The organism is Pseudoalteromonas rubra, from assembly GCF_005886805.2.
Lineage (GTDB): Bacteria > Pseudomonadota > Gammaproteobacteria > Enterobacterales > Alteromonadaceae > Pseudoalteromonas > Pseudoalteromonas rubra_D.
On the sequence record NZ_CP045429.1, the window covers coordinates 3,802,791 to 3,860,461 of the forward strand.

A 57,671-nucleotide genomic window follows, 5' to 3' on the forward strand; every position below is an offset into this window, starting at 1 on the left:
TTTCACGGAAAAATCGTTTTATTGCTTCGGCTTGTTGTTCTTCTGTTGAATAAATTTCCATTCTGACCTCTTTATTAATAGCGTAAAGCCAGTCCCTTTTCAGATAACTGGCCTGACTTTACTGCGCCTGGGCGCTTAATCCACTAACGCCGACAACAGGCTTTTTGCCTCTGCCAGTGTCAGGGTAACTTGTTCTTTGTGTTCACGGAGATACTTAACTGTCACCTTACCTTCGGCCAATTCATCTTCGCCAAAAATCAGGGCAACTTGTGCATCGCTCTTATCCGCACGTTTCAGTTGTTTTTTGAAGTTGCCGCCACCGGCATTGACCAGTACGCGCAAGCCCGGGATTTCACTGCGTAGTTGTTGCGCAATGACCGGCGCCTGAATGCCAGCTTGTTCGCCCATCGCTGCAACAAACACATCGGCATTACGGCGTAATGTGCCAATACGCTCGAGCTCTTGTAACATCAGTACAAGACGCTCCATGCCCATAGCAAAGCCTACAGCCGGCGTCGCTTTACCACCAACCTGCTCTACCAACCCATCATAACGCCCACCGGCACACACAGTACCTTGAGCGCCTAAGCTGTCCGTTACCCATTCGAATACGGTGCGGTTATAATAATCCAGGCCGCGTACCAGTTTTTCATTAACTTGGTATTCGACGCCAGCAGCGTCTAAACGTTCACATAAATTTGCAAAATGTTCACGCGACTCTTCGTCCAGATATTCAGACAGTTTTGGCGCGTTAACCAAAATGGCCTGCACGTCTGGGTTTTTACTGTCCAACACACGTAACGGATTGCTATGCATGCGGCGCTTTGAATCTTCATCCAGATCCGCTTCGTGCTGTTCAAGAAACGCAATCAAGGCATCACGATAGGTTGCGCGTGCTTCATTTGAGCCCAGAGAGTTGAGTTCCAGGCGAACAAATTCACTGATACCAAACTGCTGCCACAGGCGCGCCGTCATCAGGATCACTTCGGCGTCCATATCGGCACTTGCCACACCAAAGGTTTCTACCCCAAACTGATGGAACTGGCGGTAACGGCCCTTTTGCGGACGCTCGTGACGAAACATAGGTCCCATGTACCACAAACGCTGCTCCTGGTTATACAGTAAGCCATTCTGGTTACCGGCCCGCACACAAACCGCGGTGCCTTCAGGACGCAAGGTCAGGAGATCGCCATTACGATCTTCGAAGGTATACATTTCTTTTTCAACGATGTCGGTGACTTCACCAATTGAGCGCTTGAATAACTCGGTGGATTCCACGATAGGAAAGCGGATCTCCTGGTATCCAAAAGATGCCACTGTGTCACGTAAGATAGATTCTACCTTCTGCCAGACTTGCGTATCACCCGGCAGACAATCGTTCATACCTCGAATTGCCTGAATTTGTTTTGCCACTGAAAATCCTAGTAATCTAATTTTTTACACGAAACGGCTGGCCAAGCCCAATGACTTAGCCAGATCTGATAAACCCGCTATTATACCCAGCTCGGCTAAAACGTAAACGCTTAGTTTACCGGGTCTGCCACGCTTACTCGACTATCTTGACGTCGATTTTGGGTTCACTTTGTTGTTTTTCAACATAGCTGCGTACCTGCTCTTCCAGCTGTTCAACGATGTGATCGTTGTCGATACGCAATTTTTGACGCTCACCATTGATGTATAAGCCCGAACGGCGGTTTGCCCCAGCCAGACCCAGATCGCTCACCAAAGCTTCACCTGGACCATTTACCACACAACCAATCACAGAAACCGAAATTGGGGCTGTGATGTCTTCCAGGCGCTCTTCCAGTTGATTCATTGTGTTGACCACATCAAACTCCTGACGAGAGCAGCTTGGACAGGCAATAAAGTTAATCCCGCGCGAACGAATACGCAGCGACTTAAGAATATCAAAGCCCACTTTGACTTCCTGAACAGGATCGGCAGCCAGGGATACCCGCAGCGTATCACCAATGCCCTCTGCCAGTAGCATACCCAAGCCAACGGCTGATTTAACCGAACCGGCACGCATCCCTCCGGCTTCGGTGATCCCCAGGTGCAGTGGTTGATCAATTTCTTTGGCTAACAGGCGATATGCCCCAACCGCCAAGAAAACATCCGACGCTTTCACCGAGACCTTAAACTGTTCAAAATCGAGTCTCTGTAAGATCTCAACATGACGCATCGCTGACTCAAGCAGGGCTTCTGGTGTAGGTTCGCCATATTTCTCCTGCAGATCACGCTCCAGCGAGCCCCCATTCACTCCGATACGGATCGGGATGTTCTTTTCACGTGCAGCATCGACTACCGCACGAATACGCTCTTCATTGCCGATGTTGCCTGGGTTGATACGCAAGCAATCTACACCATATTCAGCCACTTTCAGGGCGATACGATAATCAAAATGAATGTCGGCTACCAGCGGTATCTCGGACTGTTCTTTGATACTCTTAAACGCTTCTGCGGCTTCCATGGTTGGAACAGACACCCGCACGATGTCCGCGCCGGCATCAGCAATCGCCCGGATCTGAGCCACAGTGGCATCCACGTCCAGGGTATTGGTGTTGGTCATCGACTGTACGGCGATAGGTGCGCCGTCCCCGATGGGCACATTTCCCACATTAATACGCGTAGATTTTCTACGTTTGATCGGTGATTCTGAAAACATGACGATTACTCTGCTAACGGTAAATTAAATTTGGCTAAACGATTACGCGGCAGGCCGGAAATATCCACCGCAGCGCCATCAAGCGTGATGCTCACGGCCTGGTGTTTGCCCAGAACGACGGAAAACGGGGCCTGTCCACTGACGGTCATGGTATACCCGGCTTTCTTAACACCAAAGGCAACTCGCTCCTGACTGGCATCGAAGATCTCTACCCAGCTGTCTTCTTTAAACACCATCACAATGGTGTTCTGAACAAGCTCTGGCTGAGGGTTGGTTGCGGGCGCAGCTTGCACCTCAGCAACTTCATTGTTTTGTGCAATTGGCCTCGCTTCTGACTCTGATTGCGTAGCCATCTCAGGTGACTCTGACGCAGGTTCAGAGGTCATATCCTGGGTCGGTTTTTCGGCCTCAATGGTTATTTCGAGCTGGTTATCAGGGCCCACTGTGTCAGGCTCATCTGCCACGGTTTGCCCTGCACTTTGCTCGTTATTTTGCCCATCACCTGAAACAACATTGGCCTGAGGTATGTCACGCGCATCGCCCGGTGTGATTTCGCTCTGTGAACTGCTGTTTTGCCAGAACCAAATCGCTGAGCTGCCCACGACCAGAATTAAGACCGCATAACTGAACCACATCAGACGGTTGTCATGCGCTTCTTTCTCCGTGCGGCGAGAGAAGCTCTTCATTTTGCCTTTTTGCTCAGGTACAACTGGAGACTGGTACAACTTCAGTGTTTCCTGCGCATCCAGGCCCAGTAAATGACAGTAACTTTTGATGTAGCCCCGTACAAAAGTTTCCGGGCCCAAATTCTGATAGTCATCCTGCTCTAATTTGTTGATCTGAGTTTCACTGAGCTTCAGCCGTGTGGTGATCTCTTCATAGCTGACACCCCTGTCATGTCTGGCTTTGGCCAACGTTTGTCCAAGCGACAGTAAATCGCTGCTATTTTCTGTGTCTAATTCTGCTTCGTTCATAAGGTATAGTTGTCTGGATCCACGATTAAGAGATGCCGTCCTGGTTGTAAGACAATATCCGGGGTCAATTTATTCCACCGCATCAGGTCGTCAATCTGGAGATTATATTCTATTGCAATGTCGAACAATGACTGCCCCTGGCCTATGGTGTGTACGATCTTCGGATCGTTCAAATACACCACCTGACCAATCGACAGCTGGTCCGACTCACGTAAATTATTCCACGCCATCAGCTTTTCTAACTTCAGGTTATACTTCACTGAGACACTAAAGAGATTCTCCCCCAATCTAATGATGTGCTGAGGAATGCTAGGGAGCATCAGATCAGTATTCAGCAGACCACCAACAACACGGCCTTGTACATTCTCTGTCACAGGCTCTGCGGGAAGTTGCGCAAGCCAGCTATCTGCGGGCTTATCATTTAATACGGCCGCGTCCCTGGTGCGTGCAGAAGGCGCTGAAAAGGCAATATCAGTCGGATCAGGCTCATAAAATACCACCTGCCCTCTTGTATCTGATGCCACTAAATTAACTGTGTCAGCAGCCTTATCAGGTACCCTCTGAGCCGTTACTGTATCCCGCGCGGGTGAATTCTGAGTGAACTGCTGTGTACGCAACGAACGGGCTGGTGCCGGAGCCAGTTGCTGAGTCGGTTCAGGGACAACTGACGCAAGCGCAAGTTGCTGAGTCGGTTCAGGGACAACTGACGCAAGCGCAAGTTGCTGAGGCCGAGGGCTGACATGTTCTACTTTATGACGCACCTTGATTTTGGGTTCAGCCACCAAATGCGTTGGCGACTTATGGGTAATTTTTGTCAACTGAGCCTGACGATATTGCTCTTCCAGGCGCTCAAACTCGCTGTCTTTAAGGCGTTGCTGGAGCACCAGTGCCGCCTGAGGAGAATCCGGATAAGTTTGTAACAGCAAGGTTGCGGTTTCTTCTGCTTGTTGCAAATGGCCTTTGCGCACTTCCAGTAAATGAGACAGCAATAACCCACGCGCAGAGACAAACCCACGGTCGCCATATACCTTCAGTACTTCCTCTGCGCGATGCAGCTCACTTTTCGCATAGTGTAAGCCGGCCATCAATAGCAAAGTCGACGGACGCTGCCCATTGTGTTTTTCAGCACTGCTCAGATACTCCAGTGCCAGCTCGAAGTTATCCTGACGCAATGCACACATCGCGAGGTTTTCGTAACTTTGCGCAACACGGATATAGCTTGGTATTTCAATGGCTTTGAGCAGCTGCTCAGTCGCTGCATCATATTTGCCGATACGACACAGGAAAGTACCGTAATTATTGAGCGTGTTAGGGTCTTTAGGGGCAAGTATCAGGGCTTTCTGATAGGCCTGCTCGGCGCGCGCATTCTCCCCTACCTGCTCGTAATAATAGGCCAGTGAGTAGTGTGCTTCGGGCAATTGCGGCGCCAATGTCAGCGCCCGTTCGAGATTGAACTTAGCCTGGGTATTATTGCCATTCGCCAGATATTGTAGCGCCAGTGAAATACGCGTTTTAGCAGCATCTTCACGGCTCGCCTTACTCTGCACAACCGGCTTATCGCTGTTGGCATAACGCGTTTCGGTCACACAACCACTGAGTGTCATGCCCAGTATCAACAGCAACCCGGTACGGGCAATCTGAGCACGCTTTGAGACCTCAAAGGAGAAGCTTTTTACCAATGAAAACATAGCTGAACTAAACACTTTAGTTAAAAGCGCGCATTGACAAGTCACAATTGGCGCAAGGCCGCAGGCATAGCTCACCAGAGCGCTGTTGATCTATGCCCATATATTACCCGAATGCGTTCGAGTTTCACCCTTTTTTTAGCCAACCTTCACAGCTATGGCGTTGTCTTCCAGCTGCTTTTTCTTCGCAAGACGCTTGGTTCTGTCGACCACATCACCAACCAGCTGACCACAAGCGGCATCGATATCATCACCACGGGTGCGGCGGACAATACAGGTTAAGCCGGCTGCCTGAAGTACCTTAGAGAAACGGTCGATTCGGCTGTTACTAGAACGCCCATACTCATTGCCCGGGAACGGGTTGAATGGGATCAGGTTAATTTTAGATGGAGTGCCTTTTAACACCTGAACTAATTCATGGGCATGATCTGTGCTGTCGTTCACGCCCTGCAACATAACGTACTCAATGGTAACGTCTTTATTGGCTTTCGAACCATCAATGTAACGACGACAGGCCGCCAGAAACTCTTCAATTGGGTACTTTTTATTGATCGGCACCAACTCATCGCGCAGCGGGTTATTTGGCGCATGCAGAGAAATCGCCAACGCCACATCAATTTTTTCTTTCAGAATATCCAGCGCTGGTACCACACCCGATGTACTCAGAGTGACACGACGCTTAGACAAACCAAATGCCCAGTCATCCATCATCAGTTCCATGGCAGGCACTACATTGTTGATGTTGAGCAGCGGTTCACCCATGCCCATCATCACTACATTGGTGATCGGGCGCTTAGTACTGTCGCCATCGTGCAAACCGATGTCTTTGGCCACCCGCCACACCTGGCCAATGATCTCACTGACCTTGAGGTTACGGTTAAAACCCTGCTGTGCCGTTGAGCAGAAGGTACACTCTAGTGCACAGCCAACCTGAGACGACACACACAAAGTGGCACGGTCTTTTTCCGGGATCCACACAGTCTCCACTTCCTGTCCGCCATCCAGTACAAGCGCGTACTTAATGGTGCCATCGCTGGCTTGCTGGCGTACCGAGATCTCAGGTGCTCGGATCTCACATTCTGCCTGCAATTTGGCGCGCAGCTTTTTGTTAATGTTGCTCATGTCATCGAAGTTATCGATGCCGAAGTGGTAAATCCATTTCATGACCTGATCGGCGCGAAACGGTTTTTCACCGTATGATGCAAACAACTCGCGCATCCCCTCGCGATTTAAATCAAGTAAGTTAATTTTTTTCTCAGTCGTAGTCATGAAACAACCCCAGATCAGATGACGGCCAGTGCAAATTTAATAAAGCGCTAAATTGTACAAAATTCAATCAGCGCTTTCAAATCTGAATACTTTGCTAAGCCCGCTACATATTGCATTCAGGCTTAGTAAAATACATCAGGGACGAAAAAAGGGCGCTAAGGCCCTTCTTTCATGTCACAGTGCCCGAATTAACGAGTACGTGCGCACAGCTCTTCTTCAGTGAAGAAGTAAGCGATTTCACGTGCAGCAGACTCTGGAGCGTCTGAACCGTGTACCGCATTTTCGTCGATGCTGTCAGCGTAATCAGCACGTAGCGTACCCGCTAGCGCTTCAGCTGGGTTAGTAGCACCCATGATTTCGCGGTTTTTACGGATTGCATCTTCACCTTCAAGTACCTGAACCATTACAGGACCAGACGTCATGAACTCAACCAAAGCACCGAAGAAAGGACGCTCTTTGTGCTCAGCGTAGAAACCTTCCGCTTTCTCTTGAGAAAGGTGGATCATTTTAGCTGCAACGATCTTCAGACCAGCAGACTCGAAACGGTTGTAGATTGCACCGATGTGGTTTTTAGCTACCGCATCAGGCTTAACGATTGAAAAAGTACGCTCTAAAGCCATCTTTTTTGCTCCAAAATGAAATTAATGAATTTATACGGGCGCGAATTATACGCGTTTTAGATGTAAAAACCTACTATTTCCGTCCCGCTTTGATTTTGTGTGAAACGCAACCTGCCATTACAGCATCTGATTCAGCTATCCCGCAGATCCGGGAAAACCTGATCCAGGTCAAATCATTCTGACAAACCTTGCCCTATACTGCGCCGCTTTTTGATTTAACCCAATTGTCCAAGTATTTGTACTACTTGAAGTACAGGCAAAACTGGCGATTGATTTACCCCAACAGCTGACCCGTAATCAGTTCAATGTATGAGGTTTGAGATGTTTGTACCTGAGCTCCTTTCACCCGCAGGTAGTTTAAAGAATATGCGTTACGCTTTTGCGTATGGTGCCGATGCCGTTTATGCCGGCCAGCCACGCTATAGCCTGCGCGTGCGTAACAATGAATTCGATCTGGCCAATCTCGAAATTGGCATCAACGAAGCCCACCAGCAAAATAAAAAGCTGTATGTGGTGTCTAACATTGCCCCGCATAACGGCAAGGTGAAAACCTACCTGCGTGATATTGAGCCCGTCATTGCCATGCAACCGGATGCACTGATCATGTCAGATCCCGGACTCATTATGCTGGTACGTGAAAAATGGCCCGACATGCCCATCCATTTGTCCGTTCAGGCCAACGCTGTTAACTATGCCGCCGTACAATTCTGGGCAAAACAAGGGATCGAGCGCGTGATCCTGTCACGGGAACTGTCACTGGAAGAAATTGCCGAAATCCGCACTTTGTGCCCGAATACCGAATTAGAAGTGTTCGTACATGGTGCACTGTGCATGGCTTACTCCGGGCGCTGTCTGCTGTCAGGCTACATCAATAAACGCGACCCAAACCAGGGCACCTGTACCAATGCCTGTCGCTGGAGTTACGATGTTAAGCCTGGACAAGAAACGGCAACGGGCGATGTAGTGCATAAAATTGACCCTCAGCAGGTGATCCCAACCCTGGGAGACGGACAGCCCACTGATCAGGTGTTTATGCTAGAAGAGCAAGGTCGTCCGGGAGAATATATGCCAGCATTTGAAGATGAGCATGGCACTTATATCATGAATTCTAAGGATCTACGTGCCGTACAATATGTTGACCAGCTGACCAAGATGGGGGTGCACAGTCTGAAAATAGAGGGCCGTACTAAATCTTTTTACTATGTTGCCAGAACCGCGCAGGTGTATCGTCGTGCCATTGACGATGCCGTCGCTGGCAAACCTTTCGATCCTTCACTAATGCGTACACTGGAAAATCTGGCACACCGGGGTTATACCGAAGGCTTCCTGAAACGCCACGCGCACCAGGAATACCAAAACTACGACTATGGCCACTCCGTGTCGGATCAACAGCAGTTTGTTGGTGAGATTTTGGGCCGTCACGACAATGGTCTGGTGGAAATTGACGTCAAAAACAAATTCTGTACCGGTCACAGCCTGGAGCTCATGACACCCCAGGGCAATATCAGCTTTACTCTGGAGCACATGGAAAACAAAAAAGGCGAGCTGATCAGCGATGCCAAGGGCTCTGGTCACATAGTTAAAATTCCACTGCCTGAAGACATTGACCTCAATCATGCCATTTTGATGCGTAATCTGGGTGCTCAGGAAGACACCCGTAACCCGTTTAAAAAAGCCTGAGCTGGTCAAAACGGAGCGTGAACAATGGCGTTACTGATCAACAGTAAATGTATTAACTGCGATATGTGTGACCCGGAATGTCCTAACCAGGCCATTTATATGGGTGAAAAAATCTACCAGATAGACCCGGAAAAATGTACCGAATGTGTTGGGCACTACGACCAGCCAACCTGTGTGAGCGTCTGTCCGATAGATTGTATTAAGCCCGACCCTGCACATCGCGAAAGCCTCGATACCCTGGCCGAGAAGTACCTTAAGCTTACCGGTCAGAGCTGAACCCAGAAAAAGCGCCCGACGGCGCTTTTTCTTTTACCAACCTCAATTATTAGCCGCAGATAGTAAACTCATACAGCAATATCCACCGTATTACAGTGTGATTAATTGAGTACCGTTCGATTGCAAAACCCAAGGGCTGTGCCAGACTTGCTTAAATATCCGACTCTTAAACAAGGAGCTTTTATGCCTGGCTGCAAAACATGTCGTTGCCATACCGATTATCACATGGATATTACCATGGCGATGCAACCAATTGTGGACCTGCGCAACCGACAAGTTTACGCCTATGAAGCCCTGGTCAGAGGGGCACAGGGACAGTCAGCCGGGCAAGTGCTATCCCAGGTAACGGAAGACAGTAAGTATTATTTCGATCAACTGTGCCGCACAACCGCCATTGAGATGATGGCCAAACTCAGCGATACCGCCAAACTGTCTATCAACTTTTTACCCAACGCCATTTATGACCCCCAAACCTGTTTGCGCAAAACACTCGAAGCCGCCGAAAAATTCAATCTCGCAAAAGAACGCATTATTTTCGAAGTATCGGAGCAAGAGCACCTTACCGATCCTGACAAGCTCATCGATATTGCCAACACCTACAATAAAAATGGCTTCAAAATTGCGCTGGACGATTTTGGGGCCGGTTACGCCGGCATTGAAGTATTGCATCGTTTTCAACCCGATATTATCAAACTCGATATTGCGCTGATCAATGGGATAGCAAAGGACCCGGTTAAGCAGGCCATTGTAGACGGTGTGTGCCTGATGGCGCGCCGGTTGAATATCGACTTAGTGGTAGAAGGCGTTGAAACCGAAGACGATTATAGGTGCCTGTGCGATTTAGGCGTTTACCTGATGCAGGGTTATTTATTTGCCAAGCCAGTGGTTGCTAGTTTGCCCCAACCGAGCTTTCCCACATCGCCGTAATACGCTGCAAGTAAGGACGACTCACATGGAAACCAACAGCTTTGAATCTTTTTTTCATGATGCCTACATGCCACACGGGCATTGTTACTTGTGGCAACCTCATTTGCTATGGGGCAATGTCATCTCCGATTTACTGATTGCCACCGCTTACTTTTCTATCCCCATCGCAATCATGATTTTTGCCAAAAAGCGGCCGGATGTTGGCGGGCACTGGCTGTTTGTGTTGTTTTCAAGCTTTATCCTGCTGTGTGGACTGACCCATCTGATAGGCATTTATACCGTCTGGCAAGGCGCATATGGCATGCATGCCCTCGCCAAAATGGCCACTGCGCTGGTCTCTATCACCACCGCCGTGTACATGTTTCGCCTGATCCCCAGTGCAGTTGCCATTCCTACCCCGAATCAACTTCAGGGCGTGTCCCGTAAGCTCGATAAAGTCACTCAGGAAAAGTACCGACTGGACTCCAAGCTGGCTGAGCACGAGTTGACCCATTTTATTCTCAATACCCTGCCCGCAAGTATCGTCGTACTCGATGACACATTTAGGATCACGCAGTGTAACCCCCACCTCCTCAAGACCTTAGGCCTCAAAGACAATCAGCCAAACGGGCAGTCCCTGAGCGAATTGATCGAGTTCAGCGACCCCTTTACCACCATAGACACATTGGCCCACAAGTTAAGCAATGCTGACACAGCTGAGCTGGCGACTTTGTGCCACATCAAAGTGGAAAACAAACCCGCTATTCCGATGGAAATGAAACTCGTTAAAGCACAGTTTGAAGAACAAAGTGTGGTGCTGGCGCTGTTTAATAACCTGAGTACCCTGAAAAGTACCGAGCGGGCACTCAAAGAATCTGATAAAAAAATGCGCCGGGCCGTCAATGCCACCGCCGATGGTATCTGGGAATGGAATGTGGTTACCGGCGAGGTCAGTTACTCGCCCAGACTGATGGCCATGATAGGTAAAGCCAATATCGAACACCCAAACTATGAAGATTGGTATGAGCATATTCACCCGGAGCATCGTTTACGAGTGGAACAGGCCATTAAACAACATTTCCAAAGCAAAGAGCAATATCAGGTAGAATACCAGGGCCGCAACGAACATGGCGAATTTAGCTGGTTTCTTGCCGTGGGCAACAGCCAGTTTGATGAGCAAGGCAAACCTCTGTTAATGTCCGGTGCACTGCGCAACATCGAGTCCAGCAAAATACTGGAGCGTCAGATCAGTGAAAAAACCAACATTTTAAACGCCATTTATAATGGTGCCAGCCAGGCCATTTGGCTGTTACAGGTCGAATCGGATGGCGACTTTACCTTTTTAGAGTTTAACCCGACCGCCTGTCAGCGAGCTTCCATTTTGCTTGAAGACATTCAGTTCAAGCGCCTGTCAGAACTGCGCGGTAAAATGTTTGATGATCAGATCCTTGATCACATTCAGGATAACTATCAGACCTGTTGCGAGCTCAAAAAGCCACTGGAATATATTGAGATGTTACCTACCCATGACCAGGAACTCTGGTATCAGACAACACTTTACCCGCTGCTCAACAGCGAGGGAAAAGTAACTAAGCTGGTTGGCACCGCCATTGACATCACAGCACGCAAATATGCCGAAACCGAGCTGCAGGAAAGCCAGCAATTTTTGCAGCGCATCATAGACTCCGCCGTATGCGGTTTATACTTGTATGATTTGAAACAGCAGGCCAATGTGAAAATTAATCGCAGATACACACATCTGCTTGGCTATACCTTGCAGGAGCTGGAAAATTGTCACTTCATGAACCTGTTTCACCCGCAAGAACACGCACTGCTAGATGCGCACATGAAAGAAGTCAGCGCCAGCCAGAATGGAGACTTAATCCCGCTCACCTATCGCTTTAAGCACAAACAAGGTCACTGGGTTTGGTGCTATTCACTAGACACCATAGTCACCCGCGATGAACAGGGTGAACCTGAGCTCATGCTAGGTACTTTTGTAGATATCACGGAACAAACCAATTTACAGAGTGAATTACAAGAGTCTCAAGCTGACCTGGCATATTTTGCATCTATTGTTTCGCGCGATGTGCACGAACCACTGAGTAAAATTGCTGTGCTTTGTGACAGTTTATCCCAGCATTTGGCACAGACTCTGAAAACAAACGACAAGGCCGCTTTAGAAGTAGGCCAGATCCTAGATACAACCGAGCGCATGCGTACCGTGATACCGGAACTACTCACACTATCCCGACTGCATGAACATCAGTTAACACTTACTCGGGTTTCCCTCAACAGCCTGATCGCAAAAGCCTGTGACCAGCTGAGTAATAATATTGCAGAAAGTCACATACAAATCATGTGTGACACACCGGATTGCGAGCTGCAGGTCGATGACACTTTGTTTATTCAGGTCTGGCAAAATTTAATTGCCAACAGCATTCAATTTTGTGAAGACAATCACACCCCCAGCGTGCGGATCAGTGCTGAGCACGAAGGTGAAACTATCATCCTACACTATCAGGATAATGGCATCGGCTTACCTCAGCAGCTCAGTCAACAAACCTTTACTTCCAACCACAGCCTCAACGGCAACAGTCATAATGACGACAGCCTTAATGGCAGCGGGGTTAGTCTGTCTCTGTGTAAAAAGATAATCAATCTGCACAACGGGCAAATTACGTGTATCGACAACGCACAGGGCGGTACACATTTCTTAATAACACTTAAACAGCCAGAGGAATAATGGAGATCTTTTTAGCACAAGGTGATCAAGCTGACATACACTTCTGTTGGCCACCCATGCCACACAGCCTCAGGAGACTTATGTCACGGTATTAAACAAGGGTACTGAGTTTATTAAATTGGGCGGATAAAACCATTTATCACGCCAAGCCTCGGTTGCTATTTTTTACTTGCTCAACACTTACCTGCCTGAACTCTGCTACAAAGCTAATAACCACTCATGTAGTGGGTCAACATCTGGTGCTCTATTACCACAACGACAATGATACTTGTCAGCAACCAGTCCACCTCCCTATAAATGAAATAAAAATGTAAACAATAAGAAACAAAAACGAATTACAGAGCAAAAACTCAAATTGTACATTTATTAAACAAAAGGATATACCTGACTGTGCACTCACCTTAATAAGGATACAACATGAAAACACTACAATACGCGTTACTAGCGGCCGGACTGGCCCACATATCTGTGCATGCGCAAGGTCAGCATCATGATGAAACAGCCTTTCAGATCAGCGCAAACCCACTGACGAAACATGCGCTCACGCCCCTGCTCAACATAGACACGCAGCAATTCCTGTTCAGCAATACACTCCAGCAAACAGACTGGGAAAGCACGCTGGCAACTCATGCTCCACATTTACAGGACCAATTGGAAACCCTGTTGCACTGGGCGGGTCATGCCAGTATCAACCCCAAGCTATTGCTCGCGTTGATGGAACAGCACAGTCAGCTGCTCTCCGCACCGACACCTGAAGCATTTGAAAGACCCTTCGGTATGTTGGTGACGCAATCCGGATTTTCAGCACAACTGGAAGCACTCACCCATACACTGTCACAGCACTTCTATGCTTACGAGCAGTGGCAAGGTCAGCAACGCAATCGGGTGCAGCATACAGTGTCTGACCAAGTCCACAGTCAGGCGCTCACAGTCACACCCGCCACCTTTGCATTGAGTGCGGTGCTGGATGATGCTAAAGCCCTTGCTCAGGTGGCCGGACGGTACCAATCCTACTTTGGCGATGCGTTACTCAATCCCGCAGCTCGCTTAGCAACGCCGGATGTTGCATCCGCCACCATCAGTAATAATTTTTATCTTAATTTCCCCTGGCCGTCAGGCTATGCCTGGTACAGTGGCGGTGCTCATTCCAATACCGGCTCGGGCTACCCCTACTCATCGCTGGATTTCAACAATGACTCTGGTGGCTGGGGGTCAAATACTCCCTGGGTTCAGGCAGCGCATGGGGGAACTGTGACACGTTATTCACGCTGTAACATCCGGATTACACACCCCAGTGGCTATGCCACACAGTATTACCACATGGATGCGCTTCAGTATCAAACCGGTGATGTGATCAATGCCGGAGCCTGGCTAGGTCGATATGCCAATGACTACAACACAGCACTGTGTCAGGGCGGTCAGTCCAGCGGACCCCATTTACACTTTTCCCTGTTATATAACGGGCGCTTCATTTCTTTGCATAACGCCTATATCAGTGGTTATCGGGTCGATGTTGGCAACTACAATTACGACGACAATTGCAACCGTTTTTACTTTGAGCGTAATGGCTATCGTACCTGTGCCTGGCGTGCACTCTACCGATAAACCTGCGCCTCGAAAGGTGGTCAGGATAGTCGCCTGATCACCTGCCCATCATGCCATCCCGACCAAATACACACTCAATATGGCTTCTTTCATCTTTAGATAAGAGTCGCTCACACACTCGTTGCTGTGACTGTGACAAATGGAATGTTCCAATACGACATACAGATCCGGTCAGTTCCAAAAATTGAAAATAAGTACTAAACATCTTGTAAAAAATATGTATATTTAGGTTAACGGAACAACAAAAGGACAATCGATATAATGATGTATTCAGACAATCAAACGCGTGGTGCTCTGTTCGTCCTGACAGACCAAAAGACCAACACGCTAAGTCAGGATTTCCTCATGTTTGTCAAAATGCTTGAGGCTTGCGGTAACAATATCAAGGTCGATACCCGCCTGCCAATCACTGAGCACAGAGCGCACTACCAGCTGTTTCTGGTCGATGTCAGCCATCGCGAATGCCGCGATTTACTCAGCGCGCAGCTCAGGGCTTTAGCACAACATCACAGCGTCTTATTATTTAATGCCTGCCCGGATACCCTGGATGAACAAACCGCACTGCTTGCCAATGTCAAAGGTGTGCTCTATCAGGGCGCTTCGCCGGAAAGCCAGTTCAAAGGCATTCAGCGTGTACTGGGCGGCGAGTTATGGTTTGGCAGAGGGGCCATTTCGCTGGCCTTCAGCGCGCTGATGCAACGCCTGCCGCAGGCACTGCCGGGGCTATCAGACGAGCAAAGAGACATCACGCTGGCCTCACTCACTAAACGCGAAAAGTCGGTGATCAGATTACTCGCTGATGGGGCCAAAAACGACGATATTGCTGATTCTCTGAATATCAGTAGTCATACCGTCAAAACCCATATTTACAGCGCGTTTAAAAAGACCAACTCGCGCAATAGGATTGAGCTGGCCAACTGGGCACAGCAGCACATCCCCTTCGGTGGACTGGCCAATTAACCCGCCTGCTGCTCAGGTTTAGCAGCCCACACACCTTTTTCGAGGCCCTGATGCACTAACAACGTCAGGGCTTTTTCAATCGCCTGAGTCACACAAATATGCATGGGCTCATTTTCACTGTATCCAGCTTCCGCTTCGGCCAGACGTTTATAGCTGACATAACGAAAGAACCCTGCTCGCATTTCCTTTGACAGCACTTTTTTGCTGGTCGCAACCGACAACAAAACCTGGCCCGTACGCACATCCACCGCGCGCAGGTAAATGCTAATGGTGTCTTCGCGATATAGCTCAGATGCGCCAATCCCAAAGTACTCCATCCCCATACCGCCGGTTTTGATATTGGCATCATAACTAATGATCCCCCCCTCAAAGATCAGCTTGGCATGCGTCAGTGGTGGCAGGCTGTTTGCATTTTCCTGGTCCTGCATTGCCGCCCGGGTGATCTTACGCTCGGTCAGCAGGTTTTGCAGTCCCTCACGTTCAATGGGAATGAACCAATCCGTTTCATGCAGCGCCTGCATCAGAATTGAATTGGCCCCTTGGGTCACTGCTGTCGAAAATGAGCTGACGTTTTCCTGGGGTTTATATTGTCCGGTCTGGTCTCTAAATGAATACACAGAAACCGGGATTGGGCCGCGTGGCGTTGGCAATGCTTTTAACTCGCTGAAGACCTCAGTGGCTGCCAGCGGCTGTGCTTTCGCCATGGGCGGTGGCAATACAGGGATACTGCTACAGGCACTCAGCAGTAGCACAAAACAGGTAATACTCAGGTACTTCATCAACCAAACCTCGGCACTTCCAGTGTTGTAATGTCACCCGTCAGTGTGTTGGTGATCTGTACTGTGATGGAATCCGGTGTACTGGTGATCACCTGAATTTCATAATCCCCACTCATAAACGTTGAGTCTTTATCGAAAATACTGTCTTCAACTTCATCACCAAAAGCCGTGGAAGTAATTTCCCTGACCATGCGATTCAGGTAAGTTCGCTCCAGCGACTCCTGAAACCGGTCGCCGTAAGACTTTTCAATCACTGGCGCACGGTGTTTATTTTGTGCCTGTGCCTTATTTAATAGCATGTTGGCATTGAGAGGGTTGCCGCCAAACGACGGATTAATGGGCTTATAAACCAATTCAGTCGCATGCAGCGACAAACTGCATAGTGCCCCCAAGCAACCTAGTATTGTTGTTTTCATTGTTACCACCCGCTTGTTGCTAAATCTGGAGAGTGTTGTTGATGCTGTGCGCTGGCCATGGCATCCATAATGGCAAATAACGCTGCCTCGACGCGCTCTTTTAACGGCCCGCCGCGACGTCCCATCGCTGTGGCATAGACCAGCTGGTTGTTCATAAATACCTGTAACCGCGTACCTGCGCGCGGCAACACGGTTTCTTTAATGGTGATATTTACACCTGCTGTTGCGGGTACGTCACGCCACAACTGCGAAAAATCAAAATAAAACTGATAGCCAAAACGGCTGATACTCTGGTCAATCACCAGTCCTCCCAGCTCGACCTCCTCATCGGCGCCTTGACTATGTGGTATCACGCTCAAAAGCAAAATACCGAAAATAAATAGTGTATGTTTCATAACGACAACGTTGGCCACAAAACCACCTGGTTTTGCGGCCACTTTGATTACTGCTGAGTCACAGTCGCGACGTTATAGTCACCGACCTGAGTAATATTCACAGTCTGGCCATTACCACTCACACCGCCTTCAACCAGGTTGCCAAAGCCGTCCTGATTAATCTGGATGTTGTTGTCACTGCCATTAACCACGAACGCCCCTGAGCCAACACCAGCAACGAAGTTCGCACCACCGGTTTGTTCAATGGCGATGTCATTGCCACTGCCTTCAAGCATCAAGTCGATGGCATTCAGCTCACCACTTTGTACCAAATCGAGCTGATTCAGCCCACTTTCCGCCACAGAGGCCAGTGTCACGGATACACCGTTACTGTCGCCTGTTTGCGCAACATTCAGCATGTTATTGTTACTACTTAGAGTGTTATCCGGATGCGATGACTGCAGCACAACCTCGTTATTATCACCATTTTGGATAACGCCGACTTCACTCCCATTGCTGTTAAATTTCGCAATGTGTAGTTCATTATTGTCACCCAGCTGCAAAGTGCTGTACTCATTGTCATCACCCACGGCACCCAAATAAGCTTGGTTGTCGTTACCACGCTGCTGCGCATCGAAGTCGTTGTCATTGCCAACTACGTCGAACGTAGTCTGATTGTTATCTCCCAGCTGTGCCACAGTGACATAGTTGCTGTCACCGCTGAACAGAGTGGACGTCATGCGGTTATCATTGCCTTCCTGCTCCAGGTCAACCCGATTGCTTTCACCCTGCAGTTCAGCCATATCAACCCGATTACTATTGCCCGCGCTTTGCTCAACTCGCAGCTCGTTATCGTTGCCTGTCAGCACATCAATAGTAAATTTGTTGTAGTTCCCTTCCTGAGAGAGTGCCAGGTCATTGTCATTACCCTGCAGCAGAGTCAGATTCAGCTCGTTATAGACACCATTTTGATCGACCTCAATGCTATTCTGATCGCCCTGTACGCGATCAATATTCACTTCACCCCAGGAGCCCAGCTGAGAAGCAACAACCTGGTTATTGTTACCCTCCATGTCAGTATTGTAGAACCAATGGCCACCACTGCTTTGCTCAACATGAATATGGTTGCCATCACCATTAATGGTATTCGTCACTTCATTGTTGATACCAAGGTAACCTACACCGCGCTGAGTGATGTTTAAGTTATTATCATTACCGTTGAGCTCCGTCAGTGCGCCATTGCTCTCGCCATCCTGACTATATTCCTGCGTATTGCCATCGCCCACGACGGTTGCTTTGGTCAGATTACCTGTGCCCGCCTGTGCAACTGTGGTGCTATTGCTATCTCCGGCAACTGACAAGTCACTGACATTGGACTCGCCTTGCTGTGAACTGGTTAGTACATTACCCGCGCCACTATTAGAGCGCTGAGTTACCGTAAGTGTGTTTCCCGTGTTGTCAATTTGGATTAACTGTGACAACTCAGACGTTGAAGCTGCTTTTGCTTCTGCGTCAGCTGCCTGTGCCACGCTGGCACCAGATAAAGCCAGTGCAATTGCACAGCAGGTCAGTGATTTTGAAAATTTCACCTGGTTCTCCTTAGAGTTATTAATCGTTTTCGCAATGATTTCCTTCAACTCGCACCGCGTGATTGTCTTTATATATGCGTATCGCCTTAGTGGAGGTTGCCAACTCCTGACCTATACGCAGACGCGGTACTGTGTTTAAACCGGGTTATCTTCCGCTTCCCTTGTTATAACCAAAGCCCAATGGGGCCGCTGTCATCAATCAGGGTCACGTTCATACTCGCTTAGCCATCAAAGCCTGAGTCCGCAGTCCTGCTTCTGGCTGGACAGTTTTGCACGTTATTTTTTCGGACTCGTGTAGTCACTCTAGAGTCTCGTATCGATCAGGGAAATTAGAAATAATTTGGAATCTTATAACTTTATAAAATTCATAAAGTTAAAGACAAAAACATTGATTTACCGATATTAATACTCGGTAATCTCACAAAATAGTATGAGTTAAAGAATCGTTAACCACAGGCCAAGAATATCACAAAAAAGTATGGTTAATTCTGAGCAAAACCCATCCCACCTATAAAAAAGTTGGATTTTAACGACGTAAACTCATTTTAAAATTGCATCCCTAATTCAGGCTGTTTTAGCGTGACCTGAGTTGCCAAACCGAGTTATCGACCGCCAGCCTGAAGGCTTGGCGGATCACACATCATGCCACTTAGTCGAGCACACACCATGGCCTCATGGTCAATAACTCAACTAAATATCTAGGACAAATGATGAAATTAAAACTTTCTGCCTTAACAATGGCATTACTGCCAGTTTTCAGTGGCGCAGCACAAGCTGCAGTACAAATCACAGCAACAGAAAAAACCAATGACAACAGCGTGATGGTGGTCTTCAAACAGGATGCGTCCAGCGCATTGAGAGCACAAGCCCGTAACCTGGTAAAAGCCCGAATCTCAGACAACAACGCCGATGAAGTCGATGATCGTTACAAGCACGTTTTGGCGGGCCGGCTGGCGAACTTCAAACTGGATGGGATCAGTAGCAAAGAAGCCATTGCTAAGCTGGCGAAGCACCCGGCAGTAGAATACGTTGAGCCCGATTATCAGGTGAAGGCACTGGGCATTCCGGATGATGCACGCTTTGACGAGCTTTGGGGCCTGCACAACACAGGACAAACTGGCGGTGTTGAAGACGCCGACATCGATGCCCCTGAAGCCTGGGATATCAGCATTGGTTCACGTGACGTGATCGTTGGGGTTATCGACACAGGGGTTGACTATACGCACCCGGATCTGGTGGCGAACATGTGGCAAAACCCGGGGGAAATTCCGGGAGACGGCATCGATAACGACAACAATGGCTACATTGATGACATTTACGGTGTGAATGCCATTACAGGTTCTGGCGATCCTATGGATGATCAGGGCCATGGTACACACGTGTCAGGTACCATAGGCGCAACAGGTAACGATGCCACCGGCGTCGTCGGGGTAAACCAGGAAGTCTCAATCGTTGGCTGTAAGTTCCTCAACTCTTCGGGCAGTGGGTCAACCTCAGATGCCATCGAATGTATCGATTACATGGTATCGCTGAAGCAAGCGGGTCACAACGTCCGCGTATTGAACAACAGCTGGGGTGGCGGTGGTTTCAGCCAGACACTGGCCGATGCCATTACCGCCAGTGAAAACGCGGATATCCTGTTTGTCGCCGCAGCCGGTAACGGTGCAGTTGATAACGACAGCAACCCACATTACCCGTCAAGCTATGAGCATGACAGCGTTTTCTCCATTGCTTCAACCACGGACAACGACACAATGTCATCGTTCTCACAGTGGGGCCTGGCTTCTGTAGACATGGGTGCACCTGGTAGCGCTATTCTGTCAACTGTACCAGGCGGCGGCTACAGCAGCTTCTCTGGTACGTCAATGGCGACCCCCCATGTTGCCGGTGTTGCGGCGTTAGTTCTATCGATTGACCCGACACTGGATGCAATTTCTCTGAAAAACCTGCTGATGCAAAGCGGTGATGCCAATGCAGCACTGGATGGCAAAACGGTAGCCGGTACGCGTCTGAACGCACATCAGGCCCTGATCGATGCAGATCCGGCACCCGGCTTCAGAATGGGCGTCACGCCAGGTGGCCAGGAGATCACCGCAGGTGAAACTGCCAGCTATGAATTCAGCTTCACTTCAGTGGCCGACTGGCAGGGCGACATTGCACTGGCCCTGGATAGCCCGCTACCTGGCGCCGTGTTATCACAAAGCACTGTCACTCCGGGTAACACAGTGACACTAACAGTGCCTACCACTGCAGATACTCAATGGGGCAACTACAGCTTCACCGTTAACGCTACCTCTGGCGATTTGTCAGACAGCAAATCTGTTAACCTGTCTGTATTGCCGCAAGGCCTGAGCGACTTCAGCTATGACAATACAACCGCAGTTGATATTCCTGACAACGACGCCACAGGCATCAGCTCAGTCATCACGGTTGCTGACGACATCACCATTTTCGACAGCAACACCCTGGTGGATATCACTCACACTTATATCGGCGATCTGCTGGTGACCCTGACTTCTCCAGCGGGTACTTCAGTGACATTACACAACCGTGCCGGTGGTAGCGCTGATAATCTGGTTGAGACCTTCAATTCTGCGGCCTTCAACGGTGAAGCTGCACGTGGTGACTGGACACTGAATGTATCGGATAACGCCGGTGTAGATACCGGCACACTGAACAGCTGGACGCTGACACTAACCGGTCTGGGTGAAGTGTCTGCACAGCCACCTGTGGCAGGTTTCAGCTTTGAGAAAAATGGCCTGAGCGTCGCCTTTACTGACAGCAGCACCGATGCCAACAATGACATCGTCAGCTGGCAGTGGGACTTCGGTGATGGCAATAGCAGCGCAGATGCAAACCCAACTCATATCTACACAGCATCAGGCACTTACTCAGCGACCCTCACAGTCACTGACAGTGAAGGTAACAGCAACAGTACCACGCAGGAAGTCACCGTCAGCTCAGATGATATTGCGCTGGAAGTCGTGCGTACTAATAAGTCACGCCTGGGCTTCTATCGGGTATCACTCTCCTGGTCTGGCAGTAGCGCTGAGCAGGTTGATGTCTACCGCGATGGTGCTCTATTACGCACAGTAAATAACTCAGGTCAGTTCCGAGATTTCGGTCGTGATCCGGCGGTCAGCGGCTTCACTTACAAAATCTGTCAGTCAAGTGATATCTGCTCAAACGAAGTGAGTGTGAGTTTCCAGTAACCTGGTTTGATTAACTTCATTCCAGTAATCTGGTTCGAGTAACCTCGTTCCAGTGATCTGGTCTGCTGAATCAAATCCAGATTTGGTAACAACAAGGGCCGCAGTAAACTGCGGCCTTTTTATGTCTGTTACTGTCGGCAAGTTTGTTTAATGATGTCAGTTTGTCTGGCAATTTCAGGACCGTTTTTTTCGCCTTTGGCCACCGCCAGATCGACCTTAGCGTTATTACACTTATCCCTGAGCTCTTTATCCATCAGATAAACCTGATCCCGCTGTGCCTGAGCCAACCCCTCAGCCCCATTGTATTCCTGCCGCTCCTCGGGCGCTTTGTCTTGCTCATAGGGCGCAGGCTGGGATACTTGGCAACCAGCCAATGTGACTAAACATAACCCAATGAATAACCTTTGCTTTTTCATATTATTACTTCCTGATATGACGAGACTAAGATGGTATCACATGGATTAATAAAAGGAACAAATCAGAACAAGGACATATCACTCAAGGGTATCTGCGGCGTCCAACACCTCATACAACTCCAATGGTAACCCATCCGGGTCAGCAAAAAAGCAAAAGCGTTGTTGGGTATACGGGTCAAGGCGAATGGGCTCACAATTCACCCCTTGCTCGACGAGAGCATGACGCGCAGATTCTATGTTAGTGACGGACAAAGCAAGATGGCGCAACCCTTGTGCTTCAGGGTAACTCGGCCGTGCTGGTGCCGAGGCAAAGTGAAACAGCTCAATCTGGGTGCCATCAGGCAGTGCCAAATCCAGCTTATAGCTCTCACGCCCAGGTTGATAATTCTCTGCAATGACCCGACACCCTATCACATCAGTATAAAACGCTTTTGATACGGCATAATCTGAGCAAATAATCGCGACATGGTGAACACGCTGAATGTAATTAGCAAGCATACGTTTTTATTACGAAAAAAGTAAAGCTGTACTGTGCCGTATCCAGTCAGGCATGTCCACCAGTGTGCCTCTCTAACTCTGCCTGAGTGCCTCAGCGGGGGGCGCCTGGAGCTGCCGGGAAACTGGCAGCAAGGTTGCCAGTAACACCAGCATCACAATAAACGCGGGTATCCCGAGCAGCGCCCAAACATAACTGCTCGGGTCGATGTTCATGGCCCCGGCAAGCTGCGCGCTTAGCCACAATGCCGCGCCTATCCCCAGTGTTAAGCCCACTGCCAACTGCCACAGTGCCTGCCTGACAAACAAAAGCACGACTTGCCCTTCCGGTACGCCGAGCGCACGGCGCGTGGCAATCTCCTGACTGCGTAAAGCAATACTATTGGCTGCCATCGCATAAATACCACTGGCCGCTAAAAACAACGCCACCAGCCCGCCAACCAAAAATATCTGATTGAGTGCTGCCATCAGCAATAGCGGCTGCTTAATAAGGCTTTGATAACTTTGAATATCATGTACCGTTGCATCGGCATCTAAATCAATAATGGCCTGACGCAATGCGGCAATAGCCTGTGATTGCTCGCCACGGTAGTGCATCACCAGGTTCATTCGCCAGGGCCTTAGGTCCATCAGCCCATAGCCGGTATGTCGGGCACTGGTTGCATCCGTTGTCGGACCGTGAACACTGTCAGACACCACCCCCACAATGGTGCGCCATTCGGTGTGCCAGCCTTCACCATTGAGTGTTCTCACGCGCTGGCCCAGAGCATTCCCCTCAGGAAACAACTCGCGTGCCATGGCAGCATTAATGATCACCACAGAGCCTTGTTCACGCAATTCACGACTATCCACAGCCAGGTCGCTCAGGTTAAAATCACGCCCTTCAAGCAGCTGCATACCTACGGTACGCCAGGCATCCCGACTAACCAACTCAAAATTCCACATTGGATTGTCACTGAACACAGGTTCCGCCCGTCCCTGAATTTCAAAGTGAGAGGTCCCGCCTCCGGTACCCGGCAGACTGCTAAAATACGCCACGCTGTTGATCTGAGGATGTTGCTCTAACTTTGCTTTGAGCCCATAGTAGAAATCATTGCGTTTTTTTCTCGCCTCAGGTGCACCGCCGTTCCAGCGATAGCTGCCCCAGGCCAGGCGTACCGATGCCGTTAAACGCTGCTCAGTTTGCACGCCATAATCGGCCTGTTGCGCCGCCAGACTGCTACCCAATAACATGGCCGCAATGGCCAACACCACACAAGATAAAGCAATCTCAGCGACAACCAGTGCCTGATTGACCCGCCCGGCTCGCTTACTCACCGCGCCCCGCGTACCATCACGTAAAATACCATTAATATCGCCTTGCAAAGCTCGCCATGCCGGGATCAACCCGGTGATCACTATCATCATCACCACAGCGAGTATCAGCATCCAGACCCCGTCGGATGAGATACTAAGCGTCCACCAGAAAGGCCGTGCGCCACTCATGGCAAATATCTCTTCAAAGGCCAGATTGGTCAGGGCAATTCCCCAGTGTGCCAGCCCCAACGCCAGCAACCCACCCAGACAGCAAATCAGAGTACTTTCCCACATCATTTGTAACACCAGGCGATGCTGTGGCACTCCGAGCGCAACCCGAATTGCCACATCCCGGATCTGTTCATTCACCCGGGCCAGTAACAGGTTACCCACATTGATACAGGTCAGCATTAAGATCAGCAGCACCACCAGGATCATCGCCACTAAAATCGCGTAATGTTGATACAACACATCGACGCTGAGTTTGAACGGGATCGCCTGGAGATATCCCCCAGCCACATCCGCACGCCAGGCAAATTCCTGTGGTAACGCTTGAAGTTGACGCTGTAACAGTGTGGCCAGTTCGTGCTGGAACTGCGTCAAAGTCACATCGGGCTTCAGCCGGGCAACCGCCTGCAAAGCGCCCCGGTTTGATGGGTTAGCTGGCTCAAGGCGAGTCTGCGTCATGATTTGCCACACCTGTGCCCGAGCTGGAAAGGCAAACCCGGGTGGCATCACCCCGATCACCTGTTTGGGGATCGCTTCTACCTGGATCATCCGGCCTATGATAGTTTCATCACCGTCAAACACCCGCTGCCAGATATCATGACTCAGCACCACCACAGATTGCGCGCCATCTTGCTGATCTGAAGGGCTAAAGCTACGACCGAGCAGAGGCTGCACGCCAGCGACTTCAAACAGATCCCATTGCGCATAAGTGAGGTGTACTTTATGGGAGATGGCTTCGTTGCCCTGCCTGCCCACAGTGCGCACAGCCGACTCATACAGACTCATATTCTGTAACAACATGCTGTCGGCCTGGACCTGATTAAGATGATAGGGATCAACCCGCTGACGCGTCCCATGAGCGGCTTTAAACTCACCGGCAATGGCAATCAGGGGCATATCCTGGTCTAGTGTCAGTGGCTTAAAGACCAATTGCTGCATCAGGGTAAAGGTATATAAAGTCAGGGCCAGGCCCACGGTCACAATCGCCGTGGTGGTCAGGGTGAATAACGGCTTTTTAAGCAGCAGCCGGGCTGCATATCGAATATCGATCCAGGCAGACATAAGGCATTCCTCTCAACAGGTGCAATTCAAACCGCAATGGCTGTGGACGCTTTAGCCGGACTGTCAGACACGATGGTACCATCCTTCATTTCAATGATCCGCCCGGTACGCAAAGCCGACGACATATCATGCGTCACCATGCAAATGGTTGCGCCATTGTGATTGATCGTGTCAAGCAGCGTCATCACTATCCGGGCATTATTTGAGTCAAGGTTACCTGTGGGCTCATCAGCCAGAATAATGGCTGGTTGGCCGGCAATAGCGCGGGCAATGGCGACACGCTGCTGTTGTCCCCCAGACAGCTGAGCAGGGTAATGGCTGGCTCGATGGCTCATTTCAACCTGCTCCAGCGCCGCAGCGACCCGTTCATGCTGCTCTGCGCGACTGAGATCCGCTCGATAACTCAGCGGCAGGGCGACATTGTCAGCCACACTCAGCTCACTGATTAAATTAAACGCCTGAAAAATAAAGCCGATTTCCTTATTACGGATCCGAGCTCGCTCATGTTTATCGATCTGGGCGGTATTGTGTCCGGCCAGCCAGTACGTGCCATTGCTCGGCGTATCCAGCAAGCCCAGCTGGGCGAGTAAGGTCGATTTACCACAACCAGATGGACCAGTAATGGCCAGGTATTCCCCTTTTGAGATAGTAAGATTAATGTTGTTCAGTGCCCAGGTTTCGACATCATCACTGACAAATACTTTGTTTAACTGACTTAGCTCCACCAGACGGTCGCTGCTGTGTTGTTGATGTGACATACTGTGTACTCCGTTAAAAGTGTGATTACTGCAAAGAAGCAAATGACTGCTTGAAACGTACTTCGGCGTGTTGCCAGTGTGAGGTATCAGAGAGGATCACCCGCTCGCCCTCAGCGGCGCCATGTTCAATTTCAATGTACTGACTGGACATGTGACCAAATGTCAGTGGTCGACGAAGGGCCTGTTCACCAGAGCTCTCCAACAAGTAGAGGCTGGCCTGACTAAAGCCACTGGCCATCACCGGCCGCTTCACATACAGGGTGTCCTCAATCGTGGCGATCTCAATCACCCCGTCGACACTCAGCGCCGGGCGTACCTCTTTCGGCAGCTCCCCGCTGAGCGATACCTCCACCAACACCGCACTGTCACTGACCACAGGATCAATACGCTGTACCGTGCCTGTGATCTGACTGGCACGGGTATCCAGAGTCACCGTCTGGCCGAGCTGCACGTCTTTGATCTGGCTTTCAGGAATGCGTAACTCGGCAAAGAACTGATCATTTCTGGCCAACATAGCCAGATTACTGCCCGCCCCAATCTGCTGCCCCGGCTCCAGCGGCATGGCCTGCACTATGCTGTCCATTGTCGCAACCACAGTCAGGCCAGTGACCTGCTGCTCAATCCGCGCGACCCGTTTGCGCAGGCTATTGAGTCGCGCATCACCGGCGCGCAGTTGTGCCGCCAGATTTATACGTCGTTTTTGCAGCCTTTGCTGTTCCAGCGCAAAACGCTGGCGGTACTGAGCAACATTGATCTTGACCTCTTCAAAATCAATCTTAGAGACCGCCACTATCCCCTGCGCCAGCAGCTTTTCTTGTGCCGCTAAAGTCAGCTGAGCGCGCTCCAGACTGAGTTTTTCGTCTACAACGGCAATTTCCTGATCCAGTAAAGTCGACTCCAATGCAACCTGTTCGGCATGAGTTTGTGCTTCTAATGCCTGCAGCTCCCAGCGTGCCTGTGCCAGCGCTTCTTCCAGTTCCGGATTGCTCAGCTGCAGTAACACATCGCCCTGTTTAACTTCAGCGCCGGCTTTTTTAAACACTTGCTCGACTCGACCATCGACCGGCGTCGTGATCCAACGGATCTGCGCCGGAACCAGGACGCCACTGCCACGCACCATCACTTTTAACTCGCCCCGGCGCACCGTATCGATCAACAAGGGGGCTTTATCTACCAGATTGGACGCGCTAGTATGGTGGTTAAAAAACAGGGTCAGACTGCTCACGACAATCAATCCCATCACGCTCATAACTTTGGCTTTGCGACTCCACAGGGGGCTTTTATTGGTTCTCACTATGTCCATGATGCTTCCTCAAACAGGGCTATGAGCTCTACTTTAGAGTGCGGGAGGGCATCCAAACAGGCTGACTATGTAAAAGAAAACAGCGCAGGTTTTACAAAAGTTTACGTGCACTTTCGCGGCGGGCCCGCTAGCTTTACGCTAAACTGGCCAGCACAAAACAGGGAAATAATAACAAGATGAAACCTACCCTACTGATCGTAGAAGATGAGCCGGCCATCTTACGTGGCCTGACCGACCTGTTTGTTTTTCATGGCTATGAAGTTGACAGTGAAATAGACGGAGCGCAAGGCCTTAAGCGTGCCCAACAGGGCGATTATGCCTGCATTTTATTAGACGTCATGCTGCCATCAATGAACGGCTTTGCAGTCTGTGAAGCACTCAGAAAAACCGCACCGACTCAGCCCATCATAATGCTCACCGCAAAAAGCACCGAGCAGGACATTATCAATGGTCTGAGCCTGGGGGCCGATGATTATGTAGCCAAACCCTTTTCAACCTCGGAACTGGTATTGCGTGTCAACGCACTGGTACGTCGCTCGGGCTGGAACCAGCATGACGGAGAGCTGGTTCTGAGCAAAGACGTCAGCATCAACCCACAATCACTGACCGGCACATCATACCAACAGGACGTTAAATACACGCGTCGTGAGGTCAGCTTACTGAGTTATCTGCTGCGCCAGAATAAGCCTGTCAGCCGTGATGAGCTATTACACCAGGTCTGGGGCTACAAAACCGTGGGGGACATAGATACGCGTACTGTGGATATTCACATCGCCAAACTGCGAAAAAAAATAGAGCAAGACCCGAAATCTCCGCGCCACCTGGTCACCCATCGCGGTGAAGGTTATCAACTGTATATCCAATAACGGCATCACCATGTGGTTTAAAGACAAACACCTTATGACCTATGCACAACGCAAGCAGCAGCTGCGTTGGCAGGCCTGTGCCTTCTTATTGTGCCTGTTAATACCGCTTAGTATTTTGCTCTACTTCGGCTTTGCACAACTTAAACAGAATCAATTGAGCGAGTATCAGGAACAGGCCCGTAGCCTGATAACCCAAATTGACCGCCAGATGTTTAAACGCCGCTTACTGTCCAGTTCACTGCCTGTCGAGGCATTTGATTATTATCAGCCAGTCTATAACCCACTCACCGAAGAAACGCTGCAAATACCTTCTGTTTTGTCACATCTGGATCCGGCCAGACCAACGGCGACCCGCCCTATTCAGGGACTGGTCGGTTATTTTCAGTTTAATGCGCAAGGCCAGTTCAATAGCCCAATCTGGCCGGAGCCGCTATCAGGCGAAGAGCTCTCGAATCCCGCATCAGAACAACAGCACAGCTCTGTCGAGCTACAACAACGCTACGACCGGGCAAAGTTCATTTACCAGACGCTGGCCAAATCAACAGCGCTACAAACTAAGCTGGCGACAGGGCTGAGCAAGGAAAATGGCTTGTATCAGATCTGGTTTGATGTGCCCGGCTACTTTATCTTCTATCGACTGCCTAAAGTCGGTACAGAGCGTAAGTTACAAGGTTACCTGGTCAGGCGTGACCCCTATTTACTCAGTCTTGTTGGCGAATATCTGAGCCAAAGTCAGTTTGATACCCCAATCCTACTCACGCTGGTTGCAGATAGGTCAAACAGCTCCAACAAATTGTATAACGCAATGACCGCGCAGCCAGAGCAGCTGCACTTCTTACTGCCTCATGACCAGTCAAATGTACGCAGGCTGGCAGAGGCCGACATTCCCGCAGAGCTGCGAGCACAGCCCTTGCATAGCAGTGCCCTGCGCTGGCCATTTAACAATTACACACTGCACTTTACCACCCATACCTTGCCCATGAGCCCGACGCTGATTTACAGCGCGCTGTTTGCTCTGTTGCTCGTCCTCACGATTTTGGGCGCCTGTTACGGGTTTTACCGGCTGAGTGTCAGACAGCTTGCGCTGGCAGAGCAAAGAATGAACTTTGTGTCTTCGGTCAGCCATGAGCTCAAAACACCGCTTACCGCCATCCGCATGTATGCCGAAATGCTGCGTGCTGGTACTGTGGTTTCCAAAGAAGCACAGCAGGATTATTATGGCTTTATTCACAGTGAAAGCGAGCGCCTGAGTCGCTTGATAGACAACATCCTGTTGCTGACCCGGCTGAACCAGGAAGATCACTCAGGGCTGCCTCAGGTTAAACCAGACTATGCTCCGCTGGCCATGCTGGCCGATATCATTCGCTCCAAGACCTCTACCCTCCTAGAAAAACAAGACTTTCGCCTGAATATGGTGGTTGAAGCGCCGCTATCAGAGAAAGTTGACGTTTTAGTGGATCAGGATGCCTTTGCCCAGGTGGTGATAAACATTGTTGAAAACTCCGTCAAATTCTTTAGTGCCGAGGGCATCAGTGATCCCGCACGCAGACAACTCGATATTACCTTTCAACGTGCTGCACAAAGAGACGACAAACTGATCCTGGAGATCCGTGATTACGGTCCGGGCGTGTCGCAACAGCAATGCGATAAGCTGTTTGAGCTGTTTTATCGCGGTGGAGATGAGCTGACCCGCACAACACAGGGAACAGGGATTGGTCTGGCCCTGGTCGCTCAGTTAGTCAAAGCACAACAAGGTCAGATAACAGCCCACCAAATGACGCCGGGGCTCGCACTAAGGTTGACCTTACACATCCGACATACTGGCAATGAAATGCCCGAGTCGAAAGTCCTGGTATAGCACTTCTCGGGCGGCTGCGTAGCCCGGCAGAAGATGTTAATGCTGCCTACTGTGTACTTTCATCCAGAATGGTAATTTAGAGGGGTGGACGTGTGTCCCTAAATTCTATATAACCTGCGCTACACTTTGATACATTTTGGTGGTGACTGTTACGGCTTCGCTCACAGCCACTCGCTAAGCTGTTCGTATCAAATGTGACAACAGGAATAAAAAGAATGAACAAGGTAAAGATACGACCCCTGGCAAGTTGCCTGCTAGTTGCCGGGTTGATTAGTCAGACGCTACAGGCAGCCGAATCACCAAATGAAAAACATACCGATAGTAAAGGGTTTGCCGCAATTGGCGTTGGCGCTTTTGCCGGACAAGGTCCTTTTGGCGATGCCGGTGTGGGCCTCGGTTACTTTATCAATGGCGCCTATGAATGGGACAACGGGCTGTTTGTTGAAGCCCCGGGAGGCCCCAATAACATTCTTGGCAGTACCAGCGTAGGCTACAACCTGTACCGCAATAAACATTGGGATGTGGATTTTTTGGCCTCATCGGCGCATTCAGCGACCAATACGAAGTACATTCTAGAGGATAGTTCCGAGCTGCGTTTTACAAAAAACCAGACTAATTACCTGGGTCTTCGCTTTCGTGGGATCTGGTCAGGGTTACGATTTCAATTAATTGCCACCCCTAAGCTGAGTGATGACCGGGGCGTTTATCTGAGTACGCAAGTCAGCAAACACTGGACGATTAAAAACTGGCATGTATTCAGTGCTTATCGGGTTAATTATCTGTCAGGTGATATGTTGAACTACTATTACGGCGTCAATAACTCCGAAAATAACAATAATAACCGCATCAGTGGGTTACCTAAGTACGTTGCAGGCAGTGGCTTATCACACAGCCTGCACCTCGGTGCGACCTATCCTCTCACTGAAAACTGGCTGTTTGATGCCTCTTTACGCTACTACCAAACCCCCAGTGCCATTGTCGATAGCCCGATCATACAGAACAACCTGACACGAGGTGACAATCGCAGTCGCAATGCGCTGGGATTGGGCCTGTCTGTCAGCTATGTGTTTTAAGGGGCCGAGCATGCGTAAATTTATCTCTACTTTAGCCCTTATTGGCATAACACTTTTCCACAACCAGGCTGTTGCCAACGCCCCCGTAACACTGACACTCAGTCCGCAGCAATGTGTCGCGCTGCATCAGGGTGAGTATTGTCACAGCGAACTGACCATCCACTGGCAAGCGAGCTCGCCAGGCGACTACTGTCTGACACATGCCAATCGTGAACAACCACTAAAATGTTGGCAGACCACTGCGAAAGGCACAATGACGATGGACCTTCAATTCAATCAAAATGTGCATTTCTTCCTGCAAGATACGCAGCAAAAAACACTGGCTAGTGCTCAGTTAACCTATGCCTGGGTTTATAACAAAAGTAAAAATACACGCGTAAGATGGCGAATGTTCTGATGACGACAATACCAAATACACACCTGTTACTCATTGAAGATGACCATGAACTGGCACACTGGATCTGTGACTACCTAACTGAAAAATCCTTTACCGTCAGCCTGTGCCATCGCGGCGATGAGGCCCCGCAGCAGATCCTGAGTTTGAACCCGGATCTGGTGATCCTCGATGGCATGCTGCCCGGCTTGGATGGGCTGGACGTCTGTAAACAAGTCAGACCCCAATATTGCGGACCTATCCTGATGCTGACCGCACGGGATGAAGATATGGACGAAGTACTGGGACTGGAAATGGGCGCCGATGACTATCTCACCAAGCCGGTGCGAGCACGGGTATTGCTCGCGCGGATCCGTGCGCTGCTGCGCCGCCATAACCCAACCAGTGTTGAACCAGATCCCCCTGGCAATACAGAACGTATCGAGATACAGGGCCTGTTAGTGGACAAAAGCGCCCGCACCGTCACCTTACAGGGCGAGACCATTGACGTGTCATCCAAAGAGTTTGATTTACTCTGGCTGCTGGCAAAATCAGCCGGCGAGCTGGTTACCCGGGATTTCCTTACCCAGTCTCTGCGTGGTTTTGAATACGATGGATTTGATCGCTCCATCGATCTGCGCATCTCACGGTTACGTAAAAAGCTCGGTGACAACCCGGTTGCGCCCTTTCGCATCAAAACGGTCTGGGGACAGGGCTATCAGTTGGTTCGGGAAGCCTGGTGATGCGTCATTTTGCCCTCTCACTCCTGCTGGCCGTCGTGGTTATTTCCATCGCCACCAGCTGGCTGTTTGACCATCTCTATCAGACGTTCACACCTGCTCAGCAGCAACACACGCCTCAGACGCAACTGGCGCAGCTGGCCCGGGACATACATGCGTTGGTTGCTGCCACAGATTCACCCCATGCCTTGCTATCAAACTGGCCTGCTCAGTCGCTCCTGCAACCTCAAATTGTCCCGACATCAGCGTTCCCGCTTCCGGCTGCGCTGCAAACCAAATTACAAGCCAATGAACAAATCCAGCTGGAAACCGATCAACAAAGACTGTTTCTGCAACGTTTGCCAAACTCCGCAGACTTGTTGATCATCCGCAGCGATCAAGTCACGTCGCGCAGTGATCTGGCCTGGTGGCTGACAGGGCTGTTTTATACCGCGATGATGACGCTGATCCTGATCTGGCTGCTGCCCTTTCTACTGCGGCTGCTCAAACTACGTCGGGCGGCCCAGCGTTTCGGTGCCGGCGACCTGTCACAACGCTTACAGGTTGGATCTGTGATGTATTTGCGTGATCTGGAACGGGACTTTAACCACATGGCTGAACGCATAGAATACCTGGTACAGGACGTCAAACTACTCAGCGGTGCCATGTCACACGAACTACGTACACCGCTGGCGCGGATCCGCCTCGGCATGGATACCCTGGAGGAAAGCACCGACCCTGACAAACGGCGTCACTATGAAGCCAGGATCAACCGCGATCTGGATACCATGTCCGCGCTGATCGATCAGCTCTTAAGCTACGCAAGGATGGATCAAAGCATCGCAGAGCTACAGCGTCGTCCGCTGGATCTTGGCCAACTGGTCAAACAGGTATCACGCACCTGGCACGACATGGATATAACGCTCAAGCTGGCTTTACCTGAACACGCCGTACAGGTTATCGGTGATCCATTTTACTTGACTACCTTGTTGAGTAACCTGCTGGAAAACGCCAGCAAATACGGAAACGGCCAGATTGTGGTCACACTTAATCACAGCCCAGGGTTCTGCACATTGGCAGTGCATGATGATGGCTCGGGCGTACCTAGTACACAGCAGGCACATATTTTTAAGCCTTTTGTCCGAGCGCATGCTGACGACCATACTCACCGTGGATTTGGCCTGGGCCTGGCACTTGCTCAGCGGATTGCCGATTGGCACCAGGGCCAGCTCGAGGTCAGTGATTCAACGCGTCTGGGCGGTGCCTGTTTTACTTTGAAACTTCCGGTATAACAGCACAAGCAGCGACAATCGTTCAGCATTGCTCACACGCCTGATATTGAGCGTAAAATATTAATCTTAAAAAACCTTGAGTTTAACACTGAAAGAAGCTCAATCCAGACATATTCACTCAAGACAAAAACAAAATAGCTACATTTTGATACGCTACATTAATTATTTTTTGATACACTTCGAGCGTGAGTTTAATTGCCAGATTGGGCGTCACGTGCGACACCAACAGGCCCAAATTAAAAACAAACGTTCTCATACGTAATGCGCTTACACCATTCAAACTCTCGATATGGGTAGACCACTAAACAAACAGCGAGCAAGTATTCACAACCCATCTCCTCTACATAACTAAGGATAAAAATAAAATGAAAAAAATAATCCATTTAACACTGGGACTCTTAGCCGTGAGCTTTATCAACGTTGCACATGCCAAACTCAGTGTTGGTGCTGGATACCCTTATGGTGGTTTAACTGGCATTCAGTACACCAACGCAGTCAATGACGATCATCTCCTGTCGATTTCCGCAGGCTTAATTGGCGCAGCCGTAAGCTATGAGTACATCCTGGACAAAGATAATAAACACACGCTGGGCATCATTGCCGGCAGCGAGGCCTTAACAAGTGAAAACGGGTTTGTCGCACTCAATTACCACTACTATTCACAGGGCGCACTTCAGGAGGGTTGGACATTTGGTGCCAGTGTAGGGGTTCGCCGCACCGACGAGCGGGAATATCGAGCTGACATACTCGATATCTTTGGCACCGAAAAAGTAGAGTCCAAAGCATTAATTGGCCTCCACTTAGGTTACCGCTTTTAATTTTTCGTCCTGCCGGACCTTGTTTCATCAAGGTCCACACACCATTTCAACTCATCAAAAAGAATTACTCTCATTTTTTTCAATGACTTTTTTGCATCATTTACTTTCATTAAAATTCATTGGTTACATAAAGTTAAATAAAAACATAGCAACCTCATTTGCACACTTCTGCCACGTGCATCATTTTTTATTTCCACATCACAGATTGACTTAAAAATATTCACTCAGTTATCAGTAAATAGCAAACTTTCTTCTGCATCGATTGACCAGATGACGGGACGTTTGCGCTCATCGGATATAACCATGCTCTGTTTATAAAACCATGCGTATGCACAAACACACCATTTAACAAAATAAAACAATGAATAAACCACAAAAAACCAAAGTATTGATCTTGTGATAACAAATAATTACATTACCTATTCCTAATACAGGACTATTAGAAAAAACAGGAAATACACATGAGAATAAAAACAATCACGATGGCACTCCTAGCCATCTCTGCAAACTCTGCACTCGCACAAAACCAGGAAGTGGATGAATATGGTCTGAAAATTGACTCATCACATACCATTTCCATGTTCAGCAAAGAAACTCAAAACGCCACGACAGAACGTCTGACTACGCCGTTTAAATCCCTTTCCGCCCAGCGCATGTCGACGACCAGCAGCACAAGCAGCACTTGGTATATAAACTCGACCGAGATGGACAGATTTTGTGAGTGGTGGGATGGAGAGCTCCCTCTGGGTATCGAACCAGAGCCCACCGCAGGCGCTTCGCTTGAGTCAGACACTCAGGAATTTGCGATTACACCACAGCGTACCTGCCGTCTTTGGACTGAATACCCAAGATACTCCTATGGCTATGCCGATGTATATATGGGTAATGACAACCGACTCAATAAACCTGTTGTTGTTGTTCAGCCATACCACGTAGATATTTCGGGCTCTAGCTACACTAAGCAGGCTTTTTACAATGATGTAAACAGTGGTGGCCTGATGAGCAGCCTCAGAAGTGCAGGTTACGATGTCATTCTTTATCGTTACAGATATCAGGACAAAGGTATCGAATATAACGCCGATGGTGTTAAACGTTTGCTAGAAGTCATCAATAGCAAGTCAGGTGTGTCTTCGACTTCTTTTGTTGGCTTGTCGATGGGTGGCGTTGTAACACGCTTTGCATTGCGTGAAATTGAAAAAACCGGTTCACTCAATAATGTCGCGTCATTTATCTCCTTCGATGCACCACACTTGGGCGCTAATTTCCCACGCTCAATCCTGGACAACACCAATCGTCTACTTGATAAAGTCGATTCAAGTCTTTGTGGTTTAAGCGGTGACTGCCGTGAAGCACGTCGTCAGTTGGAAGCTATTACCGCTAAGCTGAACACAAAAACCTTTAAAGAACTGATCATGGACACCCCTTCAGGGTCATCAGACCGCAGTGCTTTACTATCAAAGCTAGCAAGTTTAGGCCACGTACAAACAGTACCAACCCTGGCTATCACCAACGGAGCACAAAGCCGCACTCAGGGTGCACCTGCTGCTATTATGACGTCACACTTTAAATTGCACCGTAAATGGTACAATGGTGGAAGCAAGTACTTTAAAGTCTACACCAAACCAAGTGTTGATAACGTTGCAGGTGGTTACGCCGATTTCTATCAGGTCTTTTCTAACCTGATCGCCAGCCAGTCACACCCAATCACACCTTATGTGACGATCGGCCAGAAGCATTCATTTGTTTCAACTCGCTCAGCGCTGGCAGGCAGTGCAAATTACTGGGATGAGGTCGCTGCTTATCCAAGTAATAACGAAGCACATATGACATTAACTTATACAAAAGCCAGAAAGATCCGTGAATGGCTAGATAGATATCAAAACTAATTCGCACTCTGTGCCAATGATAAGTTGCAAGCCGGTAGCCTGGCTTGCAACTTCTATCGTTTACCTGCAATGACTGACATGCAATATTAACCATGTCGCATACTTATCTGCGGTGTTCACCCTCCATCAAATTATCTCTTCTGCTAATGCTTCACGGGCGAACCTGACATCCTGAGCTACACTGACTAAATACACGTTTAATATTATGATTCTAAATGCGAACAACCTATCCACAGAAGGTTTACCACTGGCTTTTATTACTGTGCATATGGCTGTTCACTGCCAGCATACGGGCTGCTGAAGAGACTGAGTTATTTGAAATGAGCCTGGATGAGCTGCTCAACGTGACGCTCAGTGGCTCTGCGGTACGCGATCTGAACCTGCAAACTACCCCCATCAGCGCTAATCCATTTAACCTGAATGCACTTGAGCTGCCGTTCAGCATAGATGTGATTGAGCGCAAAACCATGCGCGCACGCGGTCTGACTTCAGTCACCAGTGCAGTCGAAAATTTGGTGGGCGTTATCTCGGGCGAGTCACCCGCGGAGCCTTCCAGCTTCGCTATGCGAGGCTTTATTCGCGATTCCGTCTCTGTGGTACGGGATGGGATTAAACTGGGCCCGGCGTCCATGACGATGCGGCCACACAACACCTTTAACCTGCAACAAATAGAAGTTATCAAAGGGCCCGCCGCACTGCAATTTGGCCAAGGCACCGCGTCAGGAGTGATCAACATGATCACCCGTAAACCTCAGCTTGATGCCCCTGTTAGTACAGAAGTTTTTGTCTCTCAATCTAGGTTTGATACGCGAGAATGGGGCGTCGGCCTTCATCTGCCGGTCAGCTCAAACAGCGCCGCCCGGCTGGATGTGAATAAAGCACAGTCAGACGGCTGGGTCGACAACACCCCGTCGCATTCTCTGAATGCAACTTCATCCATACTGTGGCAGGCCAGCCCAAAGCTAAGCTGGCTGCTGAGTTTTGATTACCTCGAAGATGATCTCCCCGCATACTGGGGCACGCCTTTGGTACCAGCGCATGCTGCCTTAGACCCTATTGCGGGCATAGTCACCACCGCCAATGACCAGGTGCTGGATAACCGGACCCGCTACCTCAACTATAATGTCGCAGATAGCCGCTCGGATTCAGAACACCTATGGTCTCGCCTGCGCACAGACTGGCAGCCCAGTGATACACTGTCACTGAGCAATACGCTGTTTCACTTTAAGGCCGATCGCGCCTGGCAAAATGCAGAAAGCTATGTCTTCAACCCGGCCACCGAATTGATTGAGCGGGACCGTTTTTTTGTGTTTCACGATCACACCTTTTATGGCAATCAATTCGCAGGCGTATACCGCTACCAGCTTGGTACTATGGCACATCAGCTGGCCTTTGGTGCAGAGTTTAAAGTCACCGACTTTAGCCGCGAAAGAGGATTTCCCGACGGAGACAGCGTGTCGTTACTCACGCCAATGGCCGGTCAGTTCGGCGTTTTGGACAAACACAGCAGTCCGACCGATATCCGGCAATGGGCCCTGTACCTTAACAATACCTTGTCAGTCACTGAGCACTGGCGTCTGTTTGGCGGGCTGCGTCGCGACCACATTCGGCTGGTCCGGGACAACTACGATGTCTCAGGCAACTTTCTTGCCGATGAGAGCTTTGCACGCACCTTCACCCCACTTGCCTATCAGTTAGGCTCAACCTATCAGTTTAGCGACGCACTCAGTGTATACGCCCACTGGAGCACCGGACATGATCCGGTGGGATCTAATATTTATCTGGTCAATGCCAACGAAAACTTTGATTTCACAGATATTCGCCAATACGAAGTCGGCATCAAAACCTTACTCAATGCCTGGCAGAGCGAGCTCACTCTGGCCTGGTACGATATTACGCGGCGTAATATTCTGCTGCTGACATCACATGATACGGTCGGTAATTCGGGCACCCATGTTGCATACGGGCTGGAGCTGGCGATCACCAGTCAGCCAGCCAAACATGTGCGCCTGGGTGGCAATATCGCCTACACCAACGCCAGCTACCAGTCCTTTGTCGACCCGGACTTTGGTGTCAATGCCAGCGGTCATACCCCGCCCAATGTGCCTGAGATTGTGGCCAATGCCTGGTTCAGCTGGGATAAAATTGGCGGGTGGCCACTGGAAATAGGCGCCGGTATACGCCATGTCAGCGATCGCTATGGTAACTTCCAAAATTCAGTTACCTTTACTCGCTATGAGACAGTCACCCTATTTGCAGCCTACCAATTTGAACATGCCCGGTTGAATCTCAATGTGCGCAACCTGCTTAATGAAGTGTATGTCCCCTGGGCAGACATTTTTTACCCGACGCAGGCGGCCATTGCCGCTCCGAGAACCATTGAACTCAGCCTGCATATTAATTTCTAAACCGCAACAACTGCCATTCTATCTATCATCCGCCCCCGGTCGGGGAGGCGTCTGCACCGCACGCCATTGCTAAGATGACACTGTCGCTGCCGAACTAAACCACAATCAAAATCGGCTGTGGATATTATACCAATTTCACTTAATACCTGTTCAATTTGAAGGAGTTAACAGAACACTTCATTAAGCAAATTGGTATTACTCGAATAGCAATAAGCAAAAGGAAAACAACATGAAATCACTCAAAGCAATCAGCATTGTACTCGCCAGTGTAATGGCTTACTCGGCCCCTGCCAGCGCCTACTGGACGCAAATTTTGGTCTGCCCCAAAAAGAAGGTGACGACCACTAAAGTCAAGTATCACTGCACCCACAGCGGTACACTGTACAGTACAGGCAACAATGTAGATTATCTTAATACAAGCTACCAGGAAATCGTCGAAGACACGACCTGTAGACAGCAAAGGCCTATCAACCACCACTATGAGAACGGCAAGGTCTATGCAGGCTACCTTTACCTCTCTAAAATCGTTGATCTCAGTTACACTGAAGTGATTTGGGTCGACGACCCGGCAGGCTGTTACCTCAAGGATGTCTGGGTTGATGACATGGATAAAGAGTGTATCCGCAATAACAATTGCCCGGGTGACTAATGATTGAAACGGTTAGCGTTTGCACGCATCGTCAAGTGGCATAGTCCTGCGACTTTTACCCTATACGCCTACTCTGGGTGTGAATACTTGGCCTGACTTGCGCTCAGCCATCATGCTGCGACACGATGAATCAGAGGTACCTTGCCCGGTACGGTGTCTTATTGGCCCCCTACGGTACCCGAGATTATGACCCCGGTCATGGTTGCCTGCCATGGCCTTCAAACTAAAGCCAGCTAGCCTGGCTTTTTTCCTTTAGCCAAATACACAGCGAAAGCAGGCCCCCTGTGGTTTTTGCAAATAGATCAGGTCGCCGCCATGGCTGACCATGATCTGCCGAGACAGACTCAGGCCAATGCCCGATCCCTGCTGTTTAGTCGTGAAGAAAGGCACAAACATCATCTCAACGACATGCGCTTCAACGCCCGGCCCATTATCGCAGATCTCCACATACACCTGCTGTGCCTCATTTTGTGCCAGCGTCAGCTGAATTACTGGGTTGTCGATTTGCTGAGTGCCGCCTTGCTGCACCTGCTCAATGGCCTGAACCGCATTGGTGAACAGGTTTATCAACACCTGTTCGATCTGTCCGGGATCCAGCATCACCAGCAGCTTGGTTAACACGCTCAGCTCACACTGGATCCCTGCCGCACTGAGTTGGTTTTTGTGCAAGGCTACTAACCGCTCCAGCAAAGGCGCCAGGGAGGTGGGACTCAGACTCGGGCGTGGTAAACTGCTGATCGCCCTGAAGCGGGTAATAAACGCTCCCAGATGCTCAGTGCGCGCAGCCAATGTATTCAATGCCAGGATCAAATCGTCTTTGTCGTCTTCATCATCAAAACACAGTGCATCGGGCAACAGTCCCCGGCAAGACTGAGCAATCGAGGACAAAGGGGTGATGGAGTTCGCTACTTCATGGGTCAATACCCGGGTCAGGCGCTTATAGGCCTGTTGCTCTTTGCTGTTCAGGGCAGTATGAATAGAGGTCAGGGTGATCACCTTGCGGATCTGACCCTGAATTTGTGCGACGCTGATCTGTACTGACAAAGTATCCTGCTGCTCACCACGCTGCCAGGGGGCACTGGTTTTTAACTGGGTATCACAACTTTGAATTAACGCGCCAATCTGGTCCAGCTCAGTCACGCTGCTGACCGGCTTACCCAGCAGACGTGCCACCGCCGGGTTGGACTCAATCACCTTGCCTTCACTGTCACACACCAGCACTGCCAGCTCAATGTGCAGCAACAAAGCCTGAAAAAACTGAGCCTGTTGCTCAGCTTTGAACCGCGCTGCCTGCATAGTATGGCGGATCTCGTCATACTCCTGGTGCAGCGGATGACTGGGACTGAGTCGCAAAGAACTGTCGCCATTCACCAGCGCCCGGATCACCGCCGTGCTTTGTCTTTGCTGCCGGGCAAACAAGGTAAATATCGCACCACAGCACACCACGATCAGCAACAATACAAGCAACCAGCTGGCACTGAGCCCACTGTGCAGATATTGTCCGGTTGCCAAGCTTATCAGCACACACAAAAGGCCCAGCTGTAACCCCAGTAACCAGCGGGGGTGACGTTTCAGATAGGACATGGTTACTCCCTACAGCCCATATTTTTCCAGTCGCCGATACATAGCACCGCGCGTCAACCCCAGCGCTTTGGCAGCGTGACTCACATTACCCTGATAATGCTTAAGCGCAGCACGAATGGCCCGCTGTTCCAGCACCTCCAGATCGAACGTGTCGTAACTCCCACTACTGTCTTGTACAGCCTCCAATGAGGTCGCGGTCGCGCCAATCACAGACGTCACATCCAGCGTATCGCCATCCGATAAAATCACAGCCCGCTCAATCGCATGGGCAAGCTCGCGAACGTTACCGGGCCAGCCATATCCGCACAGCGCGGCCATATCTTGCTCGGTGATCTGCAATATACGTTTGTACCTGTGTGCAAAGTGCGCCAGATAATAATTCACCAGTAAGGGAATATCCTCGCTGCGCTCCCTCAGCGGAGGCAAGCGGATTTCGACCGTATTGATACGATACAATAGATCCTGTCTGAAGCGTCCTTCATTGACCGCCTGTTGCAGGTTGTCGTTCGTCGCACAGATCAGGCGGATATTCACATCAAGCGGTTTAGTGCCACCCACAGGGGTGATGCAACGATTCTGTAGCGCCGCCAGCAAGGTGGCCTGATGATTTAAGGGCAAATTCCCCAGCTCATCAAGGAACAACGACCCGCCACTGGCCAGCTCAAACCGGCCTATTTTATCGGTTTTGGCATCAGTAAAAGCGCCTTTTTTGTGGCCAAACAGTTCGCTTTCAAACAGCGCATCAGAAATGGCGCCCATATCCAGGCTGATCATGGGCTGTGCAGCACGCAGACTGGCGCGGTGAATGGCGTGAGCGGCCAGCTCTTTGCCTGTGCCGCTTTCACCGGTGATCAGAATATTGGCATCAGACTGAGCCGCTTTGTCTATGGTCGCAAACACCTGTTGCATAGCCGCACTTTGGCCCAGAAAGTCAAAGGCCGGGCCCGTTGATGACTCACTGAGCGCCTGATTCAGTCCTTGTGTCTGGCGAGTCAGCTTGCCCAACTGCTGCTTGTCTTTGGCGTGGGCAAACGCCGCCGCAACCGCCCCCAGTAACTGCTCGTTTTGCCAGGGCTTAGCAATAAAATCTGCCGCGCCGGCCTTAATGGCATCTACCGCCAGCTGAATGTCACCATAGGCCGTCATCAGCAAGACCACAATGCTGGGGTCCTGCGTAATGATTTTCTTCAGCCAGTAAAAGCCTTCCTGACCACTGATGGCATCACGATTAAAGTTCATATCCAGCAGGATCACTTCAATGTTGTGGGCTTTAACCAGCTGTTCAATATCAAACGGATTGTCGGTGGTTTTGACCACCTGATAGTGTTGTTTGAGCAGCAACCTCGCCGCGATCAGAATATCCGGGTTGTCGTCCACTACCAAAATGGCCCCGGGTTGTTTTGCGCTCACGATCTGTCCCTAACTTATTTTTATTGGCTTACTAGCTTAGCGTATTGCACGAGTATGTGTCCATTTATGGGCACTTGCGTGATACCGACTGTTCTATTAGCGGACACCTGCGCCAGAGCAAAAAGCCAAATAAGACGATAGTCCTTTGTATTTATTATACTTTCAAGGTTGGCACGCGGTTTGATTACTTTAGTTCATACACCCGAACCGCATCAGACAGCAGGAGCTGCACTATGGATAAAAAGATAGAACGCTCAGGACTCAACAAGCACCTTAAGACGGGCGTCACGGTTAGCTTAATACTAGCAACCGCCCTTGCCTATGCCTTTACACAATCGAGCAGCACCGGACGCAGCCAAAATGTGCCACTAAACAGCCTGACCATCAGTACCGTAAAGCAGGGCCAGTTTGTTGATGCCCTGAGTCTGCGTGGTCAGGTGGTGCCAAAAACCACCATTTACCTCGACACCGTCGCTGGCGGCCGGGTTGAAGAGCGTCTGGTTGAACAAGGTGAGTATGTTGAACAAGGTCAGCCACTGGTGCGCCTGAGCAATACGAATCTTCAACTGGATGTCATGAGCCGTGAAGCGCAAGTCACCGAGCAACTTAACTTTCTGCGTAACACGCAAATGAACATGGAAACCAGCCGCCTGAACCTGCGCCGCGACCTGCTGGAGATTGAACTGCAGATCAACCACCTGCAAAGGCGCTACACACAATCGGCGCGACTGGCTAAAAAAGGCTTGCTGGCCCAGGACAAGCTGGATGAAATCAAAGATGATTTGGCCTACTACAAAGCCCGTAAGGAACTGACCCTGGATCGCCAAAAACAGGAAAACACCATCCGTGAAGTCCAGGTTGAACAGCTCGAAGACAGTGCTGAGATGCTGCAAAAGAACCTGCAATTTGCCCGTCACAACCTCGATAACCTGCTGATCAAAGCACCAGTGTCTGGCTATCTGAGCGAGCTGGACGTTGAAATTGGCGAGTCCAAAGAGCGTGGCGCACGCCTGGGTCAAATAGACATACCGAATGAATACAAGCTCACGGTCCGGCTGGATGAGTTTTATCTTAACCAGGTACACAGCGGCATGGCAGTACACGTCTCATTAGGCACCGAGCAAGTCACTGCGCACGTCAGCAAAATCGACAGCCGAGTCACTAATGCGCAATTTCAGGTAGAAGTAGCGCTGCCAGCCGGGCTAGATGGCATAAAACGCGGCCAGAACCTGGATGTGGCCCTGATGCTGGGCGACAGCAAAAACAATGCCCTGCTGGTCAAACGCGGGGCGTTTTATACCAGCAGCGGTGGCAACTGGGTTTATGTGGTAGCGGGCGACACCGCGATCCGTAAAAACATCGTGCTGGGCAAGAAAAACCGTGACTACTTTGAAGTATTAGACGGACTGGCACCGGGCGATCAGGTGATCACCTCCAGCTACAGCCACTTTGATAAAGCACAGACATTACAACTGAACTAAAACCAGAATAACAACAGCCTGAAGGAATTGAAGATGATTAAACTGACAAACTTAAGCCGCGTGTTTCGCACTGAAGACGTCGAAACTATCGCGCTGAACGAAATTGACCTACAGGTTAATGAAGGCGAGTTTCTGGCCATTATGGGCCCCTCGGGCTGCGGTAAATCAACCCTGCTGTCTATTCTAGGCATGCTCGACTCGCCCACCTCAGGCGCGTTTGAATTCGCTGGCACCGACATTGCCGGATACAGCGAAAAACGCCTGGCTGAACTGCGCAAATCGTCTATCGGCTTCGTGTTTCAGAGTTTTAACCTGATTGATGAACTGACCGTATTCGAAAACGTGGAGCTACCCCTGCAATATCAGAACATCTCTAAAGCACAACGAAAACAGCGGGTTGAAGCCATTTTAAAGCGCGTGGCTATTGACCACCGCGCCGATCACCTGCCCCAGCAATTGTCAGGCGGTCAGCAGCAACGGGTGGCCGTTGCCCGAGCGCTCGTGATCACCCCTAAGCTGATCCTGGCGGATGAGCCTACCGGTAACCTGGATTCCAGAAATGGCGAAGAAGTCATGGCTATGCTGCGCGAACTCAACCGCGAAGGCACCACTGTGATTGTGGTTACCCACTCGGAAAAAGAAGGGGCTTATGCCGATCGCCTGGTGCGGCTGCTCGACGGCCAGGTCATGCTGGACAAAGCCAACAGCGTTTCCCCTGCCGCTTAACGCGCCGGCACTAAAAAGGACGTATCTGTTATGATTGTGAATTACTTTAAAACCACACTCAGGGCGATTAAAAAAGACACCCGCCACTTTGCCCTTAATCTGGCCGGTTTTAGTATTGGTCTGGCAGCCGCCATTATGGTAGCGCTGTTTGCAGCCTATGAGCTGTCTTTTGACAAACAACACCCCCATGCTGAGCGTGTTTACCGGGTGCATACCGATTACCGTGCCTGGGGTCTGCAACTGATCGCAGCCTCCGACTCGCAACAGGCCCTGAATATGCAAAACCATGCACAGGTTGAAGACATCATGATGCTGGTGTCCACCGACAACCTGGCCTACTCAGCCGAGCCGATGGCGCTGGACGTCAGTGTGGCGGGCGAGCAGGTACGCCTGAGCAAGGTCTATCTGGCCTCGGCCAATTTGCCGGAGTTTATCAATATGACGGTGCTGCATGGTGACCTGAACAGTGCCCTAAGCCGTCCGGGTTTGCTGGCCATTAGCAGGGCACAAGCGCTGCGTTTGTTTGGCAGCGTGAATGCCGTGGGCAAAACCCTGTCATATACACAGGGTCAGTACGAAGTAGCCGCAGTATTTGACGATCTGCCGGACAACACCCATTTTGTATTCGAAACCTTAACGGCACTGCCCAAGGCCACCAAAATGCCCTTCATTGGCTATGTCTATATGCGCCTGGCTGAAGGCACAGATGCTGGGCTTATCGCCAAGCAGATGACAGAGGCCATGCGCGAGCAGTCGACCGGCCGCCGCAAGCTCAGGGCCATAGAATTAAGCCGTCTGTCAGAGTTGCACTTTCACAGCAGTGGCCCGTTTGAGATGAAACAAGGCGGCTCTCGTCTGGTCATGCAAGTCTGTATTGCGTTAACTATTTTGCTGCTGGTGATTGCCAGTGTGAACTTCATCAACCTGAACATTGCCGGTGCCGCAAAACGTGCCAAAGAAGTGGGTGTGCGCAAAGCATTGGGGGCCAGTAAGCCGCAACTGATCACCCAGTTTTTGACGGAGTCTTTGTTTATCGTGATGGTGGCTGCGCTGATTGCACTGGCATTAGTGGAAATGGTGATCCCCTATGCCAACCAGCTGCTTGAGCGCAGCCTGTCATTGAGCTTCTCGCCCTTATTTTTAGTCGCGGTGATGGGTGTTGTGGTGCTGATAGGGGTGATCTCGGGGCTCTACCCGGCGCTGTTTATTGCCTCGTTCAGTGCCAAGCGGGTGCTCAGTGGTGATCTGCAACGCGGTAAAACAGCCATCTGGGTACGCAAGCTGACACTGGGACTGCAAGGGGCCCTATCGGTGGCGCTGATTGTTGCCGCTGCCGTGGTTTACAAACAAATGGCGCTGATCAACGACCTGCCGGTTGGCTATGCAAAAAACGACCGACTGATCATTAAAAACCTGCCCGCAGAAGCGCTATATCAGGAAGCAGAACCTCGGGTACTGAGAACCCTCAGAGCGCTGCGAGGCGTCGCGCAGGTCACTCAGTCAGATACCCTGCTGACCAATGATATGACTTCTGAACTGTTTTTGGTATTTCCAAACGGAGAGCGTCTGCAAGGCACACAGCCGACTATCGCCACTGGCTTCCACGCCGTTGAAACACTGGGCCTGGAGCTGGTAGCAGGTCGGGATTTCTTGCCTCAGTTTGCCAGCGACTGGATCCAAACCAACGATGACAATATCCGATCTTTCTCTGTGCTGCTCTCACAGAGTCTGGCAAAGCAGGCCGGCTACGATGAACCCAGCGTGCTGCTGGGCCAGACCCTCAGCTCACACGCAGGTACAGCCCGCGCCACGGTGGTTGGCATTGTCAAAGACATTAAAATTGGCTCAGCACGTCAGCAGCAACTCCCGGTGTTACTGACTGCGGGAGACATTAATGTAGCAATTGGTACTCTGGTGCTCAAGCTGCAACCGGGAGCAAACAAAGCGCAAGTGATGCGCCAGGCCGAACAGCTCATTCGCGACGAGCTGGCGATGCCTGAGGTCGAGATCAGCCTGATTGAAGACGACTATCAGCGTGCCCACATCAACGAGTTCAGAATGCAGCAACTGGTACTGCTGTTCAGTACGCTGTCGATTGTGCTGACCTGTATGGGGATTTTGGGGCTGGCGTCGTTTGCAACCATTCGCCGCCAAAAAGAAGTGGCAGTGCGCAAAGTACTAGGCGCATCACGGCTCAGCATAGTGACCATTTTATCTAAGGAGTTCATCACCATAGTCGGCATAGGGGGGTTACTGGCCATACCGCTAAGCTACTGGGTAATGAGTACTTGGCTGAATAACTTTAACGAACGCATTGAACAGGCAGCCTGGGTGTATGCCGCCGCCACACTGGCCGTGCTGGCCATCACCTGGCTGACCGTTGCCTGTCTGGCCTTTAAAGCGGCTAGCACCCGTCCTTCGCTGATACTGCGTTATGAGTAACAGCCACCGTTAGCCACGACCAGGCGGCACACAGTCCTACTGCTGTGTGCCGCTTTTTTCTTATTTACCCCCAAATAAGCGCTGTAACAGCACTGCGCGCTCAGTGCGCGGTATCGCCATGGCCCGGTCGATATCTGTCTGAGTCAGCACCCTGCCATGATGCGAAGACACATACTGCGAAACGTCAATCCCCTGCTTGTTGAGCGTGTCCACCAGCGTATCCAATCTATGGTAAGTATCTAGGTCTGGCCAGCGAGCTGGTGAGTGCAGCGCCTGTTCGAAACTGCTGCCGAACATGTCCTCTGTCAGTAAAATATGTGAGTCAGGCAGGTAGACAATCAGGTTATGTGCCGCATGGCTGTTGGGCACATCCAACAAACGGATTTTACCAGCAGCCAGCGTGTAGGAGGCAGGGATAGGCTCGATGTTGACACGTGGGCCCAGCTCAGCTTCAACCGCCGCTTTGTCGGCCGGATGGACGAGCAAGGTGGTGTTCTCAGCCTGAGTATCCGCTAAGCCTCTCAGATGATCGGTATGATGGTGTGTCACAATGTGATACTTCACAGGCTTATCAAGTGAGGTGCTGTCTCTTAATTTGCTCAGTGCTTTCGCCCATGCGCCGGCCTGCGCGTTCATCTGCCAGGTACCTGCCGAGATCAGATAATCACCGGCATCAACAAATAAGGTATAACCCCAATCCTGACCAACAAAATACACGCCAGCTGCCAGCTCACGTATTGTCAGCCCGGCAACATCAAACGGCTTTACCTTTGGCGCGCGTTGATAAGCAGCTGGAATTTGAAATGACGCTTCGCCGGGCTGCCCAACGTTAAGCGTGCGCGCCCGACTGTGATAAAGCGGACCCTGTGCGGTACTGACCAGCACCTGAGACGCCCACAGAATCCCCTGGGTTTTGCGGTGATTTATAAAGTCATAAAACCGTTTTTTACCTTGCAGCTCAGTCATCACCCGGCTCAATGCGCCACTGTCCTGGTTCAGATAAAGTATATGCGTGGTCTGCGGATCATCATCCAGTGGCACAGTCATCACATCATGGGGGATACCTGCGATATAAGCCTTATCAAGCCACCGGCTGGTTTGTTTGAGCCTTGCCAGTTTACGCACGATCAGGGTATCCAGCATGGCGTCAAAGCCCAGCGTAGCATTCTCAAAGGAGATACGCGGGCTCGGTTGATACCGCTGCAAAGCATGATCAATGCTGGTACCCTTACCCGCGTTAAACAAGCGATGAGTCACTTCAGGTGTATCACTGCCATGACTGCCCACCCGGCGAGTGTTAGCCTGCTTAAACACCATACGTTGCGAGGCAAAATCAATGTGATACTCGCTTTGCAACTCACTCATATAAGTCACCATCGGGCCCTGCAAGGCATGACCGCTCAACCACTGTGAATAATGGTAGAAGGATTCATTGACCGACAAACCCGGCACAGTCAGTAAGCGTTCACCTCCGTAAGCCTCAACCGTACGTTCAATGATCTGTACCTCGCACGTTTGTGCATGAGAAAGCGGACAAACGCCCAGAGTGGCCAGCGCGCAACACAACACCAACATAGATGGGCGTCTCGATATCAGCAACATCCCGAAAAACAGAGTACTCAGCCACTGAGAAACGTGTTTAAAACCGTGTCCGGAAAAACAGATAAAGCGTTTGTTATTATCAAAATACATAGGATTAGCGCTCTTTTATTATTGTCTGAGCGCCATTGGATGCCATGGCGCAGCACAACACCACAAAGCCACCCTAATGAAAAGCTGATGAATTGCTGAGGGACAAGAAATTACCGGGTTAACACGCAGAAAATAAATCTAATACATTGAATAGGATAGATAAGTTTTAATGTATTCCAAACCGCTCACCCTGCGCTATTCCGTGCTCTTTACTCTGCCGCCACGCGCCCCTGCTCCGTCACCACATGCGCTTTTCTCATCCATCCCGTGCCCCTTCCGCCGTCATCCCGTGCTTGACACGGGATCTACTCACCGGCAACTCATAAGTTAGCGATGCAAAAACACATGACTTTCACATTACATACGCTGCAATTGTGCATATTTTGCATGCTACCCGGCTCGGAGGCCGGGATAACAAGGGCCGCTGGTCTGGCGCAACTCAGCAAGGTGATTTCACTCAGGCAACAAAACCTCATATCCCTGCCTGCAGCAAAACAATGTCTCAAGTAACAGATCTGCATCCGCTGTTGCACACCTCGACAGACATCACATTGCGCCGTACACTCAATGCCGGATTCAGGCAGTAGCGGATTACAATGACACAGACAAGATTCTTTATTAACGCATATGAAATCGACCTCTCCCGCAGTGTCGTGATCCTCAATGAGCAGCACACCCATGTAGAGCCAAAGGTGTTGCAGGTTCTGCTATTGCTGGCACAGCGCCAGCGCGAACACGGCAAGCAAGTTGTTACCCATCAGGAGATTATGACGCACGTCTGGCAGGGCGTTGAAGTCGTGCCCAATGCCCTGCAACGCTGTATTGCCATTTTGCGTAAAGTACTGGGAGACGATGCCAAAAATCCCACCATTATCGCTACCCACCCAAAGATAGGATACCGCCTGCTGGTCCCGGTACGCTGGCCAGAAGCTGCAGAGACTGAAACCCAAAAACCTTACCTGAAGCTAGTTATAACATTAGTAAGCACACTCTTACTGAGCACCTTGGTATACCTCAACTGGCCCAACAAGCCACTGCCGGCATACACTCGCCTCACTCCGGTGACCCACACTGATGCTCATGAATCTCATGCCCTATTCAGCCCGAATGGCCAGCATGTGATTTTTAACCGCTATGCGGGCAGCTGTAGTAGCCATTTGTGGGCAAGGCACCTCGATAGTGGTAAAGAGTTTCAGCTCAGTAATACACCCGGCCAATTTGGCGCGCCCAGTTTCACCCCAGATGGCAGAGAGCTGGTGTTTGCAGCCAAAGCCGACTGTGATCAAGACATTGTCACCGACAAAACGCACACATGCTGGGCGCTGGCCACGCTGGATTTCGCCCAGGCACTTGCTAAACCCCAAGCCATTGAGCCACGTTACCTGTGCAGCTCAGGCCAGCCCCACACACCTAAAGCGCTACCCAATCATGCTTATGCCTTCTTACAACACAGCCCAGACCAAACCCGGCTGCTTCAATACAACGACTTAACTAAGACTGTCAGCCCCTTATATTCCGCCACAGATGACTACCTGTATCACTTTGACTATCACGCGCCCAGCCAGCGTTTTGCGTTGTTTAGCCGGGATAAGCAGCGCAACCACAGATTGACGCTCCTGGATAAAAACGCGCAAATACTTCACAACAGCCCGATAACCCTGCTTCCCAATATGGACCCCAATGCCCTGCTCGCCGGCCATTTTTCTGCCGACGGTCGTACCCTGTTGCTTATCAGTCATGGTCAGTTATATAGCCTGGAACTAAACGGTGAATTGAACCTGCTACCGACTCCGGCTACCAATCTGGTATCCGCAGATCAGCACCCGGACAGTCATACTCTGGTTGCGGTGACTGGCAGAAAAGACATTGATATCGTAAAGCTGGCGCTCAATCACGGTGATCTGGCTGTGACCACACAAGCCCCCGATCTGAACACCCGCTCTCTGCCCTACCCGAGCTTGTCACGCACCCAGGTCCAGGAGCGGCAGCCGCAGTATTCACCGGACGGTCAGCATATTGCGTTCATATCCAATCGCAACGGAGTGGATCAGCTCTGGGTTTGGCAGAATGACCAGGTCATTGCACTCAGCGATGCCAGCTTCCCCCATCCTGTCCATGGGTTTGTCTGGTCGCCCGATTCAACTCAGTTGCTCTGGGCGCAAGGCGGAAAACTGTACCGCGCTGGTTTATCTGGCCAGCAGCACAGCCTGAGCACAAGATTGCCCATTCATTCTGTACAAGCCTGGCATCAATCGGGGCAAGTGCTGGTGCTGATAAACGACCCCATGCCCGGTGGTTTATATCGTTATGACTTAACAAGTAACCAGCTGACTAAACTGGGGATTAACGGCGTACAGCGCGCATGGCAGGTGGATGAGCAGGTGTACTACAGTGATGCTCAGAGCAGGGTAAAGCGCTTTATGCCGGGTGAAGATCCCGCTGACGCCATAACGCTCCCATCCCTGTACGGGCGTGCTATGGTCATAAAAGGCGAGCATATCTACAGCGTCGACCAGACAAACCTGACGCTGAACCGGTACGACTTAGACGGAAACTTGCTCAATACGCTGCGTTCCCTGAAACCTACTGCCTGGAAGATCAGCGATGTGCACGGGGAGCAACTGCTACTGGAGCAGTTTATCGGTATCGATCAGGAGCTGGTGTTGATTAACTAAAAGCAACAGCTCCCTTCTGTGTCATCCCGTGCTTGACACGGGATCTACTAAAAAGCCCACTTAGTTTATCAGTGAGAGACACCGCCCCGAACAGCTGCACCTGAGGGTTAATGGCCAAATTTAATGCGCACACCCGCATTCACAATAAAGCCATCGTTACGCGACCAGATATCCGTTGTCCACTGGCCACTGAGGGCCTGCTGCGGCAACAACAATGGATGCTCGTCGGTTTGCTTTACATCCAGCAGGTTCTCGAAGTTGATAAACCAGCTGTAACGCCCGGTGGTGATCTCCCCCATCAGGCCTAGATGCCAGTATGGATCAGACTCAGTGACATACGGGTTAGCATTGAGGCGCTGCGGCCCGGTGTAATAAGCTTCAAACCCGGCGCGGAAGTTGCCGTGCTGCTCCCACATGGCCACAAATCCGGCCGAGTGCTTAGGCGTCAGCGCAATCTCTGTGCGGGTCTGGCCATCCACGCTTTGGGTTGCATCAAGGTACAAATAACTGGCGGTCAGTTTTACGTCGCGCCAGTAATAACGCAGTAGTACTTCTGAACCACGGATCTGACTTTCGCCCAGTGCATTGATCAGGCGAACCTGAGTAGGCTGGGTACCATCTGTTGTCGGCACGACCTCCAGCTCAGTGACGTTATCCACATTTGAGCCAAACAGGGTCAGGCTGGTTTCAACCGAATCAAAGGTGTAGGTAAAGTCCAGCGAGGCGGTTTCGGCTTCCTCTGCCTGTAAATCACCTACCGGTGCTAAGCGCGATAAACCCGCGGCTTCGATGTCTTCCACAAACGGCGTTGGCGCAAAATAGCCCTGCGCATAGGAGCCGCGTACCGTCAGCTCACCCGGACGATACAACAAGGTGACCCGCGGGCTGAACTGAGTACCATATTCATTGTGGTCATCCACCCGTGCACTCACTGAGGCGGTCAGTGTATCGCTCAGCGTGTGATCCAGCTGCGCGAACAGGCCCGGCACCTCATAGCTGTAATCAAAGGTTGGAAACGTCTCAGACTCAAACACATCCGACTGATAGGCCATGCCCAGTAGCCAGTCGGTGGTGTCGTTGTACCCACTGACACTGGTTTCAAACAAATAACTCTCGTGCTTGTCTTCTTCCAGTATCAGACCAAAGCCATGCTCATGGTTTTGCACCATGGCCGATGAGCGCGCATGTAGCGTAAGCATGTCGGACATCGGCTGGCTATACACAAACCCACCATCCAGACGTTCTGAATCCTGCGTTTGTACATACGGATTGCCATCCGCCATGGTAAACCCAGCTTTAGTACCACCATTGCGCTGCTCGGTCATGGCTCCGGCAGTGACATACAGGGTTTCACCCTGCTCACCTTCCCAGAACAAACGCGGCCGTGCAGTGTAGCGCTCATACCCGGCCAAATCGAACCAGCCGTCGTTGTCTATGTCTTCAGACTTCTGATGGTGTGCACCCAGCGTCAGCGAGCCTTTCAGGTCATCAGTCAGCGGGCTTTCGATGTAAGACGTCAGATCCTGGCCATCGCGTGTGGTTAGGTTCAGTAGCACCTCGCCCTTGAACTCGTCGCCTGGCTTGCGGGAAATAAGGTTGATCACCCCACCCAGCGCCGAGCCACCATATAAGGATGACGCCGAGCCTTTGATGATCTCAACCCGGCCCAGATCTGTTGGCGGAATTTGTAACAGGCCAATCGACGCAGCCTGATTACCATACAGCGGCAGACCATCGGCCAGCAGCTGAGTATAACGACCATACAAACCCTGCAATCGGATATTGGCACTGCCCAGCGCTGGCGAGGTGGTTTGCATGCGCACGCCACCGGTTTCGGCTACCAGCATAGAAATATTGCCCGGTCGCATCGCCGCCTTTTCTTCGATTTCTTCGCGGTTGATCAGCTCCACCCGCACCGGCTGCTCATCGGCAATCCGGCCAGAGCGCGTTGCCTGGATGACGATTTTTTCCATCTCATGACCGTGGCCGTGTTCATCATGGTGCTCACCTTCAGCGTGCGCATCCTGGCCCCCGTCTTCATGCTGTTCTTCAGCATGGGATTCATGTTCATGGTGCTCAGGCCCTGGCGAAACCAGCGCAGTACTCACAGCAGTGGCCAGCGGAATCAGCGGCGCCGCAACACTCACCGACATCCCCAGAGATAAACAACTTAATGACAAAACCAAACCAGTAGAGCGAAACGTATCAGACATAACTATTTACTTGACCCTCAGGACAGGAATAAATGATACTGCCGATGCTAAAGGTTACAGCGACTGGAAGGTCAATATGAAAATCAGCGAACTTGCGACGAAATCCCAGATAAATGCGAAAACCATCCGCTATTATGAGCAAGTTGGTTTAATCAGCGCACCACAACGCACCAGCAACGGCTACCGCCACTACCAACCGGCAGACGTAGACACCCTGATCTTTATCCGCCGCTGCCGCGAGCTCAACATCCCGCTGGACGACATCAAACGCCTGGTAGAAGTACAAGCCGACCCCAACGCCTCCTGCGCCGTGGTCGATAAAATCATCGCCGAACAACTCGCCCAAGTACAGCGCGCCCAGCGCGAACTCGCTTTGCTAGAGCAATCCCTGCAAACCCTCGCCTCATGCAGCGCCGAGCAGGTAGACCAGTGCACCATTTTGCACAAGTTGAAGGCGCCATAAGTAGCTGAAATATGAATAAAAGAGTTGTAACCTCACGCAATACAAACCAGATAAAAATAACAAAGCGCCATAGATGCCACGACTATCGATTTACCTGCTATTCAGCCTGTTTAGCCTGCTAACTACACAGCCACTATTTTCACAGCTCAGCATTGACCACACTTTAAATAGACTTATCCTGCCGTTGGAGCAATCGGTTGGCACGCATTACATGCATTTTAAGGACTTAAATCGTCCCGGCCACAGGACACAACCCGACACGCCCAGACAACTTGGTGTACGATTTTTTTATCCCACCAAACTAAGCGCCAGCACCCAGAGATTACCGCTGTTGAGTAATCAGTTTTCGCGCTCGCACAGGCTGATTTATGATACAGATGCAGATATGACACATATCGCTTCGCTGAGCTCAATGACATGGAACATTGCCGCAGAGAGTGAAATACATCTGTCACACAACGCTTTACCCCTGATCATTTTTTCCCACGGTTATTATCTAAATCCCGAGTTGTTTACCATCATGGCTGCACATATCGCCAGCCAGGGATACCTGGTCGCTTCCATCAATCACAGCTTTGGCTCGGATCATTATCAGCCGCCCAATTCAAAAGCGTTAAAAACGATAGAGCTGCCGTCAGATGATCTGGGCATTGATTTACCCATGTGGTCTGCAGATCAGCGGTTTGTACTGGCTAAAATAAAACAAATGGATCAAGACCCGCAGAGCCCCTTGTTCAATGCACTCAATGGTCAGGTAGGTATTCTGGGTCATTCTTACGGCGGTGCTGCGGCATTTTATACCGCTGCAAAAACACCCGAAGTAACCGCTATTGTTAATATGGATGGCACTGTATTTGGCTGGCAAGATTTCACCGTAACACAACCTTTTATGTATGTGCAGGCAGACGAAGAATACTTCAGCGAAATCTTTCTCAACGTACACCATAAGGGCTATTTAGCGCTGTTTGAATCGCTCAATCACGTCAGTTTTTCTGACATTGTGGTCCTCAAAGACTGGCTGAAAAACGGGCTGAAAGATTCGCCTCAAGTTAACGCTATCCTGGACGTCGCGAGGCTAAATGCCGCTTTTTTTGAGCACCACTTTAATCACATCGAAGCCGCATTTGTGCCAGCTATCAAAAGCAAAACCCCATTTTCCTTCAAACTCTCTGACTGCAACCCCAAACATAATGACTCAGCAACGCCATTGCGCTGCCTGATACATCGAATTAAGCACTGGACACAACAATTATTTTAATTTGAAAGGGAAAACAAACAGGTTAATGTCTAGCCCGTCGGGGGCGTTTTATTAACCTTTTCACGTACCACAGCGTCAATCATACTGGTTATGGTGCCATCACTTACCATGCCAGCAAGCATACGTTCGATCTCCTTATGCCGCTCGAGCAGCTTGGACGCACGCGATACAGCCAGATAACCTTGTGTGCCTTTAAAGTAAAATGAAGCCTTGTGGATATATTGGCTTAGATTGTGGGTTTTTAAATAATGATCAGAGCGCACATCCACACTCAGCGCTGCATCAATGCGCTTTTTCATCAGCAGGCTAAACAGCTTGTCTGTGTCTACCGCTGCGAATTTTGTGAAACGGGTGTCTGCATCGAATTGGGGGTCATTTTTATGGCCCAGTGTCACGCCGAGAATATAGCGCTCGAGATCCTGATAGGCGTTGATGCTAACCTCGCTCCCCTTCAGGGTATAGAACACTTTATTCGCAGTGTAATAACTAGGTTCCAGATATTGCATATAGACTTCACGGTCTTTGAACTTTTGCAAAGAGCCCAGAATATCCAGCTCGCCGCTCTCCATCATTCGCAGACAACGCTTAAACGGGCAGCGAACCAGCTCAAGATCAAGATTAAGGGCATCTGCCAGATGTCGGACTATATCAACATCGATACCACTGATTTGTGTTTGCTCAACAATGACAAATGGTGGCCAGGGGTCTACGCCAAATCGCAGCGTTTTACTTTGAGCAACAGGAGAAAAAGCCGAACTCACTAAGAGCCATAAAAACCAGACGTTTACATTACAGTACGTCTTCAAAATGCGTTTTATCACGGACACCACACATTGTTATTCGTTACAAAATTCTGCATTCATACTCAGGCAGACAATCTCATCAGTGTTGCACAAATCGACAAGCAGCGTAAGTCAATCAAGTACGTTGGAGTGGAGTACCCGCAGATTTCACCATAAAAACCACTCAAACCGAGTTCTTGATATATTACTAGCAAAGATAAAGAGCTGATATCTAAGCGCAGAACACCAAGCTGCAAAATTCAGCTCGGGTACTAGACGACATTAAACGACAAATAAATTTCGCAACATTAGTGCCAGCCATCAACACAACAAGGGAGCCCTACTTGTTCCCGTCATGGCAACAACTCCTTTAAAGCCACTTGAGTTACAACATTACACTTTAAACCAGCTTGTCAGGTGTGCTGGTCAATACCTGTCACACCTGACAATCACTTCACCATTATTGTCTCTACACAAACCTAACACGCCTGTCCACATGCCCAACCGCAGCTCCAGGCGTATTGGAAGTTGTAGCCGCCGAGCCAGCCGGTGACGTCGGTGACTTCGCCGATAAAGTACAGGCCCGGGGCTTTTTTGGCTTCGAAGGTTTTGGAGCTGAGCTCGTCGGTGTCGACGCCCCCTAAGGTAACTTCGGCGGTGCGATAACCTTCAGTGCCGTTGGGTTTGATGTGCCAGTGGTGCAGAGCGTGGGCCAGCGTGTCGATTTCGCTGTGGCTGAGCTGGTTGGCATTTTTATCCGGAACGGTTTGCTCGCTGATCAAGACCTCGACAAAACGCTTAGGTAACACTGTACTAAGTATGTTTTTCAGAGACTTACTGCCTTGCTCCTGACGCCAGTCGTGCAATTGTGCCTGCATATCGGTCTCTGGTAGCAGGTTCACAATCACGCCCTGTCCGGCACGCCAGAACGAGGAGATTTGCAAAATCGCCGGGCCGGACAGGCCTCGGTGAGTAAACAGTAGGTTTTCTTTGAAGCTGGTGCCATCTTCACTTTGCGCAGTGCAAGGGAGGCTGACGCCTGCCAGCCCATCAAAACGGGCTTTGTCATGGTCATGCAGAGTAAACGGCACCAGTGCCGCCATGGTCGGCAGAACCTTAAGGCCAAACTGCTCAGCAATTTTATAGCCAATGGGGGTGGCACCCAGTTTAGGCATGGTCAGGCCGCCCGCAGCGACCACCAGAGACTGACAGCTAAATACTTGCTCAGAGGTCGTTACAATATATCCACCCGTGTCAGTGCGTTCGACCTTGATCACCTCATTGCGCAGGAATACTTCAACCCCGGCCCAGTCGCACTCTGTTAACAAAATATCGACTATGTCCTGAGCACTGTTATCACAAAAAAGCTGACCGAGCGTTTTATGGTGATAGGCCAGGCCGTGTCTGTCCACCAGCTCGATGAAATCATGCTGGGTGTAGCGGCTCAGGCAGGATTTCACAAAATGGGGATTGGCGCATAAATAGTTCTGTGGTGTGGCACCCTCATTAGTAAAATTGCAACGACCACCGCCGCTAATGAGTATTTTTCGACCGGCTTTTTTGCCCATATCAACCACCGCCACACTGCGGCCCCGATACCCAGCTTGTGCCGCGCACATCAGGCCAGCCGCGCCCGCGCCGATGATCACCACATCAAAGTTCAACATTGTATATTGTGTCCTGAAAAAG

46 protein-coding genes (1 of these 46 only partly in view) are annotated in these 57,671 nt (G+C 50.4%); 24 read left to right on the forward strand and 22 right to left on the reverse strand.

From position 1 onward, the window contains the following. The 7 genes from CWC22_RS16295 to ndk all read right to left on the reverse strand — a co-directional run. Window positions 1-61 carry the beginning of a YfgM family protein gene (locus CWC22_RS16295; RefSeq protein ID WP_125560790.1) on the reverse strand. Its footprint begins 557 nt before the window's first position, so 61 of the gene's 618 nt are visible here — the first part of the coding sequence; its start codon is at window positions 59-61; the stop codon falls past the left edge of the window. Between the two features lie 74 nt (window positions 62-135). Continuing rightward, on the reverse strand, window positions 136-1,413 hold the full coding sequence (gene hisS, locus CWC22_RS16300) for a histidine--tRNA ligase (protein WP_125560792.1): 1,278 nt from the start codon (window positions 1,411-1,413) through the stop codon (window positions 136-138). Window positions 1,414-1,546: 133 nt separating this feature from the next. Beyond that, a complete protein-coding gene (ispG, locus tag CWC22_RS16305) occupies window positions 1,547-2,665 on the reverse strand; it encodes a flavodoxin-dependent (E)-4-hydroxy-3-methylbut-2-enyl-diphosphate synthase (protein ID WP_138538719.1) in 1,119 nt (372 codons plus the stop codon). 5 nt (window positions 2,666-2,670) lie between these two features. Beyond that, window positions 2,671-3,639 (reverse strand): RodZ domain-containing protein, encoded by a 969-nt coding sequence (locus CWC22_RS16310; RefSeq protein WP_138538718.1) that lies wholly within the window; start codon window positions 3,637-3,639, stop codon window positions 2,671-2,673. Next, entirely contained in the window at window positions 3,636-5,327 is a 1,692-nt protein-coding gene (gene pilW, locus CWC22_RS16315; protein WP_138538717.1) for a type IV pilus biogenesis/stability protein PilW, read from the reverse strand. Before pilW ends, CWC22_RS16310 begins: the two co-directional genes overlap by 4 nt. Before the next feature lie 135 nt (window positions 5,328-5,462). Further along, window positions 5,463-6,593 (reverse strand): bifunctional tRNA (adenosine(37)-C2)-methyltransferase TrmG/ribosomal RNA large subunit methyltransferase RlmN, encoded by a 1,131-nt coding sequence (locus CWC22_RS16320; protein ID WP_010383939.1) that lies wholly within the window; start codon window positions 6,591-6,593, stop codon window positions 5,463-5,465. A 188-nt stretch (window positions 6,594-6,781) separates the two neighbouring features. Next, on the reverse strand, window positions 6,782-7,213 hold the full coding sequence (gene ndk, locus CWC22_RS16325; RefSeq protein WP_010383936.1) for a nucleoside-diphosphate kinase: 432 nt from the start codon (window positions 7,211-7,213) through the stop codon (window positions 6,782-6,784). A gap of 321 nt (window positions 7,214-7,534) precedes the next feature. Here ndk and yegQ point away from each other — a divergent pair, with 321 nt between their 5' ends. The 6 genes from yegQ to CWC22_RS16355 all read left to right on the forward strand — a co-directional run bounded on the left by yegQ (window position 7,535) and on the right by CWC22_RS16355 (window position 15,386). Beyond that, complete coding sequence (gene yegQ, locus CWC22_RS16330; RefSeq protein WP_125560800.1) at window positions 7,535-8,893, forward strand: tRNA 5-hydroxyuridine modification protein YegQ; 1,359 nt, start codon at window positions 7,535-7,537, stop codon at window positions 8,891-8,893. Between the two features lie 24 nt (window positions 8,894-8,917). Further along, complete coding sequence (locus tag CWC22_RS16335) at window positions 8,918-9,169, forward strand: YfhL family 4Fe-4S dicluster ferredoxin (protein WP_010383933.1); 252 nt, start codon at window positions 8,918-8,920, stop codon at window positions 9,167-9,169. Window positions 9,170-9,352: 183 nt separating this feature from the next. Further along, a complete protein-coding gene (locus tag CWC22_RS16340) occupies window positions 9,353-10,096 on the forward strand; it encodes an EAL domain-containing protein (protein WP_138538716.1) in 744 nt (247 codons plus the stop codon). Between the two features lie 25 nt (window positions 10,097-10,121). Then, window positions 10,122-12,821, forward strand: coding sequence for a PAS domain-containing protein (locus CWC22_RS16345; protein ID WP_138538715.1), 2,700 nt, complete (start codon window positions 10,122-10,124; stop codon window positions 12,819-12,821). 417 nt (window positions 12,822-13,238) lie between these two features. Further along, window positions 13,239-14,426 carry a M23 family metallopeptidase gene (locus CWC22_RS16350; protein WP_138538714.1) on the forward strand — a complete coding sequence of 396 codons (1,188 nt, stop codon included), beginning with the start codon at window positions 13,239-13,241 and terminating at the stop codon, window positions 14,424-14,426. Between the two features lie 261 nt (window positions 14,427-14,687). Continuing rightward, window positions 14,688-15,386 carry a helix-turn-helix transcriptional regulator gene (locus CWC22_RS16355; RefSeq protein ID WP_125560810.1) on the forward strand — a complete coding sequence of 233 codons (699 nt, stop codon included), beginning with the start codon at window positions 14,688-14,690 and terminating at the stop codon, window positions 15,384-15,386. Here the strand turns inward: CWC22_RS16355 and CWC22_RS16360 are convergent. From CWC22_RS16360 to CWC22_RS16375, 4 genes are read right to left on the reverse strand one after another with little or no spacing between them, the layout of a single operon-like run. Further along, complete coding sequence (locus CWC22_RS16360; protein ID WP_125560812.1) at window positions 15,383-16,165, reverse strand: CsgG/HfaB family protein; 783 nt, start codon at window positions 16,163-16,165, stop codon at window positions 15,383-15,385. The genes CWC22_RS16355 and CWC22_RS16360 overlap by 4 nt on opposite strands. Continuing rightward, the gene (locus CWC22_RS16365; protein ID WP_010383926.1) at window positions 16,165-16,581 is read right to left on the reverse strand and encodes a curli assembly protein CsgF; all 417 of its coding nucleotides are present in this window, start codon (window positions 16,579-16,581) and stop codon (window positions 16,165-16,167) included. Before CWC22_RS16365 ends, CWC22_RS16360 begins: the two co-directional genes overlap by 1 nt. Window positions 16,582-16,583: 2 nt before the next feature. Next, window positions 16,584-16,976 (reverse strand): curli production assembly/transport protein CsgE, encoded by a 393-nt coding sequence (locus CWC22_RS16370; protein ID WP_228553281.1) that lies wholly within the window; start codon window positions 16,974-16,976, stop codon window positions 16,584-16,586. Window positions 16,977-17,023: 47 nt separating this feature from the next. Further along, entirely contained in the window at window positions 17,024-18,544 is a 1,521-nt protein-coding gene (locus tag CWC22_RS16375; RefSeq protein ID WP_138538713.1) for a curlin, read from the reverse strand. A gap of 710 nt (window positions 18,545-19,254) precedes the next feature. Here CWC22_RS16375 and CWC22_RS16380 point away from each other — a divergent pair. Further along, the gene (locus tag CWC22_RS16380) at window positions 19,255-21,756 is read left to right on the forward strand and encodes a S8 family serine peptidase (protein WP_138538712.1); all 2,502 of its coding nucleotides are present in this window, start codon (window positions 19,255-19,257) and stop codon (window positions 21,754-21,756) included. Between the two features lie 128 nt (window positions 21,757-21,884). Here CWC22_RS16380 and CWC22_RS16385 read toward each other — a convergent pair whose 3' ends face one another. The 5 genes from CWC22_RS16385 to CWC22_RS16405 form a co-directional block, all read right to left on the reverse strand. Next, a complete protein-coding gene (locus CWC22_RS16385; RefSeq protein ID WP_125560818.1) occupies window positions 21,885-22,172 on the reverse strand; it encodes a hypothetical protein in 288 nt (95 codons plus the stop codon). 78 nt (window positions 22,173-22,250) lie between these two features. Continuing rightward, on the reverse strand, window positions 22,251-22,670 hold the full coding sequence (locus CWC22_RS16390) for a VOC family protein (protein WP_138538711.1): 420 nt from the start codon (window positions 22,668-22,670) through the stop codon (window positions 22,251-22,253). A 72-nt stretch (window positions 22,671-22,742) separates the two neighbouring features. Further along, entirely contained in the window at window positions 22,743-25,253 is a 2,511-nt protein-coding gene (locus CWC22_RS16395) for an ABC transporter permease (RefSeq protein ID WP_138538710.1), read from the reverse strand. Window positions 25,254-25,279: 26 nt separating this feature from the next. Further along, window positions 25,280-26,011 (reverse strand): ABC transporter ATP-binding protein, encoded by a 732-nt coding sequence (locus CWC22_RS16400; RefSeq protein ID WP_138538709.1) that lies wholly within the window; start codon window positions 26,009-26,011, stop codon window positions 25,280-25,282. Window positions 26,012-26,036: 25 nt separating this feature from the next. Beyond that, the gene (locus CWC22_RS16405; protein ID WP_138538708.1) at window positions 26,037-27,314 is read right to left on the reverse strand and encodes an HlyD family secretion protein; all 1,278 of its coding nucleotides are present in this window, start codon (window positions 27,312-27,314) and stop codon (window positions 26,037-26,039) included. Window positions 27,315-27,490: 176 nt separating this feature from the next. On the opposite strand from CWC22_RS16405, the gene CWC22_RS16410 reads away from it, so the two are divergent. The 10 genes from CWC22_RS16410 (at window position 27,491) to CWC22_RS16455 (ending at window position 39,256) form a co-directional block, all read left to right on the forward strand. Next, complete coding sequence (locus CWC22_RS16410) at window positions 27,491-28,180, forward strand: response regulator transcription factor (protein WP_125560828.1); 690 nt, start codon at window positions 27,491-27,493, stop codon at window positions 28,178-28,180. Window positions 28,181-28,190: 10 nt separating this feature from the next. Then, entirely contained in the window at window positions 28,191-30,038 is a 1,848-nt protein-coding gene (locus tag CWC22_RS16415; RefSeq protein ID WP_138538707.1) for a sensor histidine kinase, read from the forward strand. Window positions 30,039-30,253: 215 nt separating this feature from the next. After that, window positions 30,254-31,111, forward strand: a complete 858-nt coding sequence (locus CWC22_RS16420) for a MipA/OmpV family protein (RefSeq protein ID WP_138538706.1) — start codon at window positions 30,254-30,256, stop codon at window positions 31,109-31,111. Window positions 31,112-31,121: 10 nt separating this feature from the next. Beyond that, window positions 31,122-31,508 carry a DUF3019 domain-containing protein gene (locus CWC22_RS16425; protein ID WP_171045088.1) on the forward strand — a complete coding sequence of 129 codons (387 nt, stop codon included), beginning with the start codon at window positions 31,122-31,124 and terminating at the stop codon, window positions 31,506-31,508. Next, the gene (locus CWC22_RS16430) at window positions 31,508-32,227 is read left to right on the forward strand and encodes a winged helix-turn-helix domain-containing protein (protein ID WP_138538704.1); all 720 of its coding nucleotides are present in this window, start codon (window positions 31,508-31,510) and stop codon (window positions 32,225-32,227) included. Before CWC22_RS16425 ends, CWC22_RS16430 begins: the two co-directional genes overlap by 1 nt. Then, complete coding sequence (locus CWC22_RS16435) at window positions 32,227-33,495, forward strand: sensor histidine kinase (protein ID WP_138538703.1); 1,269 nt, start codon at window positions 32,227-32,229, stop codon at window positions 33,493-33,495. Before CWC22_RS16430 ends, CWC22_RS16435 begins: the two co-directional genes overlap by 1 nt. 365 nt (window positions 33,496-33,860) lie before the next feature. Further along, complete coding sequence (locus tag CWC22_RS16440; RefSeq protein WP_125560840.1) at window positions 33,861-34,313, forward strand: hypothetical protein; 453 nt, start codon at window positions 33,861-33,863, stop codon at window positions 34,311-34,313. A 461-nt stretch (window positions 34,314-34,774) separates the two neighbouring features. Continuing rightward, window positions 34,775-36,199 carry an esterase/lipase family protein gene (locus CWC22_RS16445; protein WP_138538702.1) on the forward strand — a complete coding sequence of 475 codons (1,425 nt, stop codon included), beginning with the start codon at window positions 34,775-34,777 and terminating at the stop codon, window positions 36,197-36,199. A 215-nt stretch (window positions 36,200-36,414) separates the two neighbouring features. Further along, on the forward strand, window positions 36,415-38,607 hold the full coding sequence (locus CWC22_RS16450) for a TonB-dependent receptor (RefSeq protein WP_138538701.1): 2,193 nt from the start codon (window positions 36,415-36,417) through the stop codon (window positions 38,605-38,607). Window positions 38,608-38,836: 229 nt separating this feature from the next. Continuing rightward, entirely contained in the window at window positions 38,837-39,256 is a 420-nt protein-coding gene (locus CWC22_RS16455) for a hypothetical protein (protein ID WP_138538700.1), read from the forward strand. A 252-nt stretch (window positions 39,257-39,508) separates the two neighbouring features. On the opposite strand, the gene CWC22_RS16460 is transcribed toward CWC22_RS16455, so the two are convergent. Together CWC22_RS16460 and CWC22_RS16465 are read right to left on the reverse strand one after the other, a co-directional pair. Next, on the reverse strand, window positions 39,509-40,840 hold the full coding sequence (locus tag CWC22_RS16460) for a sensor histidine kinase (protein WP_138538699.1): 1,332 nt from the start codon (window positions 40,838-40,840) through the stop codon (window positions 39,509-39,511). Window positions 40,841-40,849: 9 nt separating this feature from the next. After that, on the reverse strand, window positions 40,850-42,250 hold the full coding sequence (locus tag CWC22_RS16465; RefSeq protein WP_125560851.1) for a sigma-54-dependent transcriptional regulator: 1,401 nt from the start codon (window positions 42,248-42,250) through the stop codon (window positions 40,850-40,852). A 233-nt stretch (window positions 42,251-42,483) separates the two neighbouring features. On the opposite strand from CWC22_RS16465, the gene CWC22_RS16470 reads away from it, so the two are divergent. From CWC22_RS16470 to CWC22_RS16480, 3 genes are read left to right on the forward strand one after another with little or no spacing between them, the layout of a single operon-like run. Next, entirely contained in the window at window positions 42,484-43,731 is a 1,248-nt protein-coding gene (locus CWC22_RS16470; protein ID WP_138538698.1) for an efflux RND transporter periplasmic adaptor subunit, read from the forward strand. Window positions 43,732-43,764: 33 nt separating this feature from the next. Continuing rightward, entirely contained in the window at window positions 43,765-44,457 is a 693-nt protein-coding gene (locus CWC22_RS16475) for an ABC transporter ATP-binding protein (RefSeq protein WP_138538697.1), read from the forward strand. Between the two features lie 30 nt (window positions 44,458-44,487). Then, on the forward strand, window positions 44,488-46,899 hold the full coding sequence (locus tag CWC22_RS16480) for an ABC transporter permease (RefSeq protein WP_138538696.1): 2,412 nt from the start codon (window positions 44,488-44,490) through the stop codon (window positions 46,897-46,899). A gap of 60 nt (window positions 46,900-46,959) precedes the next feature. On the opposite strand, the gene CWC22_RS16485 is transcribed toward CWC22_RS16480, so the two are convergent. Next, window positions 46,960-48,591 carry an MBL fold metallo-hydrolase gene (locus CWC22_RS16485; protein WP_138538695.1) on the reverse strand — a complete coding sequence of 544 codons (1,632 nt, stop codon included), beginning with the start codon at window positions 48,589-48,591 and terminating at the stop codon, window positions 46,960-46,962. 374 nt (window positions 48,592-48,965) lie between these two features. Here CWC22_RS16485 and CWC22_RS16490 point away from each other — a divergent pair, with 374 nt between their 5' ends. Both CWC22_RS16490 and CWC22_RS16495 read left to right on the forward strand, forming a co-directional pair. Further along, a complete protein-coding gene (locus tag CWC22_RS16490) occupies window positions 48,966-49,178 on the forward strand; it encodes a hypothetical protein (protein WP_138538694.1) in 213 nt (70 codons plus the stop codon). Between the two features lie 9 nt (window positions 49,179-49,187). Then, the gene (locus CWC22_RS16495) at window positions 49,188-51,266 is read left to right on the forward strand and encodes a winged helix-turn-helix domain-containing protein (RefSeq protein ID WP_138538693.1); all 2,079 of its coding nucleotides are present in this window, start codon (window positions 49,188-49,190) and stop codon (window positions 51,264-51,266) included. A gap of 107 nt (window positions 51,267-51,373) precedes the next feature. Here the strand turns inward: CWC22_RS16495 and CWC22_RS16500 are convergent, their stop codons facing one another. Continuing rightward, entirely contained in the window at window positions 51,374-53,479 is a 2,106-nt protein-coding gene (locus tag CWC22_RS16500) for a TonB-dependent receptor plug domain-containing protein (protein ID WP_138538692.1), read from the reverse strand. 76 nt (window positions 53,480-53,555) lie between these two features. On the opposite strand from CWC22_RS16500, the gene CWC22_RS16505 reads away from it, so the two are divergent. Together CWC22_RS16505 and CWC22_RS16510 are read left to right on the forward strand one after the other, a co-directional pair. After that, on the forward strand, window positions 53,556-53,942 hold the full coding sequence (locus tag CWC22_RS16505) for a MerR family transcriptional regulator (protein ID WP_138538691.1): 387 nt from the start codon (window positions 53,556-53,558) through the stop codon (window positions 53,940-53,942). Between the two features lie 73 nt (window positions 53,943-54,015). Next, on the forward strand, window positions 54,016-55,200 hold the full coding sequence (locus tag CWC22_RS16510) for an alpha/beta hydrolase family protein (RefSeq protein WP_138538690.1): 1,185 nt from the start codon (window positions 54,016-54,018) through the stop codon (window positions 55,198-55,200). 29 nt (window positions 55,201-55,229) lie between these two features. Here CWC22_RS16510 and CWC22_RS16515 read toward each other — a convergent pair whose 3' ends face one another. Both CWC22_RS16515 and CWC22_RS16520 read right to left on the reverse strand, forming a co-directional pair. Next, window positions 55,230-56,021 carry a substrate-binding periplasmic protein gene (locus CWC22_RS16515; RefSeq protein WP_171045087.1) on the reverse strand — a complete coding sequence of 264 codons (792 nt, stop codon included), beginning with the start codon at window positions 56,019-56,021 and terminating at the stop codon, window positions 55,230-55,232. Between the two features lie 440 nt (window positions 56,022-56,461). Further along, complete coding sequence (locus CWC22_RS16520) at window positions 56,462-57,649, reverse strand: NAD(P)/FAD-dependent oxidoreductase (protein WP_138538688.1); 1,188 nt, start codon at window positions 57,647-57,649, stop codon at window positions 56,462-56,464. Between the last annotated feature and the right edge of the window lie 22 nt (window positions 57,650-57,671).

What these genes read in the sequence shown, in the direction of transcription:
- CWC22_RS16505 (WP_138538691.1), top strand. Translation starts at nt 53,556, where the DNA reads ATGAAAATCAGCGAACTTGCGACGAAATCCCAGATAAATGCGAAAACC.
- CWC22_RS16365 (WP_010383926.1), bottom strand. Translation starts at nt 16,581, where the DNA reads ATGAAAACAACAATACTAGGTTGCTTGGGGGCACTATGCAGTTTGTCG.
- CWC22_RS16415 (WP_138538707.1), top strand. Translation starts at nt 28,191, where the DNA reads ATGTGGTTTAAAGACAAACACCTTATGACCTATGCACAACGCAAGCAG.
- CWC22_RS16520 (WP_138538688.1), bottom strand. Translation starts at nt 57,649, where the DNA reads ATGTTGAACTTTGATGTGGTGATCATCGGCGCGGGCGCGGCTGGCCTG.
- CWC22_RS16455 (WP_138538700.1), top strand. Translation starts at nt 38,837, where the DNA reads ATGAAATCACTCAAAGCAATCAGCATTGTACTCGCCAGTGTAATGGCT.
- CWC22_RS16360 (WP_125560812.1), bottom strand. Translation starts at nt 16,165, where the DNA reads ATGAAGTACCTGAGTATTACCTGTTTTGTGCTACTGCTGAGTGCCTGT.
- CWC22_RS16425 (WP_171045088.1), top strand. Translation starts at nt 31,122, where the DNA reads ATGCGTAAATTTATCTCTACTTTAGCCCTTATTGGCATAACACTTTTC.
- CWC22_RS16450 (WP_138538701.1), top strand. Translation starts at nt 36,415, where the DNA reads ATGCGAACAACCTATCCACAGAAGGTTTACCACTGGCTTTTATTACTG.
- pilW (WP_138538717.1), bottom strand. Translation starts at nt 5,327, where the DNA reads ATGTTTTCATTGGTAAAAAGCTTCTCCTTTGAGGTCTCAAAGCGTGCT.
- CWC22_RS16370 (WP_228553281.1), bottom strand. Translation starts at nt 16,976, where the DNA reads ATGAAACATACACTATTTATTTTCGGTATTTTGCTTTTGAGCGTGATA.
- CWC22_RS16400 (WP_138538709.1), bottom strand. Translation starts at nt 26,011, where the DNA reads ATGTCACATCAACAACACAGCAGCGACCGTCTGGTGGAGCTAAGTCAG.
- CWC22_RS16405 (WP_138538708.1), bottom strand. Translation starts at nt 27,314, where the DNA reads ATGGACATAGTGAGAACCAATAAAAGCCCCCTGTGGAGTCGCAAAGCC.
- CWC22_RS16310 (WP_138538718.1), bottom strand. Translation starts at nt 3,639, where the DNA reads ATGAACGAAGCAGAATTAGACACAGAAAATAGCAGCGATTTACTGTCG.
- CWC22_RS16510 (WP_138538690.1), top strand. Translation starts at nt 54,016, where the DNA reads ATGCCACGACTATCGATTTACCTGCTATTCAGCCTGTTTAGCCTGCTA.
- CWC22_RS16440 (WP_125560840.1), top strand. Translation starts at nt 33,861, where the DNA reads ATGAAAAAAATAATCCATTTAACACTGGGACTCTTAGCCGTGAGCTTT.
- CWC22_RS16420 (WP_138538706.1), top strand. Translation starts at nt 30,254, where the DNA reads ATGAACAAGGTAAAGATACGACCCCTGGCAAGTTGCCTGCTAGTTGCC.
- CWC22_RS16435 (WP_138538703.1), top strand. Translation starts at nt 32,227, where the DNA reads ATGCGTCATTTTGCCCTCTCACTCCTGCTGGCCGTCGTGGTTATTTCC.
- CWC22_RS16380 (WP_138538712.1), top strand. Translation starts at nt 19,255, where the DNA reads ATGAAATTAAAACTTTCTGCCTTAACAATGGCATTACTGCCAGTTTTC.
- CWC22_RS16410 (WP_125560828.1), top strand. Translation starts at nt 27,491, where the DNA reads ATGAAACCTACCCTACTGATCGTAGAAGATGAGCCGGCCATCTTACGT.
- CWC22_RS16390 (WP_138538711.1), bottom strand. Translation starts at nt 22,670, where the DNA reads ATGCTTGCTAATTACATTCAGCGTGTTCACCATGTCGCGATTATTTGC.
- CWC22_RS16480 (WP_138538696.1), top strand. Translation starts at nt 44,488, where the DNA reads ATGATTGTGAATTACTTTAAAACCACACTCAGGGCGATTAAAAAAGAC.
- CWC22_RS16320 (WP_010383939.1), bottom strand. Translation starts at nt 6,593, where the DNA reads ATGACTACGACTGAGAAAAAAATTAACTTACTTGATTTAAATCGCGAG.
- ispG (WP_138538719.1), bottom strand. Translation starts at nt 2,665, where the DNA reads ATGTTTTCAGAATCACCGATCAAACGTAGAAAATCTACGCGTATTAAT.
- CWC22_RS16355 (WP_125560810.1), top strand. Translation starts at nt 14,688, where the DNA reads ATGATGTATTCAGACAATCAAACGCGTGGTGCTCTGTTCGTCCTGACA.
- CWC22_RS16385 (WP_125560818.1), bottom strand. Translation starts at nt 22,172, where the DNA reads ATGAAAAAGCAAAGGTTATTCATTGGGTTATGTTTAGTCACATTGGCT.
- CWC22_RS16475 (WP_138538697.1), top strand. Translation starts at nt 43,765, where the DNA reads ATGATTAAACTGACAAACTTAAGCCGCGTGTTTCGCACTGAAGACGTC.
- CWC22_RS16500 (WP_138538692.1), bottom strand. Translation starts at nt 53,479, where the DNA reads ATGTCTGATACGTTTCGCTCTACTGGTTTGGTTTTGTCATTAAGTTGT.
- ndk (WP_010383936.1), bottom strand. Translation starts at nt 7,213, where the DNA reads ATGGCTTTAGAGCGTACTTTTTCAATCGTTAAGCCTGATGCGGTAGCT.
- CWC22_RS16470 (WP_138538698.1), top strand. Translation starts at nt 42,484, where the DNA reads ATGGATAAAAAGATAGAACGCTCAGGACTCAACAAGCACCTTAAGACG.
- CWC22_RS16350 (WP_138538714.1), top strand. Translation starts at nt 13,239, where the DNA reads ATGAAAACACTACAATACGCGTTACTAGCGGCCGGACTGGCCCACATA.
- CWC22_RS16430 (WP_138538704.1), top strand. Translation starts at nt 31,508, where the DNA reads ATGACGACAATACCAAATACACACCTGTTACTCATTGAAGATGACCAT.
- CWC22_RS16395 (WP_138538710.1), bottom strand. Translation starts at nt 25,253, where the DNA reads ATGTCTGCCTGGATCGATATTCGATATGCAGCCCGGCTGCTGCTTAAA.
- CWC22_RS16460 (WP_138538699.1), bottom strand. Translation starts at nt 40,840, where the DNA reads ATGTCCTATCTGAAACGTCACCCCCGCTGGTTACTGGGGTTACAGCTG.
- CWC22_RS16345 (WP_138538715.1), top strand. Translation starts at nt 10,122, where the DNA reads ATGGAAACCAACAGCTTTGAATCTTTTTTTCATGATGCCTACATGCCA.
- CWC22_RS16485 (WP_138538695.1), bottom strand. Translation starts at nt 48,591, where the DNA reads ATGTATTTTGATAATAACAAACGCTTTATCTGTTTTTCCGGACACGGT.
- yegQ (WP_125560800.1), top strand. Translation starts at nt 7,535, where the DNA reads ATGTTTGTACCTGAGCTCCTTTCACCCGCAGGTAGTTTAAAGAATATG.
- CWC22_RS16445 (WP_138538702.1), top strand. Translation starts at nt 34,775, where the DNA reads ATGAGAATAAAAACAATCACGATGGCACTCCTAGCCATCTCTGCAAAC.
- CWC22_RS16495 (WP_138538693.1), top strand. Translation starts at nt 49,188, where the DNA reads ATGACACAGACAAGATTCTTTATTAACGCATATGAAATCGACCTCTCC.
- CWC22_RS16340 (WP_138538716.1), top strand. Translation starts at nt 9,353, where the DNA reads ATGCCTGGCTGCAAAACATGTCGTTGCCATACCGATTATCACATGGAT.
- CWC22_RS16335 (WP_010383933.1), top strand. Translation starts at nt 8,918, where the DNA reads ATGGCGTTACTGATCAACAGTAAATGTATTAACTGCGATATGTGTGAC.